42 protein-coding genes and 3 pseudogenes are annotated in these 50,663 nt (G+C 45.9%); 16 read left to right on the top strand and 29 right to left on the bottom strand.

Annotated elements, in window-relative coordinates:
* The first annotated feature begins 179 nt into the window (after positions 1-179).
* Positions 180-533 (top strand): metal-sensitive transcriptional regulator, encoded by a 354-nt coding sequence (locus tag QUA56_RS25495; protein WP_333363441.1) that lies wholly within the window; start codon positions 180-182, stop codon positions 531-533.
* Positions 534-805: 272 nt separating this feature from the next.
* Here the strand turns inward: QUA56_RS25495 and QUA56_RS25490 are convergent, their stop codons facing one another.
* Both QUA56_RS25490 and QUA56_RS25485 read right to left on the bottom strand, forming a co-directional pair.
* Positions 806-1,243: a helix-turn-helix domain-containing protein gene (locus QUA56_RS25490; protein WP_333363440.1), complete on the bottom strand. Its 438-nt coding sequence runs from the start codon at positions 1,241-1,243 to the stop codon at positions 806-808.
* Between the two features lie 417 nt (positions 1,244-1,660).
* On the bottom strand, positions 1,661-1,882 hold the full coding sequence (locus QUA56_RS25485; RefSeq protein ID WP_333363439.1) for a hypothetical protein: 222 nt from the start codon (positions 1,880-1,882) through the stop codon (positions 1,661-1,663).
* A gap of 451 nt (positions 1,883-2,333) precedes the next feature.
* On the opposite strand from QUA56_RS25485, the gene QUA56_RS25480 reads away from it, so the two are divergent.
* The 4 genes and pseudogenes from QUA56_RS25480 to QUA56_RS36935 all read left to right on the top strand — a co-directional run bounded on the left by QUA56_RS25480 (position 2,334) and on the right by QUA56_RS36935 (position 6,080).
* Positions 2,334-2,978: a pentapeptide repeat-containing protein gene (locus tag QUA56_RS25480; protein ID WP_333363438.1), complete on the top strand. Its 645-nt coding sequence runs from the start codon at positions 2,334-2,336 to the stop codon at positions 2,976-2,978.
* A 402-nt stretch (positions 2,979-3,380) separates the two neighbouring features.
* The gene (locus QUA56_RS25475) at positions 3,381-4,157 is read left to right on the top strand and encodes a pentapeptide repeat-containing protein (protein WP_333363437.1); all 777 of its coding nucleotides are present in this window, start codon (positions 3,381-3,383) and stop codon (positions 4,155-4,157) included.
* 173 nt (positions 4,158-4,330) lie between these two features.
* Entirely contained in the window at positions 4,331-5,479 is a 1,149-nt protein-coding gene (locus QUA56_RS25470; protein ID WP_333363436.1) for an AAA family ATPase, read from the top strand.
* A pseudogene (locus tag QUA56_RS36935) lies at positions 5,476-6,080 on the top strand (DUF4276 family protein). The gene QUA56_RS25470 and the pseudogene QUA56_RS36935 overlap by 4 nt, the downstream one beginning before the upstream one ends.
* A gap of 72 nt (positions 6,081-6,152) precedes the next feature.
* On the opposite strand, the gene QUA56_RS25455 reads toward QUA56_RS36935, so the two are convergent.
* From QUA56_RS25455 to pyrH, 5 genes are all read right to left on the bottom strand, one after another.
* Positions 6,153-9,179: a GAF domain-containing protein gene (locus QUA56_RS25455; RefSeq protein WP_333363433.1), complete on the bottom strand. Its 3,027-nt coding sequence runs from the start codon at positions 9,177-9,179 to the stop codon at positions 6,153-6,155.
* A gap of 379 nt (positions 9,180-9,558) precedes the next feature.
* A complete protein-coding gene (locus QUA56_RS25450) occupies positions 9,559-10,011 on the bottom strand; it encodes an NADAR family protein (protein WP_333363432.1) in 453 nt (150 codons plus the stop codon).
* A 635-nt stretch (positions 10,012-10,646) separates the two neighbouring features.
* Complete coding sequence (locus QUA56_RS25445) at positions 10,647-11,066, bottom strand: FAD-dependent oxidoreductase (RefSeq protein WP_333363430.1); 420 nt, start codon at positions 11,064-11,066, stop codon at positions 10,647-10,649.
* A gap of 107 nt (positions 11,067-11,173) precedes the next feature.
* Positions 11,174-11,722 carry a ribosome recycling factor gene (gene frr / locus QUA56_RS25440; protein ID WP_333363428.1) on the bottom strand — a complete coding sequence of 183 codons (549 nt, stop codon included), beginning with the start codon at positions 11,720-11,722 and terminating at the stop codon, positions 11,174-11,176.
* A complete protein-coding gene (pyrH, locus tag QUA56_RS25435) occupies positions 11,709-12,437 on the bottom strand; it encodes a UMP kinase (RefSeq protein ID WP_333363426.1) in 729 nt (242 codons plus the stop codon). The genes frr and pyrH overlap by 14 nt, the downstream gene beginning before the upstream one ends.
* Here pyrH and QUA56_RS25430 point away from each other — a divergent pair.
* Positions 12,436-12,627 carry a hypothetical protein gene (locus QUA56_RS25430; RefSeq protein ID WP_333363425.1) on the top strand — a complete coding sequence of 64 codons (192 nt, stop codon included), beginning with the start codon at positions 12,436-12,438 and terminating at the stop codon, positions 12,625-12,627. The genes pyrH and QUA56_RS25430 overlap by 2 nt on opposite strands.
* Before the next feature lie 31 nt (positions 12,628-12,658).
* On the opposite strand, the gene msrB is transcribed toward QUA56_RS25430, so the two are convergent.
* From msrB to speB, 6 genes are all read right to left on the bottom strand, one after another.
* Complete coding sequence (gene msrB / locus QUA56_RS25425; RefSeq protein WP_333363423.1) at positions 12,659-13,057, bottom strand: peptide-methionine (R)-S-oxide reductase MsrB; 399 nt, start codon at positions 13,055-13,057, stop codon at positions 12,659-12,661.
* Between the two features lie 44 nt (positions 13,058-13,101).
* A complete protein-coding gene (gene modB / locus QUA56_RS25420; protein WP_333363421.1) occupies positions 13,102-14,919 on the bottom strand; it encodes a molybdate ABC transporter permease subunit in 1,818 nt (605 codons plus the stop codon).
* A gap of 308 nt (positions 14,920-15,227) precedes the next feature.
* Positions 15,228-16,028 (bottom strand): molybdate ABC transporter substrate-binding protein, encoded by an 801-nt coding sequence (gene modA / locus QUA56_RS25415; protein WP_333363419.1) that lies wholly within the window; start codon positions 16,026-16,028, stop codon positions 15,228-15,230.
* 19 nt (positions 16,029-16,047) lie between these two features.
* Positions 16,048-16,185, bottom strand: a complete 138-nt coding sequence (locus QUA56_RS25410) for a hypothetical protein (RefSeq protein ID WP_333363416.1) — start codon at positions 16,183-16,185, stop codon at positions 16,048-16,050.
* Between the two features lie 60 nt (positions 16,186-16,245).
* Complete coding sequence (locus tag QUA56_RS25405; protein WP_333363413.1) at positions 16,246-16,803, bottom strand: thioredoxin family protein; 558 nt, start codon at positions 16,801-16,803, stop codon at positions 16,246-16,248.
* Between the two features lie 138 nt (positions 16,804-16,941).
* Positions 16,942-17,868 (bottom strand): agmatinase, encoded by a 927-nt coding sequence (gene speB, locus QUA56_RS25400; RefSeq protein WP_333363410.1) that lies wholly within the window; start codon positions 17,866-17,868, stop codon positions 16,942-16,944.
* Between the two features lie 176 nt (positions 17,869-18,044).
* Between speB and QUA56_RS25395 the strand changes: the two genes are divergently transcribed.
* Positions 18,045-18,950 carry an alpha/beta fold hydrolase gene (locus QUA56_RS25395; protein WP_333363406.1) on the top strand — a complete coding sequence of 302 codons (906 nt, stop codon included), beginning with the start codon at positions 18,045-18,047 and terminating at the stop codon, positions 18,948-18,950.
* Between the two features lie 158 nt (positions 18,951-19,108).
* Here the strand turns inward: QUA56_RS25395 and QUA56_RS25390 are convergent, their stop codons facing one another.
* Together QUA56_RS25390 and QUA56_RS25385 are read right to left on the bottom strand one after the other, a co-directional pair.
* Positions 19,109-20,062, bottom strand: a complete 954-nt coding sequence (locus QUA56_RS25390; RefSeq protein ID WP_333363403.1) for a M10 family metallopeptidase C-terminal domain-containing protein — start codon at positions 20,060-20,062, stop codon at positions 19,109-19,111.
* 158 nt (positions 20,063-20,220) lie between these two features.
* Positions 20,221-20,823 carry a hypothetical protein gene (locus tag QUA56_RS25385; protein ID WP_333363400.1) on the bottom strand — a complete coding sequence of 201 codons (603 nt, stop codon included), beginning with the start codon at positions 20,821-20,823 and terminating at the stop codon, positions 20,221-20,223.
* A 140-nt stretch (positions 20,824-20,963) separates the two neighbouring features.
* Here QUA56_RS25385 and QUA56_RS25380 point away from each other — a divergent pair, with 140 nt between their 5' ends.
* On the top strand, positions 20,964-21,647 hold the full coding sequence (locus tag QUA56_RS25380) for a response regulator transcription factor (RefSeq protein WP_333363397.1): 684 nt from the start codon (positions 20,964-20,966) through the stop codon (positions 21,645-21,647).
* Positions 21,644-23,230: an ATP-binding protein gene (locus tag QUA56_RS25375; RefSeq protein ID WP_333363393.1), complete on the top strand. Its 1,587-nt coding sequence runs from the start codon at positions 21,644-21,646 to the stop codon at positions 23,228-23,230. Before QUA56_RS25380 ends, QUA56_RS25375 begins: the two co-directional genes overlap by 4 nt.
* Before the next feature lie 56 nt (positions 23,231-23,286).
* On the opposite strand, the gene QUA56_RS25370 is transcribed toward QUA56_RS25375, so the two are convergent.
* The 3 genes from QUA56_RS25370 to QUA56_RS25360 all read right to left on the bottom strand — a co-directional run bounded on the left by QUA56_RS25370 (position 23,287) and on the right by QUA56_RS25360 (position 26,070).
* Complete coding sequence (locus QUA56_RS25370) at positions 23,287-23,715, bottom strand: DUF202 domain-containing protein (RefSeq protein WP_333363390.1); 429 nt, start codon at positions 23,713-23,715, stop codon at positions 23,287-23,289.
* 460 nt (positions 23,716-24,175) lie between these two features.
* The gene (locus QUA56_RS25365; protein ID WP_333363387.1) at positions 24,176-25,591 is read right to left on the bottom strand and encodes an LCP family protein; all 1,416 of its coding nucleotides are present in this window, start codon (positions 25,589-25,591) and stop codon (positions 24,176-24,178) included.
* Positions 25,592-25,695: 104 nt separating this feature from the next.
* Positions 25,696-26,070, bottom strand: coding sequence for a hypothetical protein (locus tag QUA56_RS25360; protein ID WP_333363442.1), 375 nt, complete (start codon positions 26,068-26,070; stop codon positions 25,696-25,698).
* Positions 26,071-26,455: 385 nt separating this feature from the next.
* Here QUA56_RS25360 and rpe point away from each other — a divergent pair, with 385 nt between their 5' ends.
* Complete coding sequence (gene rpe, locus QUA56_RS25355) at positions 26,456-27,157, top strand: ribulose-phosphate 3-epimerase (RefSeq protein ID WP_333302745.1); 702 nt, start codon at positions 26,456-26,458, stop codon at positions 27,155-27,157.
* A gap of 367 nt (positions 27,158-27,524) precedes the next feature.
* Positions 27,525-28,352, top strand: coding sequence for a Uma2 family endonuclease (locus tag QUA56_RS25350; RefSeq protein WP_333363384.1), 828 nt, complete (start codon positions 27,525-27,527; stop codon positions 28,350-28,352).
* 145 nt (positions 28,353-28,497) lie between these two features.
* On the opposite strand, the gene QUA56_RS25345 is transcribed toward QUA56_RS25350, so the two are convergent.
* Positions 28,498-29,679, bottom strand: coding sequence for a Fic family protein (locus tag QUA56_RS25345; RefSeq protein WP_333363381.1), 1,182 nt, complete (start codon positions 29,677-29,679; stop codon positions 28,498-28,500).
* Between the two features lie 481 nt (positions 29,680-30,160).
* Between QUA56_RS25345 and QUA56_RS25340 the strand changes: the two genes are divergently transcribed.
* The 4 genes and pseudogenes from QUA56_RS25340 to QUA56_RS25325 form a co-directional block, all read left to right on the top strand.
* Positions 30,161-30,643, top strand: coding sequence for a hypothetical protein (locus tag QUA56_RS25340; RefSeq protein ID WP_333363378.1), 483 nt, complete (start codon positions 30,161-30,163; stop codon positions 30,641-30,643).
* 119 nt (positions 30,644-30,762) lie between these two features.
* Positions 30,763-32,739 carry a hypothetical protein gene (locus tag QUA56_RS25335; protein WP_333363376.1) on the top strand — a complete coding sequence of 659 codons (1,977 nt, stop codon included), beginning with the start codon at positions 30,763-30,765 and terminating at the stop codon, positions 32,737-32,739.
* Positions 32,740-33,023: 284 nt separating this feature from the next.
* Positions 33,024-33,569 (top strand): hypothetical protein, encoded by a 546-nt coding sequence (locus QUA56_RS25330; RefSeq protein ID WP_333363372.1) that lies wholly within the window; start codon positions 33,024-33,026, stop codon positions 33,567-33,569.
* Positions 33,509-33,724 (top strand): annotated as a pseudogene (locus QUA56_RS25325) (hypothetical protein); the annotation flags it as partial. The gene QUA56_RS25330 and the pseudogene QUA56_RS25325, both read left to right, overlap by 61 nt.
* 8 nt (positions 33,725-33,732) lie before the next feature.
* Here the strand turns inward: QUA56_RS25325 and QUA56_RS25320 are convergent.
* From QUA56_RS25320 to QUA56_RS25275, 10 genes and pseudogenes are all read right to left on the bottom strand, one after another.
* Positions 33,733-34,710 (bottom strand): MBL fold metallo-hydrolase, encoded by a 978-nt coding sequence (locus tag QUA56_RS25320; protein WP_333363369.1) that lies wholly within the window; start codon positions 34,708-34,710, stop codon positions 33,733-33,735.
* A 298-nt stretch (positions 34,711-35,008) separates the two neighbouring features.
* Complete coding sequence (locus QUA56_RS25315; RefSeq protein ID WP_333363366.1) at positions 35,009-35,137, bottom strand: hypothetical protein; 129 nt, start codon at positions 35,135-35,137, stop codon at positions 35,009-35,011.
* Between the two features lie 52 nt (positions 35,138-35,189).
* A pseudogene (locus QUA56_RS25310) lies at positions 35,190-36,265 on the bottom strand (ISKra4 family transposase).
* 98 nt (positions 36,266-36,363) lie between these two features.
* Positions 36,364-38,673 carry a VIT domain-containing protein gene (locus QUA56_RS25305; protein ID WP_333363363.1) on the bottom strand — a complete coding sequence of 770 codons (2,310 nt, stop codon included), beginning with the start codon at positions 38,671-38,673 and terminating at the stop codon, positions 36,364-36,366.
* Positions 38,674-39,097: 424 nt separating this feature from the next.
* The gene (locus QUA56_RS25300; RefSeq protein ID WP_333363361.1) at positions 39,098-43,768 is read right to left on the bottom strand and encodes a DUF4347 domain-containing protein; all 4,671 of its coding nucleotides are present in this window, start codon (positions 43,766-43,768) and stop codon (positions 39,098-39,100) included.
* 314 nt (positions 43,769-44,082) lie between these two features.
* The gene (locus QUA56_RS25295) at positions 44,083-44,865 is read right to left on the bottom strand and encodes a DsbA family protein (RefSeq protein WP_333363358.1); all 783 of its coding nucleotides are present in this window, start codon (positions 44,863-44,865) and stop codon (positions 44,083-44,085) included.
* A 310-nt stretch (positions 44,866-45,175) separates the two neighbouring features.
* Positions 45,176-45,688, bottom strand: coding sequence for a hypothetical protein (locus tag QUA56_RS25290; RefSeq protein WP_333363355.1), 513 nt, complete (start codon positions 45,686-45,688; stop codon positions 45,176-45,178).
* Between the two features lie 116 nt (positions 45,689-45,804).
* Entirely contained in the window at positions 45,805-46,248 is a 444-nt protein-coding gene (locus tag QUA56_RS25285) for a hypothetical protein (RefSeq protein ID WP_333363353.1), read from the bottom strand.
* Positions 46,249-46,328: 80 nt separating this feature from the next.
* Complete coding sequence (locus tag QUA56_RS25280) at positions 46,329-46,511, bottom strand: CsbD family protein (protein ID WP_333363350.1); 183 nt, start codon at positions 46,509-46,511, stop codon at positions 46,329-46,331.
* 395 nt (positions 46,512-46,906) lie between these two features.
* Positions 46,907-47,113: a hypothetical protein gene (locus tag QUA56_RS25275; RefSeq protein ID WP_333363349.1), complete on the bottom strand. Its 207-nt coding sequence runs from the start codon at positions 47,111-47,113 to the stop codon at positions 46,907-46,909.
* Between the two features lie 556 nt (positions 47,114-47,669).
* On the opposite strand from QUA56_RS25275, the gene urtA reads away from it, so the two are divergent.
* Positions 47,670-50,576: an urea ABC transporter substrate-binding protein gene (gene urtA / locus QUA56_RS25270; RefSeq protein WP_333363345.1), complete on the top strand. Its 2,907-nt coding sequence runs from the start codon at positions 47,670-47,672 to the stop codon at positions 50,574-50,576.
* Positions 50,577-50,663: the final 87 nt, after the last annotated feature.

Here is a 50,663-nt window from a genome sequence, read left to right as displayed (position 1 = left end):
GGGCACACCGGAATTCACGCTGGGGGACAGACCGATCTCTACTCGCCGGTGGCGACATCAATGAGCAAATCGACTGGTTGATCCAAGAATCCCCTCGCCTTTAGGCAGGGGAGTGTCAACGAATAACTCATTCCCAAATCTAAAATCTAAAATCTAAAATCTAAAATGGCATAACCCCGATGATTATATCTGATACTTCTACTGACAAATCTTTGCCCTCAAATTCCCACCACCATCACGACGATAAATCAGCCCACCCTCACCATCACGATGAAGAATCGATGCGGCGGCTGGTAAATCGCTTGTCTCGGATTGAAGGACACGTCCGCGGCATTAAAACAATGGTGCAAGAAAACCGTCCCTGTCCCGAAGTTCTCGTGCAAGTTGCTGCGGTTCGAGGAGCGCTCGATCGCGTGGCGAGAATCATTCTTGACGAACATTTAACTGAGTGCATTGCCCGAGCAGCTAAAGAAGGCAATATCGATACGGAAATAGAAGAGTTGAAAGCGGCTTTGGATCGGTTTTTGCCTTAGCCGCTGCCAATTTTTACAGAACAAAACCTGCAAGTTATGACTGATATCGCATTTTTTAAGCATCTTTTACAGACGCGGGGAAAGCGTCAAATCTTCTCCCCCTCGTCCCCATTCCCACAACACATAATTTGTATGCTCCGCAGCTTATGAAAGCGAGTTTGGTTAAAAAAGAATTAGTTAGGTTTGTAGTAAGACGGAAGTCCTCAAAAGCTTCAAAGGCTGACTGCAAACAATTAGACGATCGGCGATCGATCGGACGCGGTATGAAATGTCTAGACTTTTGTGAGCTTGGCTTTTAGCTGGTATTTGACTGTTGCGTAAACGGCTTTATAGGAAGCCTCAATGCTGTATTCCTGCTGCAACCACTCTTGAATTTCTCCATAGCTTTTAAAGCCTTTCTGAGGGTCGCTGAGGCGCATTGCCAAACTAGCGCGGGCCAGAGGAGGAATGGCCGGCTTGCGGCCGCCACTGTGTTTTGTTTCGAGGAGTCCTTCGAGTCCGTCAGAGCGGTACTTTCTCAGCCACCGCTGCACTGTAATTCGGTTGACCCCGATCGTCATTGCCAATTCTTTAACTGTCTTAACGTGACAAATTTTGAACAGGTAAAGTGCTTGAATTTTTTGAAAGCCGCTTGCTGTTTTTTGTTCAGTTAACAGGTTTTTTAGTTCTTCAATTGTCTCTGTGATGCTAAGTTTACATACTCCAGCCATATCAATTACCTCACGATTTGCGCTCTACAATAGCTTTGTTTGACAAGGGAGCAAAATCCGCTCCTATTCTAAATGCTCGCCTTTTGTTTGCCATGAAGCAATACATAAGCGCTCTCATTAAACTTTTTCAGTCCAGGACGCACTCTGACACTCAGAAACCGGGGTTTTTTAACCGGGAGCAAGGGCTGCAACGAAGTTTTTTAGTAAAAAACCAGGTTTCTGGGTCAGTTTTGTATTTTACGGACAAGCGTCATTGCTAATACTGATGTCAGTTAACCGCTCGACTGCAATATTAGCTGCAATAGTGGAATTTTAAAAAATACCATTTATTCTCTTTTTGCTAAACATACATCATGGTTTTCGTGATATTTACTGCTAATTTTTGCGGAGGTATTGGCGATTTTTCTTCATTAGTTGCTAGCAAACAGGCGAATGTCTGTACACCAGCGATCGCATTTTTATACAGAGATTCCCATACTTCCAGAAGTGCATTTCTGGCTTTCGCTGTTCGAGAAATCCTGATAGATTAACACTGTCATCAGCCGGAGCGAGTAGCGCCGAGTGACGTTGCAACCGACTTTCCTGCCACGGGCAAGTATCAGTGAAACTACTTGTTCGATCGCCAGTTGAGTAAAACACGGCGAGGGTGGCATTGTCAATTTCGCAGCATTACAGTAACACTATCGGCTATTTTTCCCCGCCTGCTGTGATTCCAACGGCGGTTTCTATGTGATACTACTAACATTAATAAGTGATCTTGGTCACAGTAATACTCAGTAAGCTCAACTAGCCACAAAAAATTATGGGTTCGATCGCACTTTCCACCCAGAATCCTTTGATTTAGTTAGGAAGTGCGATCGACATGGTTGTAAACATTTTTATGTAAACATTTTTAACCGAGGGGAAAAGAGAATACTGTTTTGTCCTTCACCCTCCCCAAACAATCTAATTTATACTCAAATCTTGCAGATTGAGGGAAGCCTCACGCTGGGTGTGAATCTTTCAGAATCTAAAATCTAAAATTGCAGAACATCCGGTGCAATCAACTTAGTGAGAGTATTCTTCATTTAAAAGGTGTAGAGAAGCCATAATGAACGTTGACGAACTGCTCAAGCTATACGCAATAGGAGAAAGAAATTTTAGCGGGGTCTACCTGCACGAGGTTTACCTCTACGAAGCAGAATTGATTGGAGCCAATCTGTATGAAGCCGATCTGATTGGAGCCAATCTCAGCAAAGCCAAACTCAACAGAGTCAACTTTGGCAAAGCCAATTTGTGCAAGATTAATTTGAGCAGAGCAGACTTAGGTGGAGCAGACCTCACAGAAGCACTTTTAGCTGAAGCTAACCTGAATCGAGCTGAGTTGATGGGAGCAAATCTCAGCAAAGCAGACTTGAGCGGAGCTTCCCTGATCCAAGCAACTTTAATTGGAGCCAACATATCTCGCGCAACACTCTGCCGTGCAGACTTGCACGGAGTAAATCTTTACGCAGTAAACTTGCGTAGGGCGGTGCTCACAGAATGCGATTTAATTGGGGCCAACTTGAGCAAAGTAGACCTCAGCGGAGCCGACTTAATGGGAGCGACCCTAATTAGGGCAGACTTGACTGAAGCGATTTTAAGTGCGTCAGACTTAAGCGGAGCAAACCTGCTGGGAGCAAACCTGACAAAAGTCAACCTGAGCGGAGTATATCTTAAGGGTGCAACGATGCCCGACGGCACGATTCACGACTAATTTATTTGTTAATTTTTATGGTTGCCGAGAACTGCGGCTAAAGGGTAATGAGTAATTCATTACCCTAATTTATTGGCAGCGAAATCTTTATTTGACACTCAGGTAAGGCCTAGAATTTCAATTTAGGGTGCTGGTGGCGCAAAGAACTCCTACATACGGCGAGTCATTCGATTGTAGATTTGAGATTTTCGATTTTGGATTGATCCCACGGATTAATTCGGAGGCTTGAGGATTTGAGATTTGAGATGCTTTCGATTGATTCCACGGATCGAGCACGTGGCGGGTACCACCTTTGAAATTCTTGGTCAAAAGATTTGTTGGGTGAACTTGTGTTATGTTGATTTTCAATTGCTTCGATAACAGCTATTTTAGATTTAATATTTTGGATTTTGGACGGTTAAAATGAAACTCAGAATCCTCGCTGCTGCAACGCTGCTGATCTCGATCGCCCCGATCGCTCCTGCACCCGCCGAGAACATCCAACACACGCAACAATTACTAGCCACCCGAGAGTGCCCCAACTGCGACCTCAGCAGTGCAGGTCTGGTTTTAGCCAACTTAACAGGAGCCAATCTCAAAGGTGCTGACTTGAGGTTGGCTAACCTCAGCCGAGCCAACCTCACCGGGGCCGACCTCAGCGGAGCCAACCTCAGCGGCACCAGTCTGTTTGGCGTCAACCTCACCGGGGCAAACCTCAGCGGTGCGAACCTCAGCGGTGCGGACTTGAGAAGTGCCTATCTCAGCGACGCCAATTTGCAAGGCGCCAATTTAACTAACGCGCAACTGCTCGGAGTTAGAGGAATGCCAACAAATATCGGCACTGCTGAAGACTTCTACCGGTTGGGAGTGCTGGAAGCTCAAGCGGGAAACTACAGAAACGCCATTGATTATTACAATCAAGCCCTGAATCTGAAATCGGATTTAGCAGCCGTTTATTTTGCGCGCAGTATGTCTCGCGCTGACTTGGGAGACTTCGCCGGGGCGGCTCAAGACGCGGCCAGAGCAAACCAACTCTTTGCAGCTCAAGGAAATCCCCAAGGTCAGGAGTTGTCAAAGCAGTTAGGCGAAGCCATTGTAGCACGCCAAAAGCCTACGGAACCCCGCACTTCCAGCCGCGGCGACTTTATGAGTCTTCTGGGATCGATCGGTTCTGTGCTGGTGAAGCTAATCTTGCCTTAAAGACTTGTGAACGGCCTGCTCCAACGACTTTTCATGCTGCGCCAACCCAAGCGATGCAGAGCGTTTCATACACCCATCTGGCTTTACTAAACCTCTCAAGTATTTAAGGCAGATATACTTAGCCTAGGCGGGATATATGTGTCTAGGCTAGTTTAACTATTGAAGGACGGAATATGAATAGATTTGAAAATATATCAGTAAGGGGTTTTCGGCGTCTTCAAAACATCGATCTTGAGATGAGAAATCTCATCGTCATGATTGGTGCAAACGGATCGGGAAAAACTTCTTTTTTAGATATTCTTTCAATACTAGCCGCTTCCGCCAGTGGAAATTTACAGAATTTATTGCAACTTAAAGGTGGCTTGAATGAAATTTTGACAAGAGGTAAAGTACAAGAACTGGAAATTGAAATTTCAATGCAAGTGCCAGAGGAACAACCTTTGATGTACAACTTAACATTGTCGCCCAAAGGTTTATCCTATGAAGTCAGAGACGAATATTTAACACAGCAGAGAGAGCCAATCAAAACGGAACCATTCAAGTATATTGAATCACAAGGTTTGGATATTAAATATTTTCAAGAAGAAAGCAGAGGATTTGTGAGACCGAATTGGGATCACAATCCTCTTGAAACATCTCTTTCTCAAGTTCCTAAAATGTATCGCGAACCTGAGAACCTGAGAAAGAGCCTTGCTTCTTGCACATATTATGGAGCACTCGATGTTTCAGAGAAAAGTCCAATCCGTCTACCTCAAGCAATGCGCCCTGCAAAGTTGCCTGGAGCAAGCGGTGAAAACCTTGTTTCCTGTCTTTATGACCTTCGGGAGACCGATCCCGACCGTTTTGAAATGGTTGAAAATATTATTTCTGCTGCGTTTCCAGATTTCGAGCGGTTAAACTTTCCTCCGGTTGCCGCAGGAACTATGTCTATGACTTGGAAAGATCGAAATTTTCCTCAGCCTTTCTATGTCCATGAGTTATCAGAGGGCACATTGCGCTTCCTATGGTTGGTTGCGCTCCTGCAAAGTCAAACTTTAACAACTATTACGTTGCTAGATGAACCAGAAGTTAGCCTGCACCCGGAACTCTTAAGACACTTAGTTTATCTAATGAGAGAAGCTTCAAAACACACTCAACTGATAGTTGCAACACACTCAGATCGACTGATCAAATTTCTTAAGCCACATGAGGTTTTGGTCTGCGACTTGGAAGAAGGTGAGGCAAAAATGAGGTGGGGTGACACTTTTAATCTGGATAAATGGTTAGAAGATTACAGTCTTGACCAGCTTTGGGAAATGAATGTGATGGGTGGCCGTCCATGAAAATTGCTATTTTGGTTGAAGGTGCTACTGAAATGGCATTTAGAAAGAAGCTTCTTGAGTTTCTGCAAAGTCGTTTACAAAAAATGCCCAAACTCCGCTTTATACCACAACATGGTGGAATTCCCAAGGCAGAAAAACTCAAGCTTATTGTTGAAAATCTCCTCGATAATGATGGCTATGATGCTGTAATTGCACTTACAGACGTTTATACGGGAAAGCAGGACTTTAAAGATGCCAATGATGCTAAAGAGAAAATGATGACATGGGTAGATAACAACCCAAAATTCTATCCTCACACAGCATCACATGATTTTGAAGCATGGCTTCTTCCTACTGGACAACTATCCAGAAGCTAGCGAAACACAACCGTTCTGCTCCTAGCGGTTCGCCTGAAACAGTGAATCATCAAAAGCCACCTTCCTATTGGATTAAGGAAATTTTTAGAGCAGGAAAATGCAGAAGAGACTATGACAAAGTGAGTGATGGAGTGGCTATTTTGAAAAACAACGATCTGATGATTGCGATTCAAGCTTGTCCAGAACTAAAAGCTTTTGTGAATAGAATTATCTCTCTCTGCGATGAAGATAAAATAATTTCTTGATGTCCGATGTTAGATCCCCGACTTCTTAAAGAAGTCGGGGATCTAGGTGTTCAGTTTTTTAGGTTGTTCTAGCTAATTCAGCGGAATTTCGATCGAGAACTGAGTACCCTGACCGGGTTGAGAAAGACACTTGAGTACGCCTTGGTGTTTCTCCACTACAATTTGATAACTGATAGACAGTCCTAAACCCGTGCCCCGACCGACGGGTTTAGTAGTAAAAAACGGATTAAATATGTGAGAGATTAACTCTTTGGGGATGCCGTGACCGTTGTCGGCAATACAAATTCCTACGGTTTTTTCATCGATCAATTCGGTGCGAATCCGAATGCAAGGGGATTGAGAATCAGGAATCAAACACTCGGTGCTGGCATTTATATCTCCTGACTCGACAGCCAGTTTTTGGGAGCTTAAATGTGTCGCCGCTGCACTTGGTGCTTTAAAGGGAAGATTCATAACTCGCTCTTTTTGTCCCATTTCTAGGGCGTCAAGGGCATTACCGATCAGATTCATAAATACCTGATTGAGCGAGCTGGCATAGCATTCTACTAAGGGCAAATTGCCGTATTCTTTAATGATTTCTACAGTGGAGCGATCGGACTTGGCTTTGATCCGGTGCTGCAAAATTAACAGGGTACTCTCAATGCCTTCGTGAATGTCAACGGCTTTTTTCTCGGCTCGATCGCTCCTGGAAAAATTCCGCAAAGATACAACTAATTGGCGGATGCGCTCAACTCCGACTGTCATGGAACCCAAAATTTTGGGCAAATCTTCGGCAAGAAATTCGATGTCGATCGCTTCGGAGCACTCGCTAATTTCTGGGTTGGGATTCGGGTAGTGCTGGCGGTAGAGTTCCACCAAGCAGAGTAAATCTTTGGTGTATTCGCTGGCGTGGGACAGATTGCCGTAGATAAAGTTAACGGGGTTATTGATTTCGTGGGCGACGCCCGCCACCAGTTGTCCGAGACTGGACATTTTCTCGGTTTGAATCAGTTGGGCTTGGGTATTGTGCAGTTCTGTGAGGGTTTTAGCTAGCTGTTCGGCTTTCGCTCGATCGGCAGTTGCTGCATTGAGACTTTCTTGATAAAGTTCTGCTTGGTGAATGGCGATCGCAGCTTGAACAGCTAAATGTTGCAGCAATTCCTGTTCTGCTGTTTGCCAAACTCTCGGCCCGCAACACTCGTGGGCAATTAGCAACCCCCACAATTGGGAATCTTTGCCGATCAGGGGCACAATTAAACTTCCCCTCACCTGCATTTTTTCCAAAAATTCGCGGTGACAAAGCGTTAAATCATCAGTATAACTATCATTAATTGCTCGCACCCGTCCAGCTCTGTCAAAGCAGTCTGAGCCTTCGGTAAAGCATTCTTGTGGAAATTTGATACCTAAAATAGACTGCCACTGGCCGCGAACAGCTTCGACAACTACCTCGCCCTCGGAGCCTGCGGCAAATTGGTAAATTACCGTGCGATCGGTATCGAGCAAAACTCTCACTTCTCGCACAATAGTTTGCAGTATAGTTTTTAAATCTAAGGTGCTGCGAATCTGGTCTCTAACTCGCGTCAATACTTGGGCAAAGTCCAAAGATTTTTGCAATTGGGCGGTACGTTCTTGAACTTGGCGCTCCAAGTTGGCATTCAGGGCCTGCACTTCTTTATAAAGAACGTACTGCCCAATTGCCGAACAAAATTGGCTGCCTATAGCCAAAGCTTGCTCGATCTCCTCCCACTTCCACTCGGGCGACTGACCTTTTTTTATTTCTCGCCAGACTTCAAAGGATTGTCTGGGAAGGATTTGTGCAGCGCTGCTGTCAAAGCGCCCCGCCCACATTTTTTCGGTATCAATTGCATTGCGAAACACGGTCAAACAGCCGACCGCTTGTTGTTTGTAGTGGAGGGGAATTACCAGCAAACCCCGAATTTGAGTAGCTTGAAAAGCAGGAACTAAAACTCTAAATAGAGGCTCTTTGTATAAGTCTGCAACGATCCAAACAGGCAATTGGGAACTTGTGCTGAGCGTAGCCGAAGTATTAGGAATTGGGAAGTTGGGAATCTCTGCGGTATTTTTCAATCCTTTGATTAGCCATTCCTGCCAGAGCGGATGAGCTTCGATCGCCCTGACTTTTTCCCAGTCGGGAAGTCTCGGTTGCTCGCCTGTGACGAACAGTTCAAAGGTAGCATCACTTTGGGCAGGAGCAATTGGAAATCCTCGCTCAATTTTGGGAGGCGATAACTTTTCACCCTTGATTTTTGACGGGTTGAGATAAAGTCGGCCGCCACTCCCGCCCAAAGCGGTGACGGTGGCTTCTAAACCCTGTTGCAGTTGAATGTTGACGTTACCGTACAACAGGGCTGCTATGCGGCTCACGGTAGCTTCCCGGGCGGCTTGAGAGCGGGTTTGCTGGAGGAGGAGCGCGTGGGCGATCGCGCTAGACAATTGATCTGATACGAGCTGAACTACTTCTAAATCTGCTGGTGAAATATTGAGGGGGGCACAGTGGTGAGACACTAAAAGTCCCCACAGTTCGATGTGAATTTTTTGATTGTTTCCTGGCTCGTATCGAGTCAGACAAGTCGCCGCATCGCAGATATCTGTGTTGCTGTTTTGCGACGCGCTCCTCCGGTGCAAAATCGGCACGACTAAGGAAGATTGCACTCCCATTGCCATCAGGTAAGCTGTGTGACAAGGATCGAGCGATCGGTAGTGCATCTCTTCATTTAATAAAGGTTGACCGGTGTCTGCAGCATCGAGAGGACTCTGGACGATCGTCCCGGAGTTAACATCTATTATTGTCCGCTGGCGCATAGTGACATACATCTCCCGGGCGCGCGCGGGAATGTCGTCTGCTGGAAAGTGCAGTCCTTTCAAGGAAGGAAGACGTTTGTTATTAATTGACTCAGCAACAACTTCTCCACTTCCGTCGGCACTAAACCTGTAAATCATAATGCGATCGGTTAGCAAAAAAGACCGCACTTCTGCTACCGTACTGGTTAAAATATCTTCTAATTCTAGAGATTGGCGGATGCGTTCTGTTATCCGCCGCACCAAAACTTCTCTGTCTAGTTTATGATGTAATTCTTGCGTATTTTCTGTGAGTTTCATAAATCTCCTTTTGTAATTATACAATAATAATAAGAAGTTTTGATGTGCTGTAGTCGCGAGCAAATTCAAAAGCATCAGCCTGAGTTTTTGACTCATTTGACTCAACCGATCTGTACAATTAATTGGTGGCGCACTGGTGAGAGACGACGGTATATCGGCTTTGGCGCGCTGAGGTAAGGAAAATCTGCGATCGCAGATTTTCCTTACCTTGAACAGGCAGAGCGACTTAAGCAAATAATAATTATTATTTTAATCCTCTTATAAATTTCTCGCAATATTAAACTTTTACTATCTATGAGAATTATTTATTGTGAGAAGAACTTGACATTGCTTGTATAACTTCATAGAATGATAGTTAACGAAAGAATTTGAGTTTTTATCAGCGGGCAAGACGCTGACTAATTTCCTGGCGCACGCTCATCAAAATTTTACCCAAATGATTTTGACCGGTTCGGTCGCAGCCGCATCCCCAGTAGTAATCCGTTTGGGAATCCTCGACAATCACTCGATCCCCTGTGGCGAGGAGAATAGCTTGAATGTCTGTATGAACGAGAAACTTAGTTAAAACTGCTTCGCGCATAATGGGAATTTTCACCGTTTCCCAATCAGCGCGAATCCGGTGGTTCGGATCGCGACCTAATTTGGCGGCTTCTTGAGGAGTTGGTACGGCTCGAATCGCCGCCACTAATCTTTCATCAGCGCTGACAAATTTTTGGGCTTGATAGTAATGTTCCACAGTCAACCAATCTTGACCGTGCAGACTAATTTCGTGTAGTGAAAAATTAGAAAAGCAGCCGTAAGGCTCCTCTACTTTATAAAAATAAATTATCATTAGATTTTAGATTTTAGATGTTAGATTTTAAATTTTACAGGATTTACGCAGAACCTAATTATCTAGGGCGCTTAGGGGCGCACCTTACTTTACAAGATTTACGCAGAACCTAATTATCTAGGATTCCATGCACACCGCACCTTACTTTACAAGATTTACGCAGAACCTAATTATCTAGAGTGCTTAGGGTCGCATCTTACTTTACAAGATTTATGCAGAACCTAATTATCTGGAGTGCTTAGGGTCGCACCTTACCGCTATTGGGAATGAGGAATTGAGAATAAGGAATTGGGATTTAAGAATATTCTCTCTTCTTTCTTCCTTCTTCCCTCAAAATCCATCCGTTAAATCCGTTGCTGAACTTCCTTCGTTCTAAAATGGCATCAGCTTTTTAAGAGCGCGGTTAGCGATATCGGTATAACGCAGTTCGCCACATAAAATTTTGCTCGTCAACTGAGTAGCGATCGGCAATTTGACGCCCGCTCTGCAAGCAGATCCTGTAAGCTGATAGAATGCCCCAGCCCAGCGATCGTCCCAAACCAAATCAGTTCCCCATTTTTGGGCGATTGAGTGTACTGCTTCTTAGCGTCGCCTGCACGTCCAAGAGCTCGATCGCCTCAGCGGCATTAAATCCGCTAAATATGGCAGTCTGAGTTAGTTATAACTTCCCAAACAGAATTTTTAAACTCAATCCCTTTGACTTCTGTAGAATCTCTAAGTTCCGCACCAGTTTTTTGAGCTTGTTTAATTAAAAAATCGTCAAATACATCTACATCTTGCTGTACCATCCACATTGGCGAATTTATCTCAACTTCCACCGGGTATTGCATTTTCCAGGTGTAGCTAATTTTGTTAGCTTTCAGAGAAATAACTGGCGTGCGGTCAAAATCGAGCCATTGGGCGATCGCCCCAGAAACGCCGCCACAAGGTTGATTGCGCGGCAAAGATGCTTTTTCTACTACCAAAACAGAACGTCCCTGCTTTGCCAGGTGATAAGCTGCTGTGCTGCCTGCCGGGCCTCCACCGACAATTATGCAATCAAACATTTTAGTCATTTGTCTGTTGTCTGTTGTCTGTTGTCTGTTGTCATGAGTTATTAGTTATTAGTTATGAGGAGCAACTCACAAATAACTAATAACTAATAACAATTAACTACAGACAATTAGACAGTCGTGATATCTTTCTCTTTCGCTGCCAGAACTTCTTCTATTTTGGCAATGTACTTGTCTGTCAGCTTTTGAATTTTATCTTGCAAGTCCCGCGATTCATCTTTAGAGATATCGCTGCTTTTTTCCTGCTTGCGAATCGAGTCAACGGCATCGCGGCGGATATTGCGAATTGCAACTTTACCTTCTTCAGCAAACTTCGCGGCCATTTTGACAAATTCTTGGCGTCTGTCGCTCGTCAGCGGCGGAATGTTCAAGCGAATAACTGAACCGTCGTTGTTGGGAACGAGTCCTACATCGGACAGGGAAATCGCTTTTTCGATCGAGGTGAGCGCTGTGCGATCGAACGGTTGAATGTTGATCGTAGTCGCATCCGGCGTGCCGATGTTGGCAAGGGATTTGATCGGAGTTGGAGAACCGTAGTAATCTACCATGACTCGATCGAGGAGGGAGGCGTTGGCCCGTCCCGTCCGAATAGTATTAAAAGACCGTTGAGTAGCCTCAACTGCCTTTTGCATATGATCTTCTGCTTCAGCTAACTTCACAAAAACCTCCGACAAGAGTTCCAATAGATTCTCCCATTACAGCCCGGTAGATGTTGCCCGACACCGAAAGGTCAAATACCATAATAGGAATATTATTTTCTTTGCAAAGGGCGATCGCGGTACTGTCCATCACCCGCAAGTCTTGATTTAAGACGTGGGCATAGGTGAGGGTTTGATACCTGCGCGCGTTGGGGTTGACGTGGGGGTCAGAATCGTACACCCCATCTACCTTAGTAGCTTTAAAAATCACCTCTGCATCAATTTCAGCCGCCCGCAAAGCGGCTGTAGTATCAGTAGTAAAAAAAGGGTTGCCAGAACCTGCACCAAAAATCACTACTCGTTTTTTTTCTAGGTGGCGAATTGCCCGCCGCCGGATGTAGGGTTCAGCTACTTCTTGCATGGCGATCGCCGATTGCACCCTCGTTGGCACTCCTGCTTGTTCCAGGGCATCCTGCAAAGTGATAGCATTCATCACCGTAGCAATCATGCCCACATAATCAGCCGTTGCCCGATCCATCCCTGCTGAAGCAGCTTTCACCCCGCGAAAAATGTTGCCGCCACCGACAACAATCGCGATTTGAATGCCTTCGGACACGACTTTGGCCACTTCTTGGGCGATCGACTGAACGACTACCGGATCGATGCCGTAGCCCAAGCTGCCCATCAGCGCTTCACCGCTGAGCTTCAGCAAAACCCGCTGATAAACCATCCCCATGCCGCCACTATTTTGTTACTCTGTTTGCCTCCACCATAAGATAGCAGCACGGGTGCATTTTGAACATCAATTGCCCGGAACAGGCATCCTGCTTGTGCTGCAAGAAAATTTGTTTGTTGCGGGGCGGGCTGCTAGCCGAACAGGCCCGAAAGCCTGTTCCACAACCGGATTGATTTTTTGTGGGGAGTAGGGGTTGGGCTTCTAGCCAGCCCCTAAAAGAATCAATCCTTGGGGACGAAATTAAGAGCAGCAGAATTCATACAGTAACGCTGACCGGTAGGTTTCGGCCCGTCGTTAAATACGTGGCCCAGATGAGCGTCGCAAACAGCGCACAGTACCTCTGTTCGGCGCATGAACATGGTGTTATCCGACTCGCACTTGACATTTTCTTCGCTAACAGGAGCGTAGAAACTCGGCCAACCGGTACCGGAATCATACTTTGTTTCTGATTTAAATAGCTCCGTACCGCAGCAAATGCACTTATAAGTTCCGGGCTTTTTGTTGTCGTGATACTCGCCGCTAAATGCTCTTTCCGTTCCCTTTTTTCGGGCGACTTTAAACTGTTCAGGCGTGAGTTGCTGTTGCCATTCGGCTTCGGTTTTTTGAACTTTGTCAGTCATGGTTTAATGTTGTATTTAGATGAAATTAGCTGTTAGCTGTTAACTCATGCTTCCATTAATATTAACCTAATTGGCTCGAAATGAACATACCAGGGAAAAGGATTGTCCTTAATCGCCCTCCACTTTTCCTTAAAAACTTCGGCTTGCAACTGATAATCTTGGGAATCATTGGGAGGCGAGTGCAATTTGAGATATAATGTCACCCGGTGCGGAGTTTCCACAGTTGAGGCGATCCAACAAGCAAAAGTATTTTCGCGATCGCACCCGCTAACAAAACTCAGTTGATGAGCTCGAATTCCCACAAAAACTAGAGATTTGGGAATTGGTTCGACTACAGTCAGAGTACAGCCCCAGTCGATCGCCTCGACGAGAGTTTCCGCGATCGGTTTAGCTGCTGAGAAATTCTTGCAGCCCGTCAACTGGGCGACGGTGAAGTTGCCAGGGCGATCGAAAATGTTCTCTTTCGTATCAAAGGCGATCGGCCTTCCCTCGGCCAATACCAACAGATTTTTGCACACCCGGTAAACTTCCTCTAAATTGTGGCTGACAAACAAAGTAATGCCCCGATAATTAGCCAGAGTCTGCATTAACTCGCGTTCCAGTTGACTCCGCAAATGAGTATCCAAAGCAGAAAACGGTTCGTCTAACAGCAGCAAATCGGGAGAAGGGGCGATCGCCCTTGCCAAAGCCACCCGCTGCTGTTGACCCCCCGAAAGTTCCTGCGGGTAGCAGTTTTCCATTCCCGACATTTGCACCGAAATTAGCTGTTCTTTTACCCGAAGTTTTTGCTCGCTTTCAGATAAATCCTGCAAGCCAAACGCAATATTTTGAGCCACAGTCAAGTGAGGAAATAAAGCATAGTTTTGAAACAAAAAACCGATGCGGCGGTCTTTAGAAGGTACATTAATACCCTGTAGTGAGTCAAATAAAACCCTGCCATTGACTGCAATTTTACCGCTGCTGGGAGTTTCTAAACCAGCGAGGCAGCGGAGAGTCATGCTTTTGCCAGAACCCGATGCGCCCAAAATTCCTAGGACTTCCGGGCTGATATCAAAGCCGACATCCAAGGCAAAGCCGGAGAGAGGTTTAAAAATGCTTAAACAAAGTCCGCTTTTCGGTTGTTGTTGGGATTTTGTGGTAAAAGTAGACGCGACTTTAGGAAGATTTGATTGCAGTCTTTGGCTGGAATTTGGTTTGGGCGATCTCCTTTGTAAATCAGTCCAAAAATTAACAGCAGTTAGCACGCTCAAAGAAAGACTAAGAATAATCAAAACCCAAATAGCAGCTTGCCTCATATCCCCTGCTTCCACAGCAAAATAAATTGCCATCGGGATAGTTTGAGTTTGTCCGGGAATATTCCCCGCTAACATCAGCGTCGCGCCAAATTCACCCAAAGCGCGGGCAAATGCGAGAATAGTTCCTGCTAAAATTCCCGGCCATGCTAGCGGCAACATAATCCGCCAAAAAACCTCCCACTCCGATGCTCCCAAAGTTCGAGCAGCGTTGAGAAGATTGGCATCAATTTGCTCAAAAGCTCCCAAAGCAGTTTTGTACATGAGGGGAAAGGATACAACTGTGGCAGTAATGGCGGCGGCTTGCCAAGTGAAAATTATAGTAAAGTCGAATTGTAGCAAGAATTGACCGATCGCCCCATTTCTTCCAAACAGTAGCAGCAGCAAAAATCCCACTACTGTCGGCGGCAAAACTAAAGGAGAAATGAAAATGCCTTCAATAAAAGCTTTACCTCTGATGCGAGTTGAAAGCATCCACCGGGCGGCGGCTATTCCCAGGAAAAAGGTGATAAATGTCGCAATAGCGGAGGATTTTAGAGATATCCAGAGCGGAGAAATATCAAATTCCATAAATCGTAAGGACGGGTTTCACAAACAATAATTGCTTCAAACAAATAATTTCCTAAACCCGTCCCCACACACAGATAAATCAAAATGTATAATTTTGGGATTCGCTCGTAGGGGCGGGTTTTACCAACAATCTCCGGCTAATACCAATAATCTCGTAAACCCGCCCCCACCCAACGGCAAATCGAAATGTACCTCTTTGAATACACAAGGTTATCTGTTGTGTGAGGGCGGGTTTATATAGATTGTTGGCGGGAATTAGATATTGTTGGTAAAACCCGCCCCTACAAAATTTGGTTGTATGAGACTAATTAACTAGCTATACCAAATCCGTATTTCTGAAATACTATTTTAGCCCGATCGCCCGCCAAAAACTCAACAAACGCTTTAGCCGCAGCGGGATTGCGGCTGTTTCTGATAACTGCCAGCGGATAAACAATGGGCGAGTGCAAATTTTCGGCAGCCGTTAGTCGCACAGTTACTTTGTCCGAAGCTTTGGCATCTGTGGTGTAGACTATGCCAGCATCAACGTTACCGCTTTCGACAAATGTCAGCACTTGGCGGACGTTATTTCCTAGCACTAATTTTGGCTGGAGTTGCTGCCACAATCCAAGCTTAGTTAGCATTTCCTGAGCGTATTGTCCCGCAGGTACGCTTTTAGGTTCGCCGATCGCAATTTTCTTGATTTTGGCATCTGTCAACTGTTTAAAATCGCTCAAAACTACGCCGTTTTTAGGAGTAATCAAAACCAGGCGATTTGTCAGCAAATTGCGCCGCGTCTCGTTAAGGAGCAAATTAGCTTGCTGCAAAGCATCCATTTGTTTGGTAGCGGCGCTCAAGAATACATCTACCGGAGCTCCTTGCTGAATCTGCTGCTCTAGAGCACCGGAAGCACCAAAATTATAAGTGATAGTAATATTGGGATTGCTGCTTTGATAAACAGTCTTGATTTCCCCTAAAGCTTGCGACAGACTGATAGCAGCAGATACAGTTAAAGAAGTTCGCTGCTGCGCTGTCGCTGGAGAAACGCTCTGAAATAAGTTCCAACTAATCAGTAGTGTCAGTGCCGCGACGGCTACTACAATTAAGTTGAGGATGCGTTTTATTTTCATAGGGCTTTGTTTTAATTTTTCATAGGGCGATCGATAAATCTAACTTACAGCACCTTCCGATAAATGGTGCGTCAGGACTTGACTTTTCGTGCAAATTGAGAATGTAAAACCTGACGCACCCTACCATAATAATGAAGTAGGGTGCGTCAGTTACCATTATTTTCGATACAAACCAACAATCTCACAACAGACGCACCTTTCAACTAATGACTAATGACTACGATCGCCATTTGACGGAACAGCCGATCGCCTCTGTAGTTGAAGGTTCCACGGGTTCGCTGTTGAGCAATTGGTCGATCGCGCTCCGCAAATAAGAAACCTGCACCGCCGCCGAATCGTCGGCGTTGTCGTCAATTAAACCTTTATAGCGCAGTTTGCCGTCTTGGTCTAACAAAAAAACCTCCGGCGTTTTAGAAGCCCCAAAACTTTCAGCCACATCTTGAGCAACATCTCGGATGTACGGGAAGTTGAGTTGATTGTTGGCTGCAAAAATTTTCATGTTCTCAAAACTGTCGTCTGGATACTGGTTTGCATCATTAGCATTAATCCCGATTAAAGTAACATCTCGATCTTGAAAATCTGCTTGAAGTTCTTTCAAGCGATTGAGATACAACTGCACGTAAGGGCAATGATTGCACATAAATATCACCCCGATCGCCCGAAATTTTTCTAAATATCGAGATAAATGGTGAACTTCTTCGTCAACTCCCGGCAGTTCAAAATCGGGAGCGTAGCTGTTAATAGGAGTACCGGTTGTTTCCATTAGTAAACTCATGTTTTCAGGAGGTGAAGAGCAGTATTTGCCAGCATGAAAAATGAAAGTGTCAACGCGGCGAATAAAATGGGCGGTTTTTTGCTTTAGCTTAATTCTAGCCTGGCCAGCAGCCTATTTTGATTCGTACTTCGCGATTTATCATTCGTCTGGCTTTAGCCAACCTTGAGCCAGAGCTTGATATCCAATAAGTTTATATGCTAATTTGGCGGCGGTAAATTCTGAGACTACAGAATCTACAACAGGTGCCAATTCCATAATGTCACACCCGATTACTTCGTAGGACTCGAAGACGCGGCGCAAAAATCCGGTGAGGGAATACCAATTTAACCCGCCCGGTTCCGGTGTGCCAACCCCTGGAATTAAAGTCGGATCGATGCCGTCTAAGTCGATCGTCAAAAATACTCGTTTGGTTGTGATGCTGGCAATTGCCCGATCGGCCCAATCCGGTTGACTAGCAATTTCGCGAGCTCGAATCACGTTTAGCTGTTTTGCTTTAATCAAATCTGCTTCTTCTTTGCAGATAGCGCGAATCCCGATTTGCAGTGTCGGCAAGCCCATATCTAAAATACGCCGCATCACGCAGGCGTGGTTGTGAATCGAGCCTTCGTATTCGTGGCGCAAGTCGCCGTGGGCGTCGATTTGCACGACTGTGAAAGGTTCGTTTGGGTATGCTTGGCGATAACCTTCAACAACGCCTGCAGTGATGCTGTGTTCGCCTCCGAGGGAGATGACAAATTTATTTTCGGTAACTAGCTGGTGGACTGCGGCTTGGGTGACTCGCAGCATTTCTGAAGATGAAACCGGTTGCCTGTTGCGAGTGTCGGCGATCGGCTCTTTTGTATAAATTCCGACATCGTAGCAAACTTCGGAATCTAGTTCTTCGTCGTAGCACTCGAGTTGATGAGATGCTTCTAGAAGTTTTGCCGGCCCGTTTTCGCACCCCCGGCGGTAAGTGGTGGTTGCCTCGTAGGGAATTGGTAAGATAACTACTTTGGCAGTGTCGTAGTCGGGTACAATTTCGGAGCCGAGAAACGGCACGACAGAAGTTGAAACGATCGTTGGCATAAGGGAAATTTTAATAAGGCAAAGAAGTCAGCATCTTTAATCCTGACATAATATCGGCTCTAACTGCAAAGTAGTCATTAGTCATTAGTCATTAGTCATTAGTCAGCAGTCAGCAGCTAACAATGCCCCATGCCCTATGCCCTATGCCCCATGCCCAATCTAAAATCTAAAATCCTATGACTTCTTCTACATCAACTGCTGTTGCACCTCAAACTTGGCTGTGGAAAGGCTTTCCGATTTGCTACCAGGCTGCGGGTTCGCAGGGGCCTGCGGTGGTGTTTGTCCACGGTTTCGGTGCGTCTTGGGGCCACTGGCGCAAGAATTTGCCGGCATTGGCTGCTGATTGCCGCTGTTACGCGATCGACCTCATCGGTTTTGGCGGTTCTGCTAAACCTGCGCCCAAACTTGAGATTGACTATACTTTTGAAACTTGGGGACAGCTAATTGCTGATTTTTGTCGGGAAGTTGCGGGCGGGCCGGCTTTTTTGGTCGGAAATTCGATCGGCTGTGTGGCAATTATGCAAGCCGCAGTGGATTTTCCCGACATTGCTTCGGGTGTAATTTTACTCAATTGTTCTTTGCGGTTGCTGCACGATCGCAAACGCGCCGAATTGCCTTGGTATCGCAGTTTTGGAGCGCCAATCGCACAAAAAGTTTTAAATGTCAAGTGGATAAGTCAATTATTTTTTAAACAATTAGCAACGCCAAAAACAGTAAAAAAAGTGCTTTTGCAAGCTTATCACCGTCCCGAAGCTGTCACCGACGAACTGGTAAATATGCTGCTGGAACCTGCCAAAGATAGCGGCGCAGTCGAAGTATTTGTGGCTTTTATCAGTTATTCTCAAGGGCCGCTACCGGAGGATTTGTTGCCGCGTTTGAGCTGTCCGGCTTTGATTTTGTGGGGTACGGACGACCCTTGGGAACCGATCGCATTGGGGCGAGAATTGGCAAAGTTTCCGGCTGTTGAAAAGTTTATTGCGCTGGAAGGCGTCGGTCATTGTCCCCAAGATGAAGCGCCGGAATTGGTCAATCCTATTTTACTCGATTGGATTAAAGGGCGATCGGTATTTACAGAAAATTAGTGCTTTTGCTCCTTTGGTTTTACTCGTTACCAGGCTGGAGCCTGGTAACGCCGATCGGGAGGCTCTGCCTCCATTTCCTTCCCAAGCGAGGCAGAGCCTCTAGATATGGGTTCCCGGCTGGAGCCGGGGAACCAGTTAACCAGTTAAAACTTGATAGTTCAAACAAACAGGAAACTATCAGGAGTAAACGCGCCTTGAATGACAGCTATTTGGTCAGATGTACCAGCCAAATTGATGGAGTTACCAACTATATTGTAGTTGGAAAGACTCCCGCGTAACTGAATGCGATCGATTCCCTGCTGAAAATCTTGAATCAATGCAACTCCTGTTCCACTATAGTATGTCTTGGTCGCATCACCGAGCACAAAAACATCTCTACCCCGACCGCCAATCAGCACATCCGTTTCATTGCTTCCCGGTGCAGCACTTGATGGATTGACTCCAATCAGGGTATCATTGCCGCGCAAACCTGAGAGTGTATCGTTACCATCTCCTCCTACTAAAAAATTGTTTTGGATGTTTCCGGTAAGGACATCTACATTCGGAGTACCTGTGACGTTAACGAAATTCTCTACCGTAAAATTCAGAGTGCCGATACCGGGTAGATTGTTAACCGCCAAACGATTTTGCGACAAATCCACATTAATAGAAGCTGTGCCGCTACCTGTAGAAGCATCGATGGTATTACTCTGTCCTAAAGGAGCAATTATTTGTTCTATATTTTGCAGGGTATCTGTACCTGCTGCGCCTTTATCTACAATACCTTTCGCCTCAAGGCTAATGCTGCTGGTAAGGGAAAGATAGCTAATTGTGTCCGTGCCTAATCCTCCAATTATGCTATCAGTGCCGCTACTACCTAGAATGAAGTTATCTAAACTATCTCCGGTAATATTGTCGTTTCCTGCTGTGGTGCTAATACTGTTAGCTGGCACAGAGGGTGGAGTTTGATTTTGGGGAGGTAGAGCAGAATTGGTAAGTTGTGCGCCTTGATTTTGAGGTGGTTGGTTGCCCGCTGCGCCTTGATTTTGAGGTGGTTGGTTGCCCGCTGTCCCTTGATTTTGAGGTGGTTGGTTGCCCGGTGCATTGATTGAATTAGGAAATGGTGCTGGCATGATGTAATTACCCGGATTAGTTTTCTAAGTTTGAAGAAGCTTTCAGGCTAAAGGAGTGAATTCTCGATCGGCCTTTGAGTTAGTCTCTACAATCATTAAGTTGGTTGAATATGACATTTACCCCTGTCCTAGGATTACAGTTTTGTAATCTGGAGAAATTAGGGTTTTTCCGAATTTTGAGGTAAATTACGATCGCCCGGTGGGCGCGGTGGAATGCCCAAAGTTTTAATCAAGTCTGCTTCGGTGACTCCCAACTTTTTCGCTGCACCGGGAATATCTAAACGAGGAGGGGGCGGCGGTTCGGGCGGGCGATTATTTTCAGTTGGCGGTTCGGGCGGTTTGGCGGGTAGCCCCAATGCTTCGATTAACTGGGCTTCGGTGACTCCTAATTGTTTGGCAGCAGCGGCAAAATCTATACGGGGCGGATGTCTGGGCGCTTGACTGGGTTCGGGTTGGCTCTGGGCGAGTAGAGTATTAGAACTGAGATATTTCACCTCTGTCAGCAACAGGCAAGATGCCTGTTCCACAAAGAGTAAATTTTCTTGTGGAACGGGCATCTCGCCCGTTCTGGAAGGCAACAGGCAAGATGCCTGTTCCGCAAAGAGTAAATTTTCTTGTGGAACGGGCATCTTGCCCGTTCTTGAGAATGGTGCAACATATGAGTTAGAACTAGCTGTAGTCCGATCGGGAAAAGTCAAGCTGCTAAATCCCAGCAGCAAGGCTGTAGCAGGTAACGCTAGCAGTGAAGCAATTTTCATCATATTTACGATCGCGAATCCAAAAATGTTTATAGCTACATCAAACTCCCCAAACATGACCGGGAACACTGCGAATAGATTACAGTTTTGTAATTTAAGTAAATGCCTGATGGCGGTATAATCACAACCGAATAAGTAAATCTATGAATGTTCTATACGTTGAAGATGAAGAAAAAATCGCCAATTTTGTTTGTATGGGCTTGAAAGAACAAGGCTTTGTGGTGGATTATTGCGATAATGGCAATGATGGCTACGATCGGGCGATGGATAATGAGTACGATGCGATCGTCCTGGATATTGTATTGCCGGGAAAAGATGGATTATCTATTCTCAAACACCTGCGAAAGGCTGGACGCAACGTACCCGTGATTTTATTAACGGCCCGCAATGAATTAGACGATCGCATTGAAGGATTGCATCTCGGTGCTGATGACTATTTAGCTAAACCGTTTTTTGTTGAGGAGTTAGTTGCTCGGATTTATGCTGTAGTGCGGCGTGCTTCGGGCGATCGCCAAAATATTCTGAGCGTTGGCCCAGTTAAGCTCGATCGCATTTTGCGAGAAGTTACTTGCGATCGCCATGCAGTAGAACTTACAACCCGCGAGTTTAATCTGTTGGAATATCTGATGCGATCGCCCGGTAGGGTACTCACCCGCACCCAAATCCTCGAACATATTTGGGGTTATGATTTTAATCCGAATACGAATGTGGTAGATGTATGTATTCAACGCATTCGCAAGAAAATTGAACCGATCGGCGGTACGGGATGGGTTGAGAGCGTGCGGGGCGTTGGCTATCGGTTTCGCAAACCAGATTCCCCATCGTGAAACTGCAATCTTTTCGCTTTCGGATTACTCTATTATCTGCTGTTCTGGCAAGTGTTGCTCTGATTGGCTTTAGTATTGTTTCGTGGTGGTTGATTTACGATGCTAAGGTCAAGCGTCTTGATGCTGAAATCAAGAATCAGTTAATCCAATCTACCCGCCCGCAATCGACGCAATGGGATGTTTATAGTAATTCTTTGCCATCAGTTTTGGGCATGAATGATGGGGAAACAACCGCGGCTTTGCTGGTGACTGATAGAGATGGTAATTTGCTCTACCGATCGAGCCAGTGGCAAGATGGACTTGATGCTAATTCATTATGGCGATCGCTGCCCCAACCCCCTCCCGATCCTGCCAGAATACCTTTTCAATTAGAACCTCCCCCTCCACCAAATTCACTCTATCCACCACCTCCCCATCCACCGCATTCACTCTATCCACCACCTCCCGATCGACCGCCTCCCGATCGAATCGATTCATTTTCACCGAGAGAAAGAAGACCCCCGCCCGATCGGCCTCCTCAATTCGATCGACCGAATTTTCCTCAAGTTTTCCAGGCTAAGCTAGCAACCCAGCGTACTAGCAAAGCTGTTTGGCGTGTGGGCGCGATTCATTCTCCTCAAACTCAAATAGCGATCGCTGTTAACTTACAAGCGATCGATCGGGAAATGGCATCGATTGGCAATATCTTTCTAATTTCTATTCCCGCAGTGCTGTTATTCGTAGCAGGTGGAGCGTGGTTGATATCGCGGAGTATTCTGTATCCCATTGGGCGACTCACGATGGCTATTCGCAATGTTACCGTACAAGGGCTAGATCGCCGCGTCCCTGTTGGTTCAACGGATATAGAGTTTGTACAATTAATTTTTGTGTTCAATCAGATGTTAGAACGTCTGGAGCGAAGTTTTAAACAAGCTTCTCGTTTTAGTGGAGATGCTGCTCATGAACTGAAGACACCGCTGGCAATTTTGCAAGGCCAACTAGAACGGGCTTTGCATCAAGTTGAATCGGGTTCTGAGGTACAGCAAACCCTGAGTAATTTATTAGATGAAGTGCGCCGTTTGAGTGAAATTACCCGTAAACTTCTCTTACTTTCTCTAGCCGATGCCGGACGCATGAACTTAAATTCGGTTGAGGTAAATATGTCGGCTTTGCTATCGGAAATTGCCGAAGATATGGAACTGCTAGCACCGCATTTAGACGTGCAAATGACAATTGCTCCTAATTTATATATCAAGGGCGATCGCGATTTGCTGGTGCAGGTTTTGCAAAATCTGGTGGGTAATGCGATTAAATATAATTTACCGAAGGGTTGGCTGAGGTTACAGGCTAACTGTCAGGAAAAAAGAGTAATTGTCAAAATTGTCAATAGCTCTCAAGATATTTCTTTGAGGGAGCGCGATCGTATTTTCGAGCGCTTCCATCGCGGCGACTCCACTCAGATCCAAAAAATCGAAGGATCGGGATTGGGGCTAAGTTTAGCAAGGGAAATCGCACGGGCTCACGGCGGCGATATTCAACTAGATGCTGCCATACTTGGTCAAACAGGGTTTATACTGAGTTTACCTGTGGGCGATCGCGATTAACCCGATCAATGATATGGTTGCGGTTATTTTCACTTTAGCTCAGCGATCGGGTTAACTTAGAATTGAGAGTTTTTAGGAGTTGAAGTGGGAGCTATATTTCCGCGATCTCGCCACAGCAACAACGGAATGGTTAACGTTCCTAAAATCATTACAACTCCAGTCATAATCCAAACTAGCACGCGATTTGGGCGATAATCACCTCGCTCAATTTGCCAGAAAACTCGATTATAACGCCATGCTGCTAAGGCAATGACCGCAATTCCAAAAACGACCAGACTCAGCCCTAAAGTTTCCGAGTTGAAGAAGGGAGGGGAGGAAACTTCTTGCTGAGTCACTGTAGCTTGAAATTGATGGAGAAATAAACTGAACCGAGCGATCGCCAACCCAAAACCAATTAAACCGATTGAAGTTCGCAACCATGCAAGAAACGTGCGTTCATTTGCCTGATGTTCCCGCTGTCGGTCTATTTTAGCACCCTTGTTCATCAACCCTACCTTTATAAAATATCTTAAGCTTTCCCTCGTTGATTATTGTTTCAGTTGAGATTGCGGAGGGAAGTAAGCTGTTCTGTATTTAAATTGTCTGTCAAAAAACAATTAAACTCTTGTGGGGTGGGCGTCTCGCCCGCCCTGAATATACAATTTAAATGCGCGACAGCTTAAGCTGTGGAGCATTTAAACCACTAACGATCCAGGTAGGGTGCGTCAGCTAGAACACGCTCCGCTTACATGGGAAACGCTTCTTTACTGACGCACCTTACAATCGTCTTTTAAATGCCGAACAGCTTATCGGTATGGCGATCGCGATTCATCATTACCAAAAAATATAGTATCAGTAAATCGACAAAAAAGCGATCGCCCCCATCTCTACCAACACAAAAGAAGAGGACACAGAAGAGGACACAGCAATGCTGTGTCCCTACAAATACTGCGGTTAAAACCCAGTTTAAAAAGACTTAGCCGCCCCGCCTGACTGAGCCTTTTTCTGCAACCAATCCTTGCCCAATCTGATTGTCACATCCGATTGCAAAGCACCCGTACTCTCAACCAGCACATCCCCAAAACCCAAAGACTGGCGAATGGCTTGAGCACTTTTAATATCCCCATCTTGAGCTACTAGAGTAGTTACCTCCAGCGGTTCTGGCCAATCCTTGTAAACCTGAACATTTCGATAACCGGCTTGAGTCAGAGTATTGACAAAATCTTCAACAGCAGATTCATCTCCGGTACTATCTTGAATCGCCACCTTCAGAAAAGTCGCATCAGCATTCTCAATTGTCCAACTATTCTGACCGAAGTCAAAATGTTCTGCCACCAGAGTTTCGATCGCACTTTGGTCTGGCAACCAAAAACTTGCCTTATAGTCCTTGGGATCGCTGAACTTGCCGGGAACCATCAACATCTGCACGCTGGCGCGATCGGTTTGAGTCGCAAAACCAGCCAAAGCCACCAATTCTTCTATACTCAAATTTGTGTCAAGGTGAGACTGAATCACCGACAAAATCTTCGGTAGCCGAGACAGCAAACCTACATTTACTTCCTGTTCCACAAAAGCCCGCATCAACAATTGCTGGCGCTGCACCCGCCCGATATCGCCCAAATCGTCGTGCCGGTAAAGTAAATATTGCACGATTTGTTCGCCGTTGAGTTTCTGTTTGCCAGCCTTTAAATTTATATATAAATGCTGGCTTTCATCGGTATACTTCATGTCTTTAGGGACATTAATTGTAATGCCGCCAAGTGCATCTACCAAACTTTTGATGCCTTGAATATTGACCGTGACATAGCGGTCAATTCCCACACCGCCCAAGAGTCCGCTGACTGACTTCGCTGACGAAGCCGGGCCGCCGTAGTAATTAGCTTCGTTGATTTTCACCACACCCCTACCTTCAACATAGGTGCGGGTGTCTCGCGGAATGGAAAGCACGCTTAACTTTTTATTTTGAGGGTCAAACCTAACCAACAGCATCGTATCGGTTAACCCCTTGAAAGAGTTTTGCCAGACATCGTATCCAAGCTCCTTATCGGGATGGCCGTCGAGGTCTGAGCTGAGAACTTTAAGTCCTAAAACTAAAATATTAACTGGGCGAGTCAGCTCCGGCATCTTCATGCTGAGCTTTGCCATGTCGCCTTGAGAAAATACTGCTGCTTCTTCAGGACTCAACTTTTGTTGCTGAAGCGGCGTTGTGGAAAGGGACACTGCTAGCAACGCTCCGGCTGTGGCTGAGAGCATGGCTACTCCAGCCAAACCAAAACCAAAACCCAGCCAGCGGCCTCGATGGGGCTGGGAAGCTTTTTTGGTTGAAGGTTGAGCAGTTGATTGTTGGATAGGGTCTTGATTAGGAATTTTTTGAGCTGGCACAGGCTTCCTCACACACAACAAAAATAAAAAAGATAATGGCAATATGTAGTATCAAGCTGAAGACGCAATCAATCAATACGGTAAGGGTTCAAAAGAGCCCTAAATTATGATAAATGTTTGCCCACCACTTGCTCCGCTACGCGGCTAATTCCGGGCAACCATAGCGGTTGACGCTTCCAGAGGCGAACCATCAGTCCCAGAGCAACGATGAAATAGCTGGTTGTCAGCAGGCTACTCATTAATAACATGGGAAGTGTCGGAGATTCCGCAGAAATCGCTCCCGCTTCTAAAAGAATATGTCCTAAGAGCCAACTAAAAGCAAGGGCAATTGCCAAGCGGCTGACGGCTTGGCGTTCGGGGCTGCCCTGACGGCGGTAAAGATTCCACAGGGCGGGGAAAAAGCCGATGACTGGGATCATTAATACAAACAGACTTGCACGATCGAGTTCAGGATTTTCTAAGGGCTCTGTATTTTTCATCATTCGCTACTCAACATTTGCAGAAGGTCAATCGATTTTAGATTTTAGATTTTAGATTTTAGATTGAAGCATTGACCCCACGGATAAATTCGGGCGCTTGTTTATCGGATACAGGTTTTTTATTTCTGGACGGATGAATTTGGGAGCTTGTATCCTGGATGCTTTCGGTCAGATTTTGCACAAAAGTTATTTGTTAGAGGGAAAATTAATATCCTAAAACAAAATTCCTTTCTTCAGGGCTGGTGCGATCGCCAAACTTGTCTGTCAGAGGCAAAATTTTTCGGCGATCCAGATTCCGCGACCGATCGTTGGCAACTTTTCGACCCGGAGACCCGTATTTTGATAAACTGGATACAGCACAGGAGACAGGAGAACAGACTTAGCCATGACCCAATCCCAAAAATCAATCGTTATTGCTCCATCCATATTATCAGCCGATTTTAGCCGTCTTGGAGAAGAGATTCAGGCTGTCGATCGAGCAGGGGCTGACTGGATTCACGTAGATGTGATGGACGGTCGCTTTGTTCCTAATATTACTATCGGGCCGCTGATTGTTGAGGCAATTCGCCCCGTTACGACCAAGGTGATCGATGTCCACTTGATGATTGTGGAGCCCGAGAAGTACGTCGAGGACTTCGCTAAGGCTGGTGCTGACATTATTTCGGTTCACGCCGAACATAATGCTTCGCCTCACTTGCACCGCACCCTCGGCCAAATTCGGGAATTGGGCAAAATGGCTGGTGTGGTTCTGAATCCTTCAACGCCTTTGGAGTTGATCGAGTACGTGCTGGAACTTTGCGATTTAGTGCTGATTATGAGCGTCAATCCCGGCTTTGGCGGTCAAAGTTTTATCCCGGCTGTTTTGCCGAAAATTCGCCAGTTGCGTAAAATGTGCGACGACAAGGGCCTCGATCCTTGGATTGAGGTGGATGGCGGTTTGAAGGGGAACAATACTTGGCAGGTGCTGGAAGCGGGCGCAAATGCGATCGTCGCTGGTTCTGCTGTGTTTAAGGCGAACGATTACGCAGGCGCGATCGAGGGTATCCGCCACAGCAAGCGCCCGACTCCCGAGTTGGCGGCGGTTTAGTTGAAAATGCGATCGAGTCCGGTGAATTACCAATAATAATAAAAGTGGTTTGAAGTCAGGACGAATAATCCTTATTTAAAAATGGAAGAGCAAATTCTTCCATTTTTTTTCCGATAGAGAAGCGAATGTATAGCAGTTGACAGTTGACAGTTGACAGCAAACAGCAAACAGCAAACAGCAAACAGTTGACAGTTGTTATTTGTTATTGGTGATTTGTTATTGGTCATTGGTCAACCTGCTGTATAATATAGCTAGGTCAAAAATGGAAAAGCTAATAACCAATAATTTCTTGATGGTACCCGCCACGTGATTTATCCGTGGGGTCGCCTCTAAAATCTAAAATCTAAAATCTAAAATCTAAAATCGAATGACGATCGCCATTACCCGCCATCCAACAAACGAATTAGCCGAACGCGGTTGGCGCACAGAAGAAATCGTCCAACCCGATGGCAGCACGGTTTTCGAGGATATCCCCCTGACCTCTGAAGAATTTCTCCATCCAGAAGAGGGATATCATTTGCCAAATAGCACTTTTCACGATCGCATAGCAGGAGATATTAAAGATATTCTCACCCGTCGCTACGCTAACGATCCAACAACAGCGGTTTTTCGCGATCTCATAATTCGCTGGGAAATTGCGGATTTCAAAGATCATTGTCCCGATACTTGTGTGGTGTTTGGCATTCAAAATAAAGAGCAGGTGCGGACAGAGTTTTTAGTGAACTCTGAAGGCGCGTGTCCGTCTTTAATTGTTGAAGTGGTTTCGCCTCGATATCGCAAAGAGGATCGAGAAATCAAAGTCCAACAATACGCGAGGGCCAGCGTGCGGGAATATATAATTTTCGATCGGCGGCGCCAGCGAGGTCAAATGCTGGATGAGGTGTTGGGCTACCGTTTAATAGATAACATCTACGTGCCGATTACTCCCGATGAAGAGGGACGCATTATGTGCGAAACGGTGGGTTTGTGGATGGGATTGCATGATGGCGAGGTGGTGATGGTGGATGCTCAAACTCAAGAACGCCTGCTCAGAGCTATAGAGCTCGAACAGTGGGCGATTCAAGCCCAAGAGCAAGCCTCTCAAGCCCAAGAGCAAGCCTCTCAAGCCGAACAGCGAGCTACTCAAGCCGAGCAGCGAGTTGCCCAATTAGCCGAATTTTTGCGATCGCACGGTATCGATCCCGATCGAATTTGAGCTTTGGCGGTTGCTTTTTTAACCGAAAAACTGGTTTTTATCCCTATGATTGTCATTTCGGGGTAGCATAAAATTCACTCAACGATCTAATTAATCGATGCAGAACCTCGAATTATCATTGATGTAGTCCTTTCTAGATAGCAGATTACTCCGCCCACAATCGCGGGAACCATTGCTCGACTGCCATTGTCGGAAATCCCAACCGAACGGCTCCTTTCGGAGAATCCGCGACTAGCAAACCTCGTTCGATTAAACGTTTCAACACCGATCGCGCCTGTCTTTCCTGATACCCCGCGATCGCTGCCGCACGCCCTCGCGCAATTTCTCCCTCCAAAAAAGCTGCTTTCAATAACGCAAAACTTCCTGGCAAGAGCGATCGCTGCTTTATCGCGATCGCCACATTCGCTTCAATTCGATTTAAGAGTTGCGTGGGTTCCAAAAGCTCTGTCATGAAATCAATCTGGTCAATGCAAGTTTCTAGAAAAAACTCGCAAAACTGGACTAATCCCGCCATTGTGAGATTACCTCGACCATCATAATCGTTCAGCCGTTGCAGATCGGCTTGTGCTAGCAGCGATCGATAATCCTGCATTTTCCGCGCCAATCCTCGCGAGACTGACCACAGGCTATTTCCTATTCCAATGCGTTGAAAATAAGCATGGGAAAAAAGTCGCACGACTCGCCCATTACCATCTAAAAATGGATGAATCCAGACAAATCGATGGTGGGCGGCAGCAGCCACAAGAATTCGATCGACCCCCGAGAGCCGATCGGGGCTATAGACTCGGGCAAAGCGAGCGAGAAACGCGGGTAAAGCATCCGGTGGAGGGGGGATATGGCGACCGATTTGCACGTTCGCCGAACGCCATTCTCCGGGTCGAACGGCGACCTCTCCAAGCTGCCAAAAAGCTTCCGGCAGGCGTTGATAAAATTCACGATGCAATTGTTGAATGAATTCCGGGCTGACAACATCCAGTATTTGCCAATTTGGATCGAGATCTAACAGGCTCTGAACTTCGATGTGAGCTTTAGCTTCAAGTTGCAAGTTACGCTGTTCTGGATCGCTAGAAAAGTCTTGTGCCAGAGCGCGTTCGATATCAATTGGTCGGGTGCGATGACCTTCAATTAGGTTGCTGTAATAGCAATTCATCGATCGCACTAAAGTACCGAGCGATCGCAAAACGATCGGATGCAATCCGCGAGTCAACTGCCCCGCTTTCGATGTCAGCAAAACTGCCAAGTCTTCTAAATGTCGAGTCCGCTGAGGATAAACGGGTTCGAGCAGGCTGGGTTCGTAATGTCGGTAGGGAATAGCTAACTCTGCCATTGTATTGCCGATCTAAAAAGTGGCTGAAACAGTTTTATATTCTAGCTTGCAGATGTTATTGGGCGAACTTTTTGCCGAACTTTTTGCCGATCGTGTATCCAGTATAAAAGTATCTTCGTCTTGTTCGAGCTGCGCGATCGCTCCAACCCATAGCGATTGGCTATTGGCTGAGAAAGAGGAAGCGAGTATCCTTATTATCTCCTTTGAAAATCAAAAAAGTTTGCAAAGTGTCCGGATAGACTCTCATTATCTATGTCTATTTACTTAGAGCAGAAAGATAGTTCTTCAGTATCTACTAAGTAGCAGACACTGAAAAAAATCGGCTCTCCCTGATGCTTAATGTAGAATGTAGCGAATGATACTAAATCCATTGGAGATTAACGCTGAAACCTTGATATTGCTATATCATAAGCTTACATTATCACTACAAGTACGGAAGAGCCTTAGTTATCCGGTAAATTTAGTATTCTAACTTAAGTCTATGGAACCATTAACTGCTGGCGCGATCGCTCTTGTCGCCCTCTTATTAAACAAAACCTTTGAAAAGACAGGTGAAATCATTGTAGCTAAAGCTTTTGAAAAAGGGAACCAAGTGATAGACTCGATGAAAAACCAATCTCCTGATACAGTAAATGCCATAGAAGCAGCGGCGGAAAAAGAAATTTTTACTCTAAGAGAGCATTTTGATGAAGCCATTTTAGTAGAAATGGTAGAATTAGCTGCTCAAGCAAATCCAGAGATAAAAGCGGCTTTAACAGATTTAGCTATTAAGGTAGAAGAAGCACAAAAAGAAAACGATCATCTCAAGCAAGCGGTACAAGATTTGAGAAAAGCAGTAGAAGAACGACGAAATCAGAATTCAAGCAATCTGAATTCGACGAAGATAGCTGAAACAATCGGTAAGATTGGGACTGTAATGCAAGGATCTCGTATCAACTCTTTGCATATTAATCAACAATTTTGATTTAAGGATACCTCTTTCAGTCGGTTTTAACCGACTTAATCTATTAGCGCGGAGCTTAAGTTCTGGGCGGTATGCTTCAAACAATAACTGAGATGGTGTAATTGATATTCAATTAAAAAATGTGTATAAAAATAGCGGAACATATTGAAAGGATTGGGATTTTAATCACAAACTCTAACATAGATAACTTCAGAATTGATATATCATTATCGCATATTTTTCCATGTCTATCAGATGAGGAAAAAAAGAAAATTTTTTTGAAAGCAGTGCATGATGAAGTTAACAGAAAATTGAATTTATTTAACTACAATGGAAAACTCATTATTCTAAAAAAGAATATTCTTAGAGATTTAGTGAATCATCCTGATGTTATGCAGAAATCAATTACAGATCCAGATTCCAATATTTTCGATATATTTAACTACACAGATGGGGCTTATCGAAAATTACTGATTGTCGGCGAACCTGGTTCTGGTAAAACTACTACTTTATACGAACTTACTCAAAGGTTGATCGCAGAAGTAGAAGCAGATCAAAATAACCCAATTCCAGTAGTTATTGATTTGTTTGACTGGAAAAAAGATAAAGTATCGATGCGCGAGTGGTTAGTAGGGAAACTTAGTCGTAAATATCAGTTACAAAAGCGACTATTTAGAAAGTGGTTTGCAGAAGGTAAAATCTTGCCATTATTAGATGGACTCGATGAGGTAAAACCTGAATTTCAGCATGATTGCGTTCTCGCGATTAATCAACTTATAGAAAAAATCAATCCACCAATATATTTAGTAGTATGTTGCCGTATTGATGAATACAAAAGCTTAATTATAAATAACGACTATTCTAAACTCAAATTATTTCAAGCCATTGAGTTGCAAAAATTAACAGTTGGGCAAATAGAGAATTGCCTAAAAGACATTAAAATTAAATTTGATCCTACAGCAGCTTTCGGTGTAATTCGGTACGCTTTAATAAGTCCTAAATATTTGATATATTCTCTTCTAGCTGATTCTATTAACCTCTGTCTCTGGGAAATTATTAAAGAGCACGAACATCTCTTAGAACTACTTCGTACTCCCCTAATGTTACATATTGCTATTGAAGTATATAGGGAAATTTCGCTCAATCAATTGAGTCTCCCTGATTCCTCTGAAAGACTTCAGCCTTATTTATTTAATCAGTATATCGCTAGCAATCTGCCTCTAGAAAAGATCCCTATGAGGGAGATTGATAGAAATATCAATACTACTTATCTGCTCATCTGGCTGGCTACAAACTTGAAAAAACACAATCAAAAAGAATTCTTGATTGAAGAAATACAACCTAAGTGGTTGCCCAAATATCAAATAATCTATCATATTGGTGTAGGCTTGATTCTATCATTATTTTTATTGACAATTAGCATTTTTCTAGCTCAGATTTTCAAATTAACATTTATTTATTATTTGGGAGCTTTGATTCTTATTCTGAGCATTGCCCAGAATCCAAGCATAAAAATAGTTGACGGTTTTACTAGGTCAAATTGGTCTTTTAAACAAGTAAAATGGGCATGGATAATTAGTTTATTTGCTGCATTATGTTTGGGAGTAGTGACTTGGATAAACAAGGGACTTGTTGCTGGAGGGAAGGTTTTCTTAATTACGGCAATTGCCGCAACGCTAGTGAGTGTATCAACTGGATTTACTGGAGTTGCAAAATCGAGAAAAACCTATGCTAACCAAGGCATCATAAAATCTTGCCAAAATGCTATTATATTCGGATTATTTATAGGAGTAATTGGTACATCAATCTGTATACTGCTATATCTAAGAATTGATGGAACGCTCGATTTCTTAAAAGTCCATAAAGTCCATGCACTCTCTGGGATAATTATCGGACTCATGAGTGGTTTATTTATGGGTGGGATAACTTGTATTCAACACTCGATCCTTCGGTTGATTCTCTGTTGCAATGGTTTACCTTGGAACTTTGCTCTTTTCTTGGATTATGCAACCCAAAAGGGTTTTCTTCAGCGAATTGGTGGTAGTTATCAATTCAGACACGATTTACTAAGAGATCACTTTGCTACTGAACTACCCCGTTATCAAAACAACCTATAATCAACCTCTTGCCCAAGTTAATATTTTGCTTTGGGAGAGAATCGGAGTGGATGGTGCGTTGGCATTAAAGTTAAATTCGTGAAGCAGCACAGGGTAGTAGCAGCAAACAGGTAGGAACATCAGCCACGTCAGTATTGACATTTCATAATTATTTTTTTATTTGGGAGAAAAAACACACCAGATTTTTTTATGCTACAATTCGAGGAAAAGCTAAATTTGGCAAACTTAAATACCATAGTAAATTTAGCCAGTAAAAAAATATTGAGCCATAAGGAGTGAGCAAGATGAATATCTACAAATACTTCCTAACCATTTTGGCAACAACATTAGTGGTAGGGACTTCAGTACCAGCCTTATCTCATCCCTTTCAACCAAGGCAAATCCTTCGTGTTGGGCAGCTAGTTACCCGTGGTGGGCAGCCAGTTACCCGTGTTGGGCAGCTAGTTACCCGTGTTTGGCAGCCAGTTGCCCAGTGCTTTCAAAAGAATGATGATTTTGTGGAATTCTTAGCCAAAAAAAACACTAAAACTATCCTGAAAAATATAGGAAAACAATCTTTACAAAATACTCTGCCTGCGCCAATTTCTCCACCACAATCTATCAATTCAGCCAATTTATCCAGCAATGGACAAATACAAGATGATGTACGTCAAAACATTGCTCGAAATGGTGCTGCTGTTGGAACTACAATTGTAGCAGGTGGGATAGGTGATAGCTACGTCAGTTCAAACAACAACAACAATTCAAACAACAAAAACAAGCAAAATAAGGAAAGAAGTTTGAAAAGTATCGTCGCAATCCCAATCTCGTTGATTATGTACTTTTTGTAAGCTCTAATGAAGTTGCGATCGATATCTATCATAAAAATGATGCGGGGGAATGGGTGATTTTGAGCTATCGAGCGGGCGATCGAGTCGAGTTAAAAAGTATCAATTTAAGCTTGCCGATCGAGCAATTCTATAGTTTAAAAAACCTGAATTCTTAACAGCAGGATTAACTTTCAAATTGCCAGTTGACAGGTTGCCAATCAAATCCACCCCGATCGCGCGATCGCAAATGTCCAAGTCCGGGATAAGGAAAATGATAAGCAAACATTAAAGTACGATCGCTCGCAATTTTTTCCAGTACAGCTTGGCGGGTAGTTGCAGCCAGATCTCGATCGGCATCAAAAATCGGCTTCCAACTTGGATTCCACAGGTTAATTGTATGAATGTGAACCGTATCGGCAGTATGCACCATTACAGCATTTCCTGAAGCAATTCTAATCGCAACGTGACCGGGTGTATGACCGTAGGCTGGAATTGCTGTAAATCCCGGCAAAAACTCTTGGTTAACATCAAATTGAGTGACGCGATCGCGAATCAAACCTAACTGAGTTTTAGCAATTTTAATCGCCTGCTGCTTCATCTCGGCAGGCCCCCCAAAGTTCGGTAAATCCACCGATGGTTGAGTCCAAAAATTCCACTCTTGTTTGCCGATAAAATAGCGGGCATTGGGAAAATTAAACCCGCTTTTTCCATTCAAGCCACCTACGTGATCTCCATGCGCGTGAGTCAAAATCACCGCCGTAATATCGATCGGTTTAATCTGTACCTGCTGCAAGTTTTCGAGCAGCTTGCCAGCGGTTGCTCCATTTAACAAGCCGCTGCCTGTATCGATTAAGACTTTGTTTTCCCCGGTATCCACTAATAAAACATTACAATCAACTGCGAGAGTTTCCCCTTGAAAACCCTGCTGCAAAACCTCTTTCAATTTTTCGGGTGCGACATCGCCGGCAAATAGTGCTGCCGGAGGGTTCAATATTCCATCACTAATCGAAATCAGGTTGAAGTTTCCCAATTTAAATCGATAGATGCCAGCGTTGCGGGGCATCATGCGTTGAGGAGTTTGTGCCAGTAAACGGCCGGCGGTGGGTAGGGCGAAGGAGGCAGCGATCGCCCCTGTGAGAAAGGTTCGACGAGAAATAGGCATAGTTACTAATAGCTGACTGCGATACTATAGCAGTTGACAGTTGACAGTTATGGTATCCGAATCCAACCGCTTATCAGGCAAGGATTTTCGACTCTATTGATGAGCTATTTGATGTCCTAACCGATGTGGCGGTTGCTATATTTATCGAAAGAGATATGGCTAATATCATGTCCGCTCGAATGACCGCGATTGGATTTGTTTGTAGTGAGGACTTTAGTCTTTATAATCGAAGGACTAAAGTCCGATGCTGCGAACCTTTTTTCTGGTGGTAATTGAGCGGACGTGATATCAAGATTTTTTACGATCGCACCCGCAGCGTCAGGCGCACTGTATCCCCAATAAAGTGAGGAATGCGCCAGCTAAAGAGGCATTTTTTGATAGTTTTCAGCAACTCCACATCCGCCAAAGTCGAAGCACCGGCATCCACGACTATTCGGCTGGCGCGGGGAGCGTGTCACTTTTGCGATGAGTATTTATACTTAAATATTTCTTCGCTTACCAATTAAGCCATTTAAGTAAGCACATCGATGAGCCAATACCTGCCCAATATGTTCTGATTTCCAACTTGCTCCAGATATTTTAATTCGTCTAGCTATTTGCTTAATTCCTGATTCTACTGCGCCAGAGCCAATTGAACATATTTCATCTATGAAGGAAAACTTCGTAATTAATAATTCTTTCTTGGTGCTTTTCCTTCATATTTGCAAAAATTAACTGCTGTTTTTCTCTTTAACTCTGTAAATAGTGCTTTTGCACTTTTTACATTTCCTTTCCATAAATATGTTTCTGCTTGCTTCAATCGCTTAATTGAACCGCCTACTTTCTGAAGATTTTCATTCAAATGATACCAGTCCAGAATTTCCCTTCTGTCCTGTTTACAACTAATTTCCTTGAATATATTCCATACACCATCATGTCCATCACCTAAACAATTTACTGGTTTTGCTAGTGGCTGTTGATTTGCCCAATTAACGATCATCTCATTTTGGTCGAAACTGGCTACTATGCCTGCTTCCGACACAATTGCTTTATAGTCTTTCCACTCGGATTTTTCTCCGAGTGGTGTTATCAATCGTGCTTTTCCACCGTCTGCACTTAACTCGGTAATATCTGCTGTTGCGTAAGGCTGCTCAAATTTTTGATAATGTACTAATATGAGTTGTGTCGAGAGCTGGAACCGTAATCCCTGTTATATATTCAATATCTTTGGCTGCATTTTGATATGCAACATTAGCACTCAGTCTTAAACAACAGTTTTCTAAATGTGGACTCAATCTACTCCCACTCCCACACCCTAGTTTATCTGCTTGCTTTTGGGTGATGCTTAAATCACCTAATGTACTTTTTAATCTCTTTACCCTTCCTGCTTTTGTCCCGCTCGCTGAGTAGATAAAAAAATTCCGATCTGCGGTGTCACATGAGTTAACACCTTATCTTTAACCGTGATCTCGATATCTTCTAATGTTTTCAACGATTTCGGGTCACAATCAGCATACAGGATTGCCGAAATAGCCTCTACATATGTTTGAATCGCCTGTTGTTGTTCGGGAGTCATGATTCATTCGCCACTAATTAAGACATCATTACTATTTTCGCCTATTTTGCTCAACAATAGCTCAAAGCTACTATTCTGCTTTTTCTGAGCATTTATACTTATTGCAAAAGTGACACGCTCCCGCTGGCGCGCACCTTACCGAAGACAATTTCTAACACCAATTCGCCGTTTGTACCGGGCGGCACAGTCAGATTTGCCAAGTGTTCGTTTAAACTATCGATCGCCACTTCATCCAACCCCGCAGCGCTAACGACTTCTACAGGTGATGTGCCGCGCGGGCCTTTTGCGCGCCTTCTGCGCGCCTTTGACGGTGTACTTGGGGCGCTGCCGGGGGCTGGTGCGGACAATGGATATATTATCTCTTCCTCCATGCAGTCAAATGAGAAGCCGTGTGCACCCCCTGCGGGTTCTCCAAAGCAGGCCCGCAACCTCATAAACTCCGCAACAGGTTCGGAGCTTAGGCTATTCCTTGCCAGCAGCGTTTTGCCAAATACACCTCCATATTCCACAGCTTCCGGCATTGCTACCGGTACATTCATCGCGATCGATTCCGTACCCGGTTCGACGCGCACATCATCGCTTACAGCCACAAAAGCCGTGTACTGCGACAGAAGCTGATAGGTTAGGGCCGTTTCTGTCACCGTTTCCACCTCCACCTTGGTTTCGTACTGCACCATCTGATTCATCAAATCTTTGATGCGGTGCCGCCCCCAAAGCTGGGCAACTGCCGGATTTCCAGGATCGGTAAAGTCGAGTCGGTAGGTTTGGACGTACTGGTGTCCGCCTGCGCTAACCCCTTTAATATGAAGCGTTCCAGCTTCGCGATCGCCCTTTTTCCCAAACAGAAGCAGCGGTTGTTCGGCAAATAAATCCGGCGCAACTGACGGATAAATTATCGGACTTTCGCCCTCTCCCTGCCAAGTAATTTCTAGATTTATTAACACCGGATTGTTGATTTGCCGGAAGAACTTTTCCACAAATTCATTAACAGGTTCGTCGTGCCGGATAATCCGCGAGATTCCCCGCCCGATTTCCGCAATGCGATCGAGCAAAAAGCGATTGACGGAACTCCCCGCACCGAAGCTGTACAGCCGATTCCCCGATTTGAGATGTTGCTGCACTTCGGCGAGAACTTCGTTTTCGTTGCCGATGTAACCGTCGCTGAGGAATACCACAGTTCGCAAGCGCCCGGATGGTGCGGGAAAATCGATCGCCGCCCGAATCCCGCCCAACATTTCCGTACTATTGTCAGCGCGCAGTTTGTTGATATATTCGATCGCCTGTTGTCGATTTTCTGCTGTATTCGGTAGCGGTTGTTTTGACAGTTGTCGCACTTTGTCGGAAAAATCCAGAATCGAGAAAGTATCCGCTGGATTCAATCCGTTAATAAATTGCCGCAACAATGCCTGACATTGCTGCAAAGGCGCACCAGACTGCGAACCGGAAGTATCGACTAAAAAAACGACATCTTTCGGCACAATTTCATCGGTTTTGTACTCGATCGCCGGAATCAAGTAAACTGCAAAATGCCCGCCGCGGTCGTCCGAATGATTTAATACCGTCGATTGAGTTTCTCGACCCGCAATTTGATAGCGAACAATCAAATCTTTGTTGGGAATTGTATCTTGATTTCCCAATTTAACGCGCACCATTAGCCCATTTTTCTGCTCGTTTGCTAAAGCAGTTTGGGGGGAGTCGAAATATTCTATTTCCAGTTGGTGGGATGGGGAATTGACGTTACGAATCGGTACGCCAGCTTCAATTTCCAGCGTCACGCCGATATCGTGTCCCGATCGCCTTCCCGGTGGCAAAATCGGGGCATTCAGCCGCGACGCATCGGGAACAATATCGGTAGACGAATTGACTGTCATTGGGGCTGGGGCGCTACCACTAGCAGCCGTTTCATCCAGCGGCGTACCGGGAATATATCGCGGCCCGACAACCATCGGAAAAATGAATTCGTAATCGCCAGCTAAAAATTTTAAACTGTCAGTGTAGCGAATCGTGACATCGATTGATTCACCCGGTTTGATGTTGGCGAGGGACTGGGTGAAAATATTATCTCGCTCCTGTTCCAGCAAACCCGCAGTCCGCCCTTCTTGTTTGGCTTTTTCGTAAATTTGTTGGGCTTCTTCGCGTTTTTTGATGCTGCCTTTAATGGTGCGATCGCCAATTTTAATTTCCATCTCATCTACCGCTGCTTCCGCAGGTAGCGGGAAAATATAGACTGCTTCTAATGGCTTGGTGAAAGGATTTTCAAATTGCTGCGAGACTTCAACTCGCGATAAATTTCCGGCAATTTTTGCTCGGACTTCTGTATGTTTCAGGGGAAAAATAAGTTGTTCTCCCTCTGGGGAACGCACGTATAATCCACTGGTTCGATCGGTTGGAGATTTCAAGGATGGCATAAAAGTAGTCCTCTATAAATGATACATCAAAAGGAACTGCAACACGCATCGTCTCGACTGCCTTCATTCTAGCAATTTCAATCGGAAATTCCGGTAGCATTGGAATTATTAGTAGCCGAAATTAGGAGACGGATCTTGGAGTGTCCCTACAATATTATTTTGGGTAGGGACACTCCAAGATCCGTCTCCTCTATATCATTCCGGTGCAACCGGATTTGATATGATTTAACCGCAGAGTACGCAGAGGAAGGGGAGAGAGAGATGAATGATATCAATTTCGGTTGCACCGGAATGATGTTGACGGTTAACGGTTAACTGTTCACTCCAATTTACTATCCCGATGCTGGCGGATTTGATATGACTGGGTTTGAAGTTAAGTTGACACCAATGGACACGGCAAAGTCGGGTCCCCAAGGGTATCGATTTAGACCGCTACAAAATCGGTAACATTAATCAGCCCTGTTGACACATTGCTGAGAGTTGCTAACAGTTGACCGGAACTGGTAACTCGGAGCAAAGTAGAATTATTTTCTACAGTAATGCTCAGTTGCGAGAAACTTAAACCGCCAGTCAAGCCGATCGCATCGCGACCATCTTGAAAGTCTAAAATAGTCTCGCTGCCGTAGTCGATACCTAAGATAAATCGATCGTCCCCAGTACCTCCAATCAAAGTATCATTCCCCTCATTTCCAAATAACCAATCGTCCCCAGCACTACCCAGTAAACTGTCTTCATCCTTGCCGCCATAAAGAGTATCGTTTCCAGCATCACCGTTGACGGTATCCTGACCTTCATTGCCAAACAACAAATCGTTGCCCAAATCACCACACATCTGGTCTTGACCGCCAGCGGAGCCGATCGCCAGAGGGCTGCCAATATCCCCGTACATAGTATCTTCTCCGTCGCCACCACAGAGAGTATCGCTGCCCTCATTCCCAAACAGCACGTCGTTGCCCAAGTCTCCTAGGGCCAAATCATCACCCTTGCCGCCATAAAGAGTATCGTTTCCATTACCGCCAGAAAGGGAATCTTCGGCTTCTTGCCCGTTCAGGTAATCATCGCCACTGAGGCCAAATAGCAAATCGCGGCCTGTAGAATCGATGTCTGAAGGGTTAAGAGTACCACCGTATAATGTGTCGTTACCCTCATCGCCAATTAAAGTATCGCTCTGTTTGTCTCCAAAAATTATGTCGTCATCTTTGCCACCGTAAGCAACATCTTCATTCTCGCCCGCAAAAATTAAATCATCTTTAGCACCCCCGTTGAGGTAATCATCGCCCTCATTGCCAAACAGCACGTCGCTATCTTTGGCAGAGGGAAGAATGGTTATATTTCCTAGATCGATGCTGAGGTAAGATCCGCCATAAATATTGTCATTGCCAGCGAAGCCAACCTCCAAGTCGTTACCATTTAAGCCGTTGATATTGTCATTGTTAATCGAACCCTCCAGAAAGTCGTCGCTTTCTGTACCGTTGGTGGTGCTATTTGTTTGGTTGGGGCCGCGAATAGCAGTCTGGCTGGGAAAGGTTATCTGCTTGCAAATGCAATCTTCGTCTTGAGTTTCTGGCGTTGGCGTCGGAGTTGGAGTTGTTGTCGGAGTCGGAGTTTCCGTTGGAGTCGGAGTCGGAGTTGTTGTCGGAGTCGGAGTTGTTGTCGGAGTCGGAGTTGTTGTCGGAGTCGGAGTTGTTGTCGGAGTTGGAGTTGTTGTCGGAGTCGGAGTTGTTGTCGGAGTCGGAGTTGTTGTCGGAGTTGGCGTCGGAGTTGGAGTTGGCGTCGGAGTTGGAGTTGGCGTCGGAGTTGGAGTTGGCGTCGGAGTTGGAGTTGGCGTCGGAGTTGGAGTTGGTGTTGGAGTTGGTGTTGGAGTCGGTGTCGGCGTTGGAGTTGGAGTTGGTGTTGGAGTCGGTGTCGGAGTTTCCGTTGGAGTTGGAGTTTCCGTTGGAGTTGGAGTTGGAGTTTCCGTGGGAGTTTCCGTTGGAGTTGGAGTTTCCGTGGGAGTTGGAGTTGTCGGAGTCGGAGTTGGAGTTGTCGGAGTTGGAGTTTCCGTGGGAGTTTCCGTGGGAGTTGGAGTTGTCGGAGTCGGAGTTGTCGGAGTTGGAGTTGTCGGAGTCGGAGTTGTCGGAGTCGGAGTTGTCGGAGTTGGAGTTGTCGGAGTTGGAGTTGTCGGAGTCGGAGTTGTCGGAGTTGGAGTTGTCGGAGTCGGAGTTGTCGGAGTTGGTGACTCCAAGTCGTCATTTGCGATCGTACCTATGCCCGTCGCTTTGGTAATAGTCGCATTGACAGCGGTGCTGAGGTTGACGTTAAATGTTTCGTCAGTTTCAAACTTAGAATCGCCGTTGACAGCAACAGTAATAGTTTTTGTCGTGTCCCCGGCATTGAAGGTGACGCTGCCTGTGGCCGCCGCGTAATCGCTATCAGCAGTGTTAGCAGTACCGTCTGACGTGGCGTAATTGACGGTGACGGGCAAGCTAGAAGCTGCTGAGAGAGTGGCGGTAAAAATGGCGCTAGCAGTACCCGTATTGCCCTCGGTAACAAGTACATCACCGATCGAGATACTAGGAGTATCATCATTGGCGATCGTAGCAGTGGCGGTGCTGGTGGTGACAGTCGAACTTTCCGGCGCTGCGGTCAAATTTGGGTTGCTGAGGGTGACGGTAATTGTCTCGTCAGGTTCAACTGCGGTTTCGCCCAAGACATCCACAGCAATAGTTTTAGTTGTTTCGTTGGCGGCAAAGGCGATCGTCCCTGTGGCGCTAGTAGCCCCCGCAGCATTGATATTATTGTAGTCTGCGCCGTTGCTCGCGGTACCAGCGATCGCATAATTTACTGTACTCGCTACCCCCGTGCCGCCGCTGCGAGTGACGGTGAATGTGACGGGTTTAGTGCCGGAGTTGCCTTCAATTAAGGAACCTGTCGCTGGATTTGTGAGTGCGATCGCATAAGCAATCGAGTCATTGGCTGCAATAGTCACCGTAGCATTGCTGCTGGCCGGTGCGATCGTATAATTCCCATTTCCCAAATTTAATCGCAGCGTTTCTGCAACCTCCGGTATTGCGTCATCAACTGGGGTGAGAATCACATCCACAAAGCTTTGCCCGTTGGCAATAGTGACGGGAAAGGTACTGCCCAGATTGTAGTCAGCAGCAACAGCGGTACTACTGCCATCAATGGCGAGATTCACCGTCAAATTACCGACTGTGCTATCACTGCGGCTAACGCGGAAAGTGCCTGTGTCGATCGGGTTTTCCGAGGCTGAATTATCGAACGCGGTAATGCTCACAATCTGCTGTACTTCAACAGCGCCGATGTCAGCAGCAGTGCCAGAAGGCCGAGTTAAGCCGCGCTGATCCGTAGCAGGTGCGATCGCGTTATTACCCCTGTCAAGAGCAGGGCTTCCAGGGAGTAAGACGTGCGTCTGCGTTGGGCCGCCATTATTCGCCAATGTTCCTAGTCCGGGAGTTAGATTAACAATATCGCTGCCCGTGCCAAGCGTACCCGTGTTGCCCGTCAGGCTGCCGATCAGATTGTTGTTATTCCCGGTAATGTTGCCTGAAACGTCGGGGTTGATAGTTCCTGCTGCGGTCGAAGCATCTAAGTTACCGGCGATGATGGTATTTGTGAGGGTGATCGCCGTAGATTCGCTGAATATGCCACCGCCATTGTCAGTGACGCCGTTGTTGGCGTCTGAGTCGGCCGTGTTATTGGTGATGGTGCTGTTAGCGATCGTTCCCGCAGTACCGCTCCACCAAATAGCACCGCCTTTTTGTACGGCCGTGTTGGCGGAAAGCGTACTGTTAGTGATGTTGAGAGTGCCGGCGCTGTAGATTGCGCCACCTCCTGAAAAAGTACCTGTTGCATCACTTGCTTTGTTGCCGGAGAAAGTGGTGCCGGCGATCGTCAGCGTACCTTCGTTGTAAATGCCACCGCCACCTTGGCCCGTCACCTCGTTGCTGGTGATGCTGGTATTAGTAATGCTGAGTTGGTTCTGGTTTCTGATGCCTGCGCCGCCGAACGCAGTCGCCCTGTTATTGCTGATGATACTGCTGTCAATTGTCCCCGGAGCATTGTTGAATATCGCCCCGCCACCGCCCGCTGTATTTAAAGAATTGAAGGTGCTGCCAGTAACGGTCATTTGAGTCCCGCTATTGTGGATGGCACCGCCTGCGTTGGCTTGGTTGTTTTGAAAAGTAGAGTTGGTGACAGTCAAAGTGCCTTCGTTGAAGATGCCGCCGCCGCTGCCACCCGGGATGTTCCCCCCTAAGATAGTCGCGCCGGAGATACTGAAGGTATTGCCACTAACGACGTGAAATACCCGATCGTTCCAACCTGCCACTGTGTTGATAGTTGTGGTGGCTGCGCCTGCACCCGTAATAGTGAGGTTTTTGGTAATGTCCAGGTCGCCAGTCGCGCCCAAGTCTTCGTTGGCACCAGCAATAGTCAGCGTGTAAGTACCCCCCGGCAGATTTATGGTGTCGCCTGTCGCAGAGTAACGAATCGCTTCCCGCAAAGAGATGCCAGCACCTCCGCCCAAAATGCCGTTATCTTCATCCGTGGTAGTGGTGACGTTGATGGTACCTAAAACACGATCGTAACTTGCGATCGCCTCTTGGGTGAATGCCAAAGCGGTCTCAATCGAACCAATTGTTACTTCTAAATCCCAGTCACCGCCTAATGCAGCACTTCCTGTCAGGTTTTTGGAAGCGGCGATGTCTGCACCTGTGAGTTGATTGAGGCGTTGCAAGAACGATCGCCCCGCTATCGGTAGGGCGATTTCTGCCGCCACGTTGCAACCGTACAGGAGGATATCGGCGTTAGGGGCTAAGGCCTTTTTCCACTGCTGAAGTCGATCGCCGTATTCGTCTAGGTTGTCAGAATTTAGCTGAATTGACCCCAGTTGCAAATTTCCAGGCCCGCCGTGAGAAACTATGTGAACGGCGGAAATATCCGTGTAGCTAGCTAATAACTCTGTAATTTGCTCGACTCCATCCCCTGCCCGATCGAGTATAAATATCTCTTTCCTTGGTTCGGCGCTTGGTGCAAGGCTTTGATAATCTTCAACGGTTGGGTCAATGACAACTATTTGCGTAATTTTTTCCATGATCGATTTTCCTCGTAGATGCAAGGGAAATGGAGCTTAAAAGCGGCGATCGTCTTGCCAAAAAAATTCAAATTAGTATTGACAAATAATCATTTGAATCCACTAGCTAGGTTTGGGAAAGCTTGTAAAAGGCAAGATATAATGCTTAAGTCATAAGCAGCTTAGAACCTTACTAAGACAACACCTAGAGCAAATTTGTTCCCAATCGTAAAAATTAGTCAGTAAATATAGCGATCGACCCGATCGCGCATTCGATCCCCGACTTCTTTAAGAAATCGGGGATCTGGGGGTTCTGTTTTTTCAGGTGGGCTTACTTATTTGGAGATACTAGCGAGAATGCTTTCCATCTCAGACAGCTCGATCGCCCCGGAGAAAGTTTTGCCGTTCATAATAAAAAATGGAGTGCCTTCAATGCCCAGTTGTTGAGCGAGTTGCACGTCTTTGGCAATGGCGGCTTCGGCGGCGGGGCTATTGCGATCGGTGTTGAATTTATCTAATTTTAGATTGAGCTTTTGGGCGATCGATCCGTACAATGGTTCGCCTAACTCTTTCTGCCCTTCAAACAAAGCGCTGTAATATTCCCAGAATTTGCCCTGCTGCCCAGCAGCCCAAGCTGCTTTAGCTGCTGGCAGTGCTTGAGGGTGAATTGAAGTCAAGGGAAAATGCTTGTAAGCTAAAGTAACTTTGTCCTGGTGTTTTGCCATAAACTGCTTGACAGTATCGTGAGCGCGCGCGCAAAACGGACATTGAAAGTCAGAGAATTCTAAAAGTACAATTTGCTGGGAAGGTGAGCCCGTGCTGGGAGAATCCCCGATCGTAGATTTGGGATTAGTTGTCATCTCCTTCAAAAATGACTGCTGCGCTGCTTTGAGAGACTGCTGCTGCTGTTGCTGGTACGCTTGTACCGAATCTAAAATTGCTTGCGGGTTTTCGCGGATAATCTGCAAGACTTGCTCTTTTAACTTGGGATCGACTGGATTACCGCCGGCTGACTGGGCGGGGGAACAACCGATAAATACCAGGCAACCTGCGAGGAGTGCAGCAAAGCAGAAGGCTTGCTGGCTGCGGAGTTTTCGCCAAATAGTGGATAGGTTCATCTTTTATTTCTCATTCACGGCAACACTTAATCCTACATTTAATTTTGCGGAGTGTCAGGTGTACCGCTGTTGACTGCTGTGCAGCTATTTTTATATGTGATTTTATATGTGAGGAATAATTAGTAATATCAATTTCGGTTGCATCGGAATTAATATTACCCGAAATCAGGACACGGCACTGCCGTGTCCCTACAATTAATCGCGGTAGGGAAACGGCACTGCCGTGTCCTCTATATCATTCCGGCGCAGCCGGAATTGATATAATTTTAATCAAAAAGATTTGCAGTCAAGAGTGCAAGTGTTGGCTCGATTATTTGCGGTTGTTGAGCCATTTAGCCGCAACTATACCCAAAATACCCGCCACAATTGGATTTCCCAAAAACTTCATCAAACTCGGCTGTTCTGCCAGCACTTCTTGGAAAATATCCGGGTGATTGTGATAGGTGAACGAGGCAAGCTTGGTAACATCGTCAGCATTCATGCGGCTGGCGTGGTGAGTAGAAAGTCCTAGCTGCTTTTCCAAGGTGCGATCGTTCAATCCTCTCTTGCCCAAATGCTTGAAGAATTCGCGGGCCACGTCGTCGAGTTCGTTTGGCTTAATTTGGGCGATCGCCTTTTGCAATTCCGGTTCCAACTGCGCCGGCGGTAGCGAGTCGTGATTAAGAGAACGCCCGAATAATTGTTTGCGCTGATCTGGCGAAGTTCTCTGAGCAAAATCGTCAAAATTTTCGTACTCTTCACCGGTTGTCTCCGGCATCATTTCTCGATCGCCGCTTGCCAAATCGCTCATGATTTGACTTTTGTAACTATCGCTGCTACTCATGGTAACTCTCTTCCAATCTACACAACAGTTTTGTCTATACTTGAGATTGTTTCGCCTTCAAAAAACTGCGGAATATAAAACCGCCGCGCGGCTATTATTAAAGCTTTCTAACCAGTTCAAGACTTGTATTCAATCTGATTTGATTGCTGGTCGTACTTAGCCGTCAAAATCAGTTTTTTGTCAGGAGCATAAACCAAAACACTTACATCCTGATTTGGGAAATTGTGGTGAAAACCTTGTGCTAAAGATTTGGCCAAATCTTTCACTTCAGTCGGGCGGACTTGCGGGGTAATTACAACTCCCAATTTGTTATTGTCGCGCACGTAAGCATCCTGAACCAGGCCCTTAGCCGTCTTTGTTACCCATTGACCAAAATCTTGACCTGCAACGGTATTGCCGCGTTCTAGCTGCGCGTAATAACCCTGGCTGCCACCAATTGCTACAGGTACATTAGTCGGTTGTTGAGCTGAAACGCTGGGCGCGCAGGCAGTAGTAACAGCCAGCATTAATACCAAAAGTAGGCCAGCAATTATTTTGCGACTCTGCTGCAATAAACTCACCTTTTTTCCTCCGTTCAGAAAACATTTTGAAGAATAATAAAGAGGGTCAGGTTGCTCGACCCTCTCTATTAGTATTAGGATCAGTCTACTTTCTTTTTGATCTCATCTTTTACATCTTCGACCGCGTGACGAGCTTGAGCTTCTGCCTGCTTGGCTTTGCCTTCTGCTTTATCCTTCGGGTCGCCAGTAAGATTGCCTAGGGCTTCTTGAGCAGCGCCTTCGATGTTTTTGCCAACTGCCTTTGCTTTATCTTCAATGCTCATGAGTTTCTCCTAATCTGTATCTAGTTTGACGTTTTCTACTTAAATCATCATAGGTAACTAGGAGCTGGGTTGCACTCTACCTCTAGGAAGAAAAAATGAATATGGAATATGGAATATGGAATGTGGAACAGTTATTGTTCAGTCTTGGACGGACTGCCACTTTCATACTTACCGGGGGTTTTTACCATTTCTGCTGGCTGCAACGAAGTATTTAGGTAAAAAAAACGAAGGTGATGTCACCCTCGCTTCCAGGACTGTTTTTAGGAAACCCACTTTAAGATTCTAAATTTATATTAAATTCGGCCTTGTGCCTTATTGCTTCCTTCTTCTTCCTTCAAAAGACGGATGCGGGCAAGACCGTATCTCACCCACATCATAAAAAAATGGTATTAGTTTTAATCTACCTTTTGATGACATTCTTCATCTATTTTGTGCTGAAGTTCTTTTTTCAACTGTTCGACAGCCCGCATTGTTTGATCGTTTTCTTGTTTCTGCTGACCGAGGGCTTTTTCGGTTTCCTCGCCGAGCAATTTTTCTCTTGATTTTGGTAGAGTTACTTCAATGTCGCTGCCAGTGTGGGTCGCGTTTTCTTCAATATTCATTGGTTTTCACCCTATTGTTGGTAAAATTTATTATTTTAAACAAGGCTAGTTACAACTTAACCTTAGATAAATCGTAACGTAAGTCACTAATACTGCCATCTGCCTGAAGAAAGAGGGGCTGGGAATAGTTTTGAGTTTTAAACCAAGAGAAATTACGGAGACTTCCATCTGCCGAAAGGGAGATAGGAGAAGCGGAAGAGTGCGTGAGTTCGTGAAATTATTGATGACTCGCAAGGCGATCGCGTGAATGAGTAGGGCACAGCGGGGGAGGGGGAGAATTTTTCTGCGGCGCGCGCGATCGTCGCCTGAAGTGCTGAATGTCGTTTGATGAGGCTCTTTCGACATCCGTAAACGATCGAAAGAGAAATGGGAGGCCGGTTAGTGCAGACTTAAGTCTATGCTGAGAGCTTGACGGTTAAAATCAACAGGGTGCAGCAATTCCTAAGTTTTGTGGCATCGGGTTAAATAATCTGCTAAACAAGAGTTAGCATCAAGGCTAACTTCCCGCAGGATCGAACTAAAATTTCTGTTATTAGTAAAAAATATCTAAAACCCTATGGGAGCAACGAGCAGTCATCCCCTCGAAGCAGTCGGCCAGACTCGTGAGCCGATCAAAGTAGGCGTTTTGCATTCGCTGACGGGCACGATGTCCATCAGCGAAATTTCTGTGAAAGACGCGACGCTTTTGGCTGTTGAGGAAATTAATGCGGCGGGAGGGGTACTCGGACGCCCCTTGGAAGCGGTTGTAGAAGATGGAGCCAGCGATTTGCAGACTTTTGCTCAAAAAGCTAAGCAATTGCTTGTAGAAGCGCAGGTGGCGGTGGTATTTGGCTGTTGGACTTCGGCGAGCCGCAAAGCTGTACTGCCGGCTTTTGAACACAGCAGCGGGTTGCTATTTTATCCGGTGCAGTATGAAGGGCTAGAACAGTGTCCGAATATTTTCTACACTGGTGCTGCCCCAAACCAACAGATTGTACCTGGGGTGAATTACTTGCTGGCACAGGGGAAGCGGAAAATTTTCCTGTTGGGTTCGGATTATATCTTTCCCCGCACGGCAAATCTGATTGTGAAAGCTCAACTGGCGGCACTCGGGGGAGAGTTAGCGGGGGAAGTGTATCTGCCGCTGGGATCGAAGGAAGTGGGCGAGGCGATCGCACATATCTCAGCCGTGAAACCGGATGCTATTCTCAACACTCTCAACGGTGACAGCAATGTGGCTTTTTTTCAAAAGCTGGGGGAAGCTGGCTTGAAACCGGAGGATTTTCCGGTGATGTCGGTCAGCGTAGCAGAAGAGGAAGTGCGGGCGATCGGGCCGTCCAATATTGCCGGACATTTGGTGGTTTGGAACTATTTTCAAACGGTAGATACACCGGAAAATCGGAAATTTGTCAAGGCTTATAAAGCCCGATACGGGGAAAATCGAGTCACGGATGACCCGATCGAATCTGCTTATTTCGGCGTTTACCTGTGGAAGCAAGCAGTAGAAAAAGCTGGTTCGACAGATGTGGTTAAAGTCAGGGCGGCTGCTAAAAAGATTGAGTTTGCAGCGCCCTCGGGCAAGGTAAAAATAGACGCTCAAACGCAGCATACCTGGAAAACAGTGCGGATTGGTAAGGTGAGGTTGGACGGTCAAATTGAGGAGATTTGGAATTCGGGCGCATCGGTGCAGCCAGATCCTTTTCTTAAGGGCTATCCTTGGGCGGCGCCACTTGCTCGGAGGCAGATTTCTCTGGGAACTCGGGCTTCTTTGATCGGGCTGTTTGTCATCTTGGTACTGATAACTTGGATGGCTGTGGGAGTCGGGTGGATGGGTTCTGTGGAGATGAAGAACTATTTGCTGGCAATAGAAGCTGCCTCAGATCCGGCGGCGGTTCCCGAGGTATCAGTGGCGGTGCTGGTGCAGCAAACTCTCTTTGTGGCGAGCCGCACTCAGCACTGGCTGCTGGGGGCTTTGGTTTTGAGTTCGATCGCGGGGATAGTGGGTTTTGTGTCGGTGTCGGCAATTATTCGGAATCTAGGCTTGCTGCGGGAAACTGCTGAACTGATGGCGAGCGGTGATTTGACGGCTCGATCGCCTGTGGTTTCTAATGACGCGATCGGGGTGCTATCTTCTACTCTCAATACAATGGCTCAGCAAATTAGCAGTTTGCTCAACGGTTTGGAAGTGCGGCAGCGGCAGCTAGAGGAACGATCGGAGGAATTGGAAGTCGCTAAGAATGCTGCGGAAGCTGCCAACCGGGCCAAAAGCACATTTTTGGCAAATATGACTCACGAGTTGCGGACGCCCTTGAATGCGATTATCGGCTACAGCGAGCTGCTGCAAGAAGAGGCTTTGGAACTCGGCGAAGAAGAGTTTGTGATGGATTTGGCAAGCATTAATATGGCAGGCAAGCAGTTGCTCACCATTATTAGTGACATCCTGGATATTTCTAAAATTGAAGCAGGAAAGATGACTCTTTTCTTGGAGACTTTCGAGGTGTGGGATTTGATCGAGCAGGTTGTCACTACTGTTCAACCCCTGCTGGGGAAAAATGGCAACACTTCGATCGTCAATTGCGATCGCAATATTGGCACGATATACTCCGATTCGTCGAAGCTGCGGCAAGCGCTGTTGAATTTGGCGAGCAATGCTGCTAAGTTTACCGAGCGAGGCAAAATTACGATTAATGTTTGGAAGGAAGAAGGGGAAGTTTTGCCGGTGGACAATTCCGAAGAACTCCCGGCAGTTCATTTTCGGTGTCCAAATCCTTCGATCGTGTTTCAAGTCAGCGATACCGGCATTGGCATGACTGACGATCAGGTGTCGAGGCTGTTCGGAGCTTTCACCCAAGCGGACAATTCGACTACCCGCAGATACGGCGGCACCGGTTTGGGGCTGACAATTAGCCGGAAGTTTTGCCAGATGATGGGCGGGGATATTACGGTTGAGACCGAGTTTGATTGCGGTTCTACTTTTACGATACGGTTGCCGATTGAGGTTAAAAGCCAGAAAGAAGGGCAGCGCGATCGAGAAGTCGAAGAAAATAAGTTAGACACGAGTACAGCGGCGACAGAAGCGAAGCAAAAAGAAGTGCGATCGCAACCGCTGGAGCTGCCGGATGCTGCTACTGTGCTGGTGATTGACGACGATCCAGACGCGCGGGATTTGATGACCCGCTGCTTGTCGAAACAGGGATTTCAGGTGCGATCGTCGGCTAGCGGTCAAGCGGGGCTTCAGTTGGCTAAGGAGTTGCTTCCCGACGCGATTATTCTGGACGTGATGATGCCGAGCATGGATGGCTGGGCGGTGCTATCGGCGTTAAAAGCCGATCTGGATTTGGTTGATATTCCAGTGATTATGATAACTTTTTTGGACGACCAAAATCAGGGTTTGGAATTGGGAGCGGCGGAGTATGTGAGGAAGCCTGTCGATTACAAGCGCTTTGCTGCTTTATTGAGCAAATATCAGGGTATCGGGAAGTAGTTAGTTGGCTGTTGGCTGTTGGCTGTTGGCTGTTGGCTGTTGGCTGTTGGCTGTTGGCTGTTGGCTGTTGGCTGTTGGCTGTTGGCT

Source organism: Microcoleus sp. N3A4, from assembly GCF_036701805.1.
Lineage (GTDB): Bacteria > Cyanobacteriota > Cyanobacteriia > Cyanobacteriales > Microcoleaceae > Microcoleus.
This window is presented reverse-complemented; position numbering and strand designations above follow the sequence as displayed.

Excerpts from the sequence above, each read along its gene's own strand:
- QUA56_RS25395 (WP_333363406.1), top strand. The coding sequence starts at position 18,045 with ATGACTTCTTCTACATCAACTGCTGTTGCACCTCAAACTTGGCTGTGG.
- modB (WP_333363421.1), bottom strand. The coding sequence starts at position 14,919 with ATGGAATTTGATATTTCTCCGCTCTGGATATCTCTAAAATCCTCCGCT.
- speB (WP_333363410.1), bottom strand. The coding sequence starts at position 17,868 with ATGCCAACGATCGTTTCAACTTCTGTCGTGCCGTTTCTCGGCTCCGAA.
- urtA (WP_333363345.1), top strand. The coding sequence starts at position 47,670 with ATGGGAGCAACGAGCAGTCATCCCCTCGAAGCAGTCGGCCAGACTCGT.
- QUA56_RS25345 (WP_333363381.1), bottom strand. The coding sequence starts at position 29,679 with ATGGCAGAGTTAGCTATTCCCTACCGACATTACGAACCCAGCCTGCTC.
- msrB (WP_333363423.1), bottom strand. The coding sequence starts at position 13,057 with ATGACTGACAAAGTTCAAAAAACCGAAGCCGAATGGCAACAGCAACTC.
- QUA56_RS25275 (WP_333363349.1), bottom strand. The coding sequence starts at position 47,113 with ATGAATATTGAAGAAAACGCGACCCACACTGGCAGCGACATTGAAGTA.
- QUA56_RS25380 (WP_333363397.1), top strand. The coding sequence starts at position 20,964 with ATGAATGTTCTATACGTTGAAGATGAAGAAAAAATCGCCAATTTTGTT.
- QUA56_RS25320 (WP_333363369.1), bottom strand. The coding sequence starts at position 34,710 with ATGCCTATTTCTCGTCGAACCTTTCTCACAGGGGCGATCGCTGCCTCC.
- QUA56_RS25280 (WP_333363350.1), bottom strand. The coding sequence starts at position 46,511 with ATGAGCATTGAAGATAAAGCAAAGGCAGTTGGCAAAAACATCGAAGGC.
- QUA56_RS25295 (WP_333363358.1), bottom strand. The coding sequence starts at position 44,865 with ATGAACCTATCCACTATTTGGCGAAAACTCCGCAGCCAGCAAGCCTTC.
- QUA56_RS25430 (WP_333363425.1), top strand. The coding sequence starts at position 12,436 with ATGCCGCCACTATTTTGTTACTCTGTTTGCCTCCACCATAAGATAGCA.
- QUA56_RS25305 (WP_333363363.1), bottom strand. The coding sequence starts at position 38,673 with ATGCCATCCTTGAAATCTCCAACCGATCGAACCAGTGGATTATACGTG.
- QUA56_RS25335 (WP_333363376.1), top strand. The coding sequence starts at position 30,763 with ATGTGTATAAAAATAGCGGAACATATTGAAAGGATTGGGATTTTAATC.
- QUA56_RS25495 (WP_333363441.1), top strand. The coding sequence starts at position 180 with ATGATTATATCTGATACTTCTACTGACAAATCTTTGCCCTCAAATTCC.
- QUA56_RS25385 (WP_333363400.1), bottom strand. The coding sequence starts at position 20,823 with ATGATGAAAATTGCTTCACTGCTAGCGTTACCTGCTACAGCCTTGCTG.
- QUA56_RS25410 (WP_333363416.1), bottom strand. The coding sequence starts at position 16,185 with ATGGTAACTGACGCACCCTACTTCATTATTATGGTAGGGTGCGTCAGG.
- QUA56_RS25390 (WP_333363403.1), bottom strand. The coding sequence starts at position 20,062 with ATGCCAGCACCATTTCCTAATTCAATCAATGCACCGGGCAACCAACCA.
- QUA56_RS25475 (WP_333363437.1), top strand. The coding sequence starts at position 3,381 with ATGAAACTCAGAATCCTCGCTGCTGCAACGCTGCTGATCTCGATCGCC.
- pyrH (WP_333363426.1), bottom strand. The coding sequence starts at position 12,437 with ATGGGGATGGTTTATCAGCGGGTTTTGCTGAAGCTCAGCGGTGAAGCG.
- rpe (WP_333302745.1), top strand. The coding sequence starts at position 26,456 with ATGACCCAATCCCAAAAATCAATCGTTATTGCTCCATCCATATTATCA.
- QUA56_RS25445 (WP_333363430.1), bottom strand. The coding sequence starts at position 11,066 with ATGACTAAAATGTTTGATTGCATAATTGTCGGTGGAGGCCCGGCAGGC.
- QUA56_RS25470 (WP_333363436.1), top strand. The coding sequence starts at position 4,331 with ATGAATAGATTTGAAAATATATCAGTAAGGGGTTTTCGGCGTCTTCAA.
- QUA56_RS25350 (WP_333363384.1), top strand. The coding sequence starts at position 27,525 with ATGACGATCGCCATTACCCGCCATCCAACAAACGAATTAGCCGAACGC.
- QUA56_RS25360 (WP_333363442.1), bottom strand. The coding sequence starts at position 26,070 with ATGAAAAATACAGAGCCCTTAGAAAATCCTGAACTCGATCGTGCAAGT.
- QUA56_RS25480 (WP_333363438.1), top strand. The coding sequence starts at position 2,334 with ATGAACGTTGACGAACTGCTCAAGCTATACGCAATAGGAGAAAGAAAT.
- modA (WP_333363419.1), bottom strand. The coding sequence starts at position 16,028 with ATGAAAATAAAACGCATCCTCAACTTAATTGTAGTAGCCGTCGCGGCA.
- QUA56_RS25455 (WP_333363433.1), bottom strand. The coding sequence starts at position 9,179 with ATGAAACTCACAGAAAATACGCAAGAATTACATCATAAACTAGACAGA.
- QUA56_RS25405 (WP_333363413.1), bottom strand. The coding sequence starts at position 16,803 with ATGAGTTTACTAATGGAAACAACCGGTACTCCTATTAACAGCTACGCT.
- QUA56_RS25300 (WP_333363361.1), bottom strand. The coding sequence starts at position 43,768 with ATGGAAAAAATTACGCAAATAGTTGTCATTGACCCAACCGTTGAAGAT.
- QUA56_RS25490 (WP_333363440.1), bottom strand. The coding sequence starts at position 1,243 with ATGGCTGGAGTATGTAAACTTAGCATCACAGAGACAATTGAAGAACTA.
- QUA56_RS25290 (WP_333363355.1), bottom strand. The coding sequence starts at position 45,688 with ATGAGTAGCAGCGATAGTTACAAAAGTCAAATCATGAGCGATTTGGCA.
- QUA56_RS25450 (WP_333363432.1), bottom strand. The coding sequence starts at position 10,011 with ATGATAATTTATTTTTATAAAGTAGAGGAGCCTTACGGCTGCTTTTCT.
- QUA56_RS25330 (WP_333363372.1), top strand. The coding sequence starts at position 33,024 with ATGAATATCTACAAATACTTCCTAACCATTTTGGCAACAACATTAGTG.
- QUA56_RS25370 (WP_333363390.1), bottom strand. The coding sequence starts at position 23,715 with ATGAACAAGGGTGCTAAAATAGACCGACAGCGGGAACATCAGGCAAAT.
- QUA56_RS25340 (WP_333363378.1), top strand. The coding sequence starts at position 30,161 with ATGGAACCATTAACTGCTGGCGCGATCGCTCTTGTCGCCCTCTTATTA.